Source organism: Telluria antibiotica (assembly GCF_011682055.1).
In the GTDB taxonomy this organism is placed as follows: Bacteria; Pseudomonadota; Gammaproteobacteria; order Burkholderiales; family Burkholderiaceae_D; genus Telluria; species Telluria antibiotica.
Genome location: NZ_JAAQOM010000009.1, coordinates 115343 through 173013, shown reverse-complemented (window position 1 = coordinate 173013; position 57671 = coordinate 115343). Strand labels below are relative to the sequence as shown.

Below are 57671 nucleotides of genomic sequence, written 5' to 3'. Positions count from 1 at the left end.
ACGGCGCCACCGGCCCCGCGACCTTCCCTGCCAACCGGCCCGCGAGACGGCCGGAACGCGCGTCATAGTCCGCTTGCAGCGCCATGCCCAGCTTCGTTGCCGTGCGGTCGCGCCGCAAGTCCTGGTTGATGGCCTTGCCCTGCCTGTAGTAGTCGTCGACGACGAGGGCATCCGGATGGCCGACGGCGAGCCACGTCACATAGACGCCGCCGGCCAGCACGGTGGCGGGGCCCAGCATCAGCAGCCACGGCCAGCGGTGGGTGTACCAGGGCCCGGCCCCGGCGGTGGGTGCAGTCGCGTGCATGTCCTTATTCCTTTATCCTAATGTGGTTCAGCGCGGCACGATGAAGACGGCTTTTTCCGTCACGTGCAGCACGGGGTCGTCCTCGGCCGCCACGGCGAACGCCAGCGCGTTCGACCCGGTGTGGGCGGCGCCATGGTCCACGCGCACGCGCACGGGCACGGCGCGGGCGGACGCGCCGGCCAGCTCGACGACGTCTTCGTCGACGACGGTCGCCGTCGGAATGCCTGCAACCCGGATGCGGAACAGGTGTTCGCGTTCGCCCGTGTTCATCAGCTGCAGCCGGTACACGTTCTCGATGCGGCCGCCGTCCACTTCGCGGCCCATGGAGCCGCGGTCGCGGATCACGTCCAGCTTCAGCGGCGTGCGCAGCGCCAGCGCCGTGCTCATGCCCGCCGCCATCAGCAGCAGCACGATGCCATAGCCGATCGTGCGCGGGCGCAGCAGGCGCGCGCGGATCTGCTTGGGGTTCCAGCGGCCGGCCAGCGCATTCTCTGTCGCGTAGCGGATCAGGCCCTGCGGCTTGCCCACCTTGTCCATCACGGTGTCGCACGCATCGACGCAGGCGGCGCAGCCGATGCATTCGTACTGCAGGCCGTTGCGGATGTCGATGCCGGTGGGGCAGACCTGCACGCACAGCGAGCAGTCGATGCAGTCGCCGCGCGTGCCGTCGCGGGCCGCGCGGCGCGGTTCGCCGCGCGCCCCGTCGTAGCTGACGATCAGCGTGTCGTGGTCGAACATCGCGCTCTGGAAGCGGGCGTACGGGCACATGTACTTGCACACCTGCTCGCGCATCCAGCCCGCGTTGCCGTACGTGGCGAAGCTGTAGAACAGCACCCAGAACGTTTCCCACGGGCCGAGCCCCAGGTGCGCCACCGCGTCACCCAGCGCGCGAATCGGCGTGAAGTAGCCGACGAACGTGAAGCCCGTCCACAGCGCAACGGCACCCCACGCGAGGTGCTTCGCGGTGCGCCGCGCGACTTTCTGCGCCGTCCACGGCTGGCGATCGAGGCGGATGCGCGCGCTGCGATCGCCTTCGATGCGGCGTTCGATCCACAGGAAGATCTCCGTGTACACCGTCTGCGGGCACGCATAGCCGCACCACACGCGCCCCGCCACGGCCGTCACGAGGAACAGGCCATAGGCGCAGATGATCAGCAAGCCCGCGAGATAGATGAAATCCTGCGGCCACAGCACGAGGCCGAACAGGTGGAACTTGCGTGCGCCGAGATCGAACAGCACGGCCTGGCGGCCATGCATGGAGAGCCACGGCAGGCCGTAGAACAGGGCCTGCGTGAGCCAGACGCAGGCCCACCGCAGCGTGGCGAACCGTCCTTTCACCTCGCGCGGGTGGATGGCCTCGCGCCTGGCGTACATCTTGATGACGGCTTCCTTCGGCGCACGCGCATTCATTTCGCCGCTACCTCATGTTGCGCGCCGGGCGTGTTGGACAGGCTCCACACGTAGGCGGCCAGCACCTGCACCTTACCCTCGCCGAGGAATTCGCCCCAAGCCGGCATCGTGTTGTTGCGGCCCTTGCGGATGGTTTCCATCACGGTCTCCGGGCTGCCGCCGTACAGCCACACCTTGTCCGTCAGGTTCGGCGAGCCGATCATCTGGTTGCCGTGCGCGTCGGCGCCGTGACAGGCGGCGCACGCCGCGAATTTCGACTTGCCGTAGGCGACCTTGATCGGGTCGGCCGGCGCGCCCGACAGGCTCAATACGTAGTGGGCGACGTTCTCGACGTCCGTATCGGACCCGAGCGCCGCGCCCATCGGCGGCATCACGCCGTTGCGGCCCTTCATGATCGTTTCCTTGATCACGGACGGGTCGCCGCCGTACAGCCAGTCGTTGTCGGTCAGGTTCGGGTACCCCTTGTTGCCGCGGGCATCGGAGCCGTGGCATTGCGCGCAGTACGTGAGGAACAGGCGCTCGCCGATGGCGCGGGCCTGCGGATCGGCCGCGACGTCCTTCAGGTCGCGCTTCAGGTATTGCGCGAACAGGGGACCGTAGTCCGCGTCGGCTTTCGCCAGCTCCTGCTTGTAGGCGCCCGCCGATTGCCAGCCGAGGCGGCCGGCATGGCTGCCGAGGCCCGGATACAGGATCAGGTAGCCCACGGCGAACACGATGGTGAGATAGAACATGATCATCCACCAGCGCGGCATCGGCGTGTTCAGCTCCGTCAGGTCCTCGTCCCACACGTGGCCCGTCGTCTTTTCCGGCTGGCCCCTGTCGTCCAGGCGCACCTTGTGGCGCGACTGCGACCACAGCAGGATCGCGCAGCCGGCGATGCCCAGCACCGTGATCAGGGTGACGTACCAGTTCCAGAAACCGCTCGTGAAGTCAGACATAATCGTCCTCCACGTCGTCGTCCGCGAAGGGCAGCGCGGCGGTGGCGGCGAAGTCCCGCTCGTCGCGCAGCAGATAAGTCCACCCGAGGATGCCGAGGAAGGTCGCGAAGCTCACGATCGTCATCACGCGGCTCGCGTCGTCGAAAATGTGTTCGATGGCCATGTCAGTTCCTAATTCCGATTCTTGATTTGCGTACCGAGACCCTGCAGGTAGGCGACCAGCGCATCCTGCTCCGTCTTGTCGGCCAGCTGGGCCGGGGCCTCCTTGATGTCCTGCTCCGTGTAGGGGACGTTCAGGCGCTGCATCGCGCGCATCTTCGGCACGATCGATTGCGGTTCCAGTTTCGTCTGCGCCAGCCACGGATAGCCCGGCATGTTCGATTCCGGCACGACGTCGCGCGGGTTGTCGAGATGGGTGCGGTGCCATTCGTCCGAATAGCGGCCGCCCACGCGCGCGAGGTCGGGGCCCGTGCGCTTCGAGCCCCACTGGAACGGGTGGTCGTAGACGAATTCGCCCGCGACCGAGTAGTGGCCGTAGCGCTCCGTCTCGGCGCGGAACGGACGGATCATCTGCGAGTGGCAGTTGTAGCAGCCTTCGCGGATGTAGACGTCGCGGCCCGCGAGGCGCAGCGGCGAATACGGCTTCAGGCCGGCGACGGGCTCGGTGGTCGAATGCTGGAAGAACAGCGGCACGATCTCGACGAGGCCGCCGAACGACACGACGACGAGGATCAGGCCGATCAGCAGCCATGGGTTCTTCTCGATCCACTCATGGGTGAATTTCATGGTTTCTCCTGCGGGTTGTGGTCAGGCGTGTTCCGGGGCGGCGTGCGCTGCAGCGCGGTGCGGCGCGGGGATGCGCACGACCGGCGTCTGCGTGCCGCGCAGCGTGAGCCACGTGTTGTACGCCATCAGGCACATGCCGCTCAGGTACATCAGGCCGCCGCCGAAGCGGATCACGTAGTACGGATACGTCGCCTTGACGCCCTCGACGAACGTGTACGTCAGGGTGCCGTCCGGGTTCACGGCGCGCCACATCAGGCCCTGCATCACGCCGGCGATCCACATCGCGGCGATGTACAGCACGATGCCGATGGTGCCCAGCCAGAAGTGCGTCTCGACGAGGGCCATGCTCGCCATCTGCTTCTTGCCCGCGACGCGCGGGATCAGGTAGTACAGGGAGCCCATCGTGATGAAGCCGACCCAGCCCAGCGCGCCGCCGTGCACGTGGGCGATGCCCCAGTCCGTGTAGTGCGACAGCGAGTTGATCGTCTTGATGGACATCATCGGGCCCTCGAACGTGGCCATGCCGTAGAACGACAGCGAGACGATCATGAATTTCAGCAGCGGATCCGAGCGCAGCTTGTGCCAAGCGCCGGACAGGGTCATGATCCCGTTGATCATGCCGCCCCACGACGGTGCAAGCAGGATCAGCGAGAACACCATGCCGATCGACTGCGTCCAGTCGGGAAGCGCCGTGTAGTGCAGGTGGTGCGGGCCGGCCCACATGTACGTGAAGATCAGTGCCCAGAAGTGCACGATCGACAGGCGGTACGAGTACACGGGGCGCTCGGCCTGCTTCGGGATGAAGTAGTACACCATGCCAAGGTAGCCGGCCGTGAGGATGAAGCCGACGGCGTTGTGGCCGTACCACCACTGGATCATCGCGTCCTGCACGCCCGCGTACATCGAGTACGACTTCATGAAGCTGACGGGCATCGACATGCCGTTGACGATGTGGAGGATCGCGACCGCGAGGATGTAGCCGCCGAAGAACCAGTTGGCGACGTAGATGTGCTGCACACGGCGCTTGATGATCGTGCCGAAGAACACGATCGCGTACCCGACCCACACGATGGCGATGAGGATGGAAATGGGCCATTCCAGCTCGGCGTATTCCTTGCCGCGCGTGAAGCCCATCGGCAAGGTGATGGCGGCCGACGCGAGCACGGCCTGCCAGCCCCAGAACGTGAACGACGCCAGCTTGTCCGAGAACAGCCGGACCTGGCACGTGCGCTGCACGACATAATAGGACGTGGCGAACAGGCCGCAGATGCCGAACGCAAAGATCACGGCGTTCGTGTGCAGGGGCCTGAGCCGCCCGTACGTGAGCCATGGAATGTCGAAGTTCAATGTCGGCCAGGCGAGCTGCGCGGCAATCCACACGCCCGCCAGCATGCCCACCACGCCCCAGAAGACGGTGGCGATGGCAAACTGGCGCACGATCTTGTCGTTATAGTTTAGACTGCTGTCCAAGATGCACTCCTGCGATAAGAAGAAAAGATGACACCGTCAGGGTAGGTTTCCTGGGGGTTCGAAATCCTTGATGTGAATCAAAAAGTCCAGATTGGGTCGAAGGAAGAAGCGCGCTGCTTCCTCCGCGTTGCTGAAAGCAGACTGGCGTTACGAACGCACGAAATGACCTGAGTCAAACATGAGGCTCGATGGTCCCGCCACACTGACCGCAAACTGACCGACACAAAGGACGACGACCATGCCGCCAATCTCACCGGAACTCCACGAAGAACTCGGCAAGCGCCTGCACAAGAGCCGCGACGACGTGCTCGCCACGGTACGCGCACGCACGGCCGGCGATACGGACGACCGCCCCGCGATCGCGCCGAACGCCCACATGGGTCAGAACGACGACGCGCCGGCCGGCGAAATGCTCAGCCATAACGAGGAACACCTGGCCGAGCACGAGACGAACCTGCTGCACGAGATCGACGCCGCGATCGGCCGGCTGGATTCAGGGGCGATCGGCATCTGCGAGTCGTGCGGACGCGAGATTCCGGAAGCGCGGCTGCTCGCCACGCCCACCGTGCGCACGTGCATCGCGTGCCAGGAGCGGATCGAGCACGACCAGCGCACCGGCCGTGGACCCAGCATGTAGGGTGGGCATTTGGGGCCGGTGGCCCCAAATGAAACGTGCCCAAGCGGACGTATGCGGTTCGCCAGCGTTCGCGTGGGCACGGGGTGCCCACCCTACTCGTCATTCAATATTCTGAGGGCCGGGCCTTCGAGGTCGTCGAACTGCCCGCTGTCCGCCGCGCCGAAGAAGATCCACACGGCGAACGCGACGACGATCACGGACAACGGCACCAGCAAATACAAGGCTTCCATCACCTTCTCCTCAGCGCCGCAGCCGCAGCGCGTTGAGCACGACCAGCGCCGAGCTGGCCGCCATGCCCGCCCCCGACAGCCACGGATTCAGCAAGCCGCTCGCGGCCGCCGGGATCGCGGTCGCGTTGTACAGCATGGCCCAGCCCAGGTTCTGGCGGATCACGCGCAACGTGGATGCCGCCGTGTCCAGCGCGGCTGCCAGCGGTGCGAGGCCGTCGCCCAGCAGGACGCAATCCGCGTGCAACTGCGCAAGCTGCGCGCCCCGCCCCATCGCGAACGACACGTCCGCGCCCGACAGCACGGCCGCGTCGTTGATGCCATCGCCCACCATCGCCACGACGGCACCTTCCGCCTGCAGGGCGCGTACGACGCTCAGCTTGTCCTCGGGCCGCTGGTTGCCGAGCGCGTGGTCGATGCCGAGCTGCGCGGCGGCCTCGCGAACGGGCCCGTCGTCATCGCCGGACAGCAGCAGCGCCGTCTTGCCGGACGCGCGCAACCCCGCCACGATGGCGCGCGCCTCGGGACGCAATGCGTCGACGAGGTCGAAGCGCGCCGTCCAGCCCATGGCGCTGCCGAGCCAGACCACGGTCGCACCACCGGCCGGCCCGGAAGGCGCAGCGCCGCCCGCGATGGCCGCGACGAACGAGGCGTTGCCGAGCCGGTAGCGGCGGCCGCCGATCTCGCCTTCGACGCCCTGCCCGAGCGTGTGGTGCCGCGAGCCTGCCGACAGCAGCGGAGGGCCGGCCGCATCGCGGATGGCCCGGGCCAGCGGGTGCGCGCTGCCCGCCTCCAGCGCGGCCGCGAGCTGCAGCGCCATGCGCGGGCTCGCGCCGCCGAACGTCGTCGTGCTGCTCAGCGTCGGGTGGCCGTCGGTCAGCGTGCCCGTCTTGTCGAACACGACGTGCGTCGCGCGCCCCAGCGTTTCCAGCACGTGCGGCTTGACGGCAAGCGCGCCCCGCCGCAGCAGGCGGTCGGTGGCGGCGGCCAGCGCCGTCGGCGTCGCCAGCGACAGCGCGCACGGGCACGACACGACGAGCACGGCGATCGCCGCCGGCCAGGCGCGCGCCGGATCGACGACCTGCCAGCCGGCGAACACGATCCCCGTCAGCGCCAGCAGCGCGAGCACGAACCATGCGCCGACGCGGTCGGCCCACAACGCCAGCGCCGGCTTGTTCTGGCCGGCCCGCTCGACGAGGCGCACGAGCAGCGCCAGGGTGCTGTCGCGCGCGCCGCTCGTCATGCGCACGACGATCGCCTGCGCGACGTTGACGGCGCCGCCGGGCAGCGCGTCGCCCGGGCCCATGCCGCGCGTGCGGCTTTCGCCCGTCAGCAAAGCCAGGTCGATCTCCGTGTCGCCTTCGAGGATGTGGCCGTCGGCCGGCACCGCCTCGCCCGGTGCGACGAGCACCACGTCGCCCGGCACGAGATGCTCCGCGGCGACGAGGTCCGTCGCGCGCGCGGACGGCCAGTCGGCCATGCGCAATGCCGTCGCCGGGGTCGCGCGCTGCAGGCCGTCGAGCGCGCGGGCGGCGCGCCGTCTCGCGTCCAGTTCGAGGTAGCGGCTGCCCAGCAGCAGGAACACGAACATCGTGATCGAATCGAAGTACACCTCGCCCTGGCCGCGCACGACGGCCGCCGCGCTGGCGCCGAATGCGACGACGATGCCCATTGCAACCGGCACGTCCATGCCCGCGACGCCACGGCGCACGTCGCCCCACGCGCCAACGAGGAACGGCCACGCGGCATAGCCGACGGCCGGCACGGTGAGGAGCAGCGCCGACCAGTTCATCAGCGCGCGCATGTCCGCGTCCATCGTGCCCTCAGTCGCCAGGTAGACGGGGAACGCATACATCATCACCTGCATCATCGACAGGCCCGCCACGAACAGGCGGCGGAACAAGGTCTTGCGCTCGCGGTCGAGGCGGGCCGCCTGGCGCTGCGCGTCGAGGGGATACGCCGTGTAGCCGATCGTGCGCAGCGCGGCCAGGATGTCGCTCGCACGGCACGCGGCCGGGTCCCAGCGCACGCGCAGGCGCTCGGTCGCCACGTTCAGCAGCGCTTCCGTCACGCCGGCCAGCGCGGCCACGCGCCGTTCGATCAGCCACACGCACGCGGCGCAGCGGATGCCTTCGACGGTGAACACGGCGTCGCCGGCATCGACCGCGTCGTCGTAGGCGCGCAGCCGGCCGAGGTCGGCATCGGCATCGGCGGCGGCCGGCGCAGCGAACGCCGTACGCTGGCCGTAGTAACCGGACAGGCCGGCGTCCGCGATCGCCTCGGCGGCCGCGGCGCAGCCGGGGCAGCACATGGCGCGCGCCGCGCCGTCCACGACGGCCGACCAGCGACTCGACTCCGGCGCGGGATGGCCGCAGTGGTAGCAGGCGGCGGCGTCGACGCAGGCGGCGGTCATGCGTGCGCCCCCGGCGCGAGGCACAGGTCTTGCACCCAGCCGTGCGGCAGGCCGTCGGCCGCGCGCGCGAGGCCCAGCAGGCCGAAGCCCAGCACGAGGGCCCCGCACGCGTGCCGCACGCGCGGGCGCGCGAGCGCACCCCGCAGGCGCGCGCCCGCGAGGCCCAGGCCCAGCAGCATGGGCAAGGTGCCGAGCCCGAACGCCAGCATCACGAGCGCGCCGCTGGCGACGCCGCCGCTCAGCATCGCGGTGACGAGGACGCTGTAGACCATCCCGCACGGCAGCCAGCCCCACACGGCACCCGCGGCGAGCATGCGGCCCGGCCCGTCCAGCGGCCCGATCGTGCGCAGCAGCGGCTTCACGCCGCGCCACACGACCTGTCCTCCCCGCTCCAGCCGCGCGAGGCCGCGCCACGCATCCATCAGGTACAGGCCGAGCGCGGCCAGCATCAGGTTCGCGAGCCAGTAGGCGCCGGCCTGCAGCGCGGGCAGCCGCGTGAGCGCGTGCGCCCCCTGCGCGAGGCCGCCGGCCAGCGCGCCCGCAAGCACGTAGCTGCCGATCCGGCCCGTGTTGTACGCGAGGACGTTGGCGAGCGGCGCGCGCGCGGCCGCGACCTTCACGGGCACGACGCGGCCGACCGACGGCGCCACCGACAGCGCGCCGACGATCCCGCCGCACATGCCGGCGCAATGGACGCTGCCCAGCAGGCCGACGACGAACACGGGAACGAGGGCGACGAGGTTCATGCCGTCACACCGTCTTCGAATGCGCGGCCGTGCCGCGCGCGGCCGGCGCCGCAAGGTAGCGATCGAACACCATGCACACGTTGCGGATCAACAGGCGCCCCTTCGGCGTGACGGTGATCCAGTCGTCGCCCACTTCCACGAGCCCGTCGCGCTCCAACTCGGCCAGCTGCGCCAGTTCGGCCGCGAAATACGTGCGGAACACGATGGGGAACGCGAGTTCGATCGCTTCCATCGACAGCTCGAACTGGCACATCAGCTTCTGGATCACGCTGCGGCGCAGTGCGTCGTCCATCGACAGCCGCACGCCGCGCGCCACCGGCAGCTCGTTGCGGTCGAGCGCACCGTAGTAGGCGTCGAGCGTCCTGACGTTCTGGCTGTACGTGGCGCCGACGGCGCTGATGGCGGACACGCCGCACGCGACGAGGTCCGTGTCCGCGTGCGTCGAATAGCCCTGGAAGTTGCGGTGCAGTCGGCCCTGGCGCAGCGCCGCGGCGATGTCGTCCTCGGGGCGCGCGAAATGGTCCATGCCGATGTAGACATAGCCCGCGGCCGTCAGGCGCTCGATGCACAGCTGGAGCATGGCGAGCTTCGTGGCGCTGTCGGGCATGGCCCCTTCATCGATGCGGCGCTGCGGCTTGAACAGGTGCGGCAGGTGCGCGTAGTGATAGACGGCGATGCGGTCGGGCGCGGCGGCGACGACCTTGTCCAGTGTCGCGCGCATCGTGTCCAGCGTCTGCTTCGGCAGGCCGTAGATCAGGTCGATGCTGACGGAGCGGAAACCCGCGGCGCGCGCGGCGGCGATGACGGCCAGCGTCTCCGCCTCCGGCTGGATGCGATTGACGGCCCGCTGCACGTCCACGTCGAAGTCCTGCACGCCCAGGCTGATGCGGTTGAAACCCTGGCGCCGCAGGCTGTGCACGCGCTCGACGGACACGGTGCGCGGGTCGACCTCGATCGAGTATTCGCCGTCGGCGTCGGGCGCAAAGCGGAAGCACCGGTGCAGTTGCGCCATCAGGTCGTCCATCTGCCCGTCGGACAGGTACGTCGGGGTACCGCCGCCCAGGTGCAGCTGCTCGACGTCGTTGATGCCGGCGAACAGGCGGCCCTGCATCTCGATCTCGCGCTTCAGGTAGGCGAGATACGTCGCCGCTTTCTGGCGATCCTTCGTGACGATCTTGTTGCAGGCGCAGTAGTAGCAGACCGTGGCGCAGAACGGGATGTGCACGTACAGCGACAACGGCTTGCCGGTGCCGCGCGTGCGCAGGTCGGCCACGGCGCGCAGCAAATCGCGGTAGCCGAACGATTCCGTGAACCGGTCCGCCGTCGGGTACGACGTGTAACGCGGACCGTTGCGGCTCAGCCGGGCGATCAGGTCCGCGTCGAACTCGACCGTGGATTCGCCGGTGGCGGAAGCGGTTGCGGGGACTGCATCGAACATCTTGAAAACTCCTGGCCGGCGGCTAGTACCATATGCGGCGAGTCTATTGAGGCGGCTTCGCAAAATCCTTGACTTGCATCAAAAACCGCCGAGCCGGTCCTGTTATGTGGCGCGCTGTGCGCAGTGCGGTAGGGTGGGCAACCCTTGCCCACGCGGGCGTTCGCGTCGTGCATGCGTCACGCGTGGGCGCGGGGTGCCCACGCTACGGACTACGGACATCAGCGTGCCAGCTTGAATACGGACAGCACCTGCCCCAGATGCCCCACCTGCTCCGCCACGCTGGCCGACGCCGTGGCCGATTCCTCGACGAGGCCCGCGTTCTCGCGCGTGATGCCGTCCAGCTGCGCCAGCGCCGCGTTCACTTCCGCAATGCCGTCGTTCTGCGCGCGCGACGCCGTCGTGATGTCGCCCATGATCGCCGCCGCTTCGCGCACGGACGCGACGACCGCGCGCATCGTCTGCCCCGCCGCGTCGACGAGCTCGTTGCCCTGCCCGACCTTGTGCACGGAATCCTCGATCAGCGCCTTGATCTCCTTCGCCGCCCCGGCCGAGCGCTGCGCGAGGCTGCGCACTTCGCCCGCCACGACGGCGAAGCCGCGGCCCTGCTCGCCCGCGCGTGCCGCCTCCACCGCGGCGTTCAGCGCGAGGATGTTGGTCTGGAAGGCGATGCCGTCGATCAGGCCGATGATGTCCACGATGCGCGTGGCCGACCCGCTGATCTGGCCCATCGTGCTGCCCACCTGCTCCACGGCGTCGCCGCCGCGCCCCGCCACGCGCGACGCCTCGCCCACCAGGCCGTCGGCGCGCTCCGCGCCGTCCGTGTTCCGGCCCGCCGCCGCCGCGATGTGCGCGAGGCTGGCTGCCGTCTGTGCCAGGCTCGCGGCCTGCGATTCCGTGCGGCGCGCGAGGTCCACGTTGCCCTCGGCGATGTCGCGCGTGGCCGCCTCGATCGAGACGACGCCCGCGCGCACGTCGCCCACGATCGCCGTCAGGTTGACGTTCAGCTGGCGCAATGCGCGCAGCAGGCGGCCCATCTCGTCGTCGCGGTCCGGCGCGGGAAGATGCGACAGGTCGCCGCCTGCCAGTGCGTGGACGGCGTCCAGCGCCCGGCGCATGGGCGTCACGATGGCGCGCTGCAGCTCCGCCCAGGCGACGAGCGTGAGCACGGCACCGGCGAGCGCCGCCACGCGCCAGCCCCAGCCCTGCGCCGCGCCGGCCAGCAGCAGCATCAGCACGGCCTGCGCACCCAGCATGATCCCGAGCCGGCGGCCCAGCGGCAGCTGGCGCAGGTCGAGCAGGCGCGCCCACCACGCGGTGCGCACGATGGCGCCGCGGCGGATGGCGAGTCCGTCCGCGCGGCCCTCGCGCATACGTCGGTAGAGAGCCTCCGCCCGTTCGACGTCGGCGCGTGCGGGCCGGGTACGCACCGACATGTAGCCGACCGTCGTCCCGTTTTCCCTGATCGGTACGACGTTCGCCGTGACCCAGTAGAAATCGCCGTTCTTGCGGCGATTCTTGACGAGACCCGTCCACGGCTCGCCTGCCTGCAGCGTTTGCCACATGTCGGCGAACGCCGCGGGCGGCATGTCGGGGTGGCGCACGATGTTGTGGGCCTTGCCGGTCAGCTCCGCTTCCGTGAAGCCGCTGACCTCGATGAACGCGGGATTGACGTAGGTGATGCGGCCTTTGGTGTCGGTCTTCGACACGATGGACTGGCCATCCCGCAATGGGTATTCGATGCCCGTGACGGGCAGGTTGGTGCGCACGCGTGACTCCCTGATTTCCGGAGGAATAATTGATCTACGGAAATTTTATGAAATCACGCGTGGCGCTATCCTTGATGTGGATCAAAAATGCTCGACCGGCTGCGCTGATGCGACATGCCGGCGTCGCACGTTGCCTGCGTCAGTTCATGACCCACTTGTACTGCACCGTTGTCCACACGGCGGCGCTGTCGCCCGCTTTCGGCGCGGCGAACGTGCAATGGTAGCCGGCACGCAGCGAGGCCCTGTCCAGAGCGCGATAGCCGCTCGACTCCACCACCTTCGCGTCCTGCACGGAACCGTCGGCGCCGACCAGCACCGCCACGCGGACCCGGCCCTGGATGCCGTCGTCCTGCCAAGAAACGGGGTAGTAAGGCGCGGCGCAGCGGGCGGAGCGCGAAGAGGTGACCGGCTCGGCGGCGTGAGCGGCAAGCGTGGTCAGCGACAGGGCGGTAGCGACAGCGGCGATGCGAAGTTTGGCGTTCATGATGCGCTCCAATAGGCAGAGGTTCGAAAGGTTTGCAGCTACGACTAAAATATATTGCATCGCACAACCCAACGATAATTTATTGTTTGAATAGCAGACATCCGCGCCAGGAATATGATTTTTTATGGGCACTTCATGCACCAGGACTGAGCACCGGCGCATTGTGCGAGTGCAGCATTTTCATCGCCGTTACCGCCACGGGGCGGGCGATCGCTCCGTACTCCACCCGGTAAAGAAAAACGATGCGCCGCCCGGCCGTTACAATGAGGTACCCTGCGCGCATGTGGCTGCCAGGATTGTTAGATTTGCATTGATGAGCATCGTGTTCTTGCTTGATAAACCTCACCACCAACCCCAACTGTAGCCGTTGATGAACGATATTTCTTCTCTGACACGGCACCCCGATGTCCTCTACGGTCCGCACCAGCCCGAGCTGTTGCGCGACGAAATCCTGGCCGACCTGCTGGAGGCCAGCGCACGCCGCGCGCCCGACCAGCCGGCCCTCATCGCGGGCGACCGCCAGCTCACGTACGCCGAGCTCGACGCGCAGGCCGGCCTTGCCGCATCGCGCCTGATCGACGCCGGCATCCGGCCCGGCCACATCGTCGGCCTCTGGATGCCGCGCGGCATCGACCTGCTCGTCATGCAGGCCGCCATCGCCAAGGCGGGCGCCGCCTGGCTCCCCGTCGACGAGGACACCCCCGTCGAGCGCCTCCTCGTCTGCATGGACGACGCCGGCTCCCCTGCCCTCGTCAGCAGCGAGCGCATGCGCGACCGCCTGGGCCCGGTGACGCAGCCGATCCACACGGCGGAAACCCTGCTCGCGCCCGCGCCCGACGGCTACACGGTGCGCCGACGCGGCCACGTTGCCGGGGACGCGCCCGCCTACGTCATCTACACCTCGGGCTCGACCGGGAAGCCGAAAGGCATCCTCATCGACCAGCGCAGCATCTGCCACTTCCTGCGCAGCGAGAACGAGGTACTGGGCGTCAAAGCGTCGGACCGCGTGTACCAGGGCTTTTCCGTCGCGTTCGACATGTCGTTCGAGGAAATCTGGATTTCCTACCTCGTCGGCGCCACCTTGTGGATCGGGCCGAAGGAAACGGCCGGCGATCCGGAAGCGCTGCCGCGCCTGCTGGCGGAAAACCATGTCACCGTGCTGCATGCCGTGCCCACACTCCTGGCGCTGTTCGCCGACGACGTGCCGAGCCTGCGCATCATCAACCTGGGCGGCGAGATGTGTCCGGAGACGGTCGTGGAACGCTTCGCGAAGCCGGGCCGCCAGATGTTCAACACGTACGGCCCCACGGAAGCGACCGTGTCCGCCAGCCTCGCGCGGCTGGAGCCCGGCCGCCTGATCACGATCGGCACGCCGCTGCCGAACTACGGCCTGCTCGTCATCCACACGGAGACGGACAAGGGCTTGCAGATCCTGCCGCGCGGCGACACGGGCGAGCTGTGCATCATCGGGCCGGGCCTGTCGTCCGGCTATCTGGGCCGTCCCGACCTGACGGCCGAGAAATTCCTGGCCAACCCGTGGCGTTCCGGCCCCGACGATCCGCGGCTGTACCGCACCGGCGACCTCGCCCGCATCGAGCCGGACGGCCAGGTCGTGTGCCTGGGCCGCACGGACGACCAGGTCAAGATCCGCGGCTTTCGCGTGGAGCTGGGCGAGATCGAAGCCCAGCTCGCGCAGCAGGACGGCGTCGGCACGACGGCCGTGCTGCTGCGCCGCGACGACGGCATCGACCGTCTCGTCGCCTACCTCGTGCCGGCCGCCGGCGCGACGGACGAGCAGTTGTCGCCGGCCACGTTGCGCCGCGCGCTGTCCGGCAAGCTGCCGCCGTACATGGTGCCGAGCCGCTTCGAACGGCTGTCGATCATGCCGCGCCTCACGTCCGGCAAGATCGACCGCAAGGCGTTGAAGGCGATGGCCCTGTCGGCCCCGCTCCCCAGCGATCCGGCCGAATCGGACGTGGCGGAAACGCCCGGCGAGGAAGCGCTGTTCGCGGCGCTGGGCAAGCTGTTCCCGGGCCAGCCGATCCGGCGCGAGCTGGATTTCTTCAGCGACCTCGGCGGCCATTCGTTCTTCGCCGCCCGCCTCGCGACGGCGCTGCGCACCGACCCGCGCTTCGCCCACGTGACGGTGCGCGACATCTACCAGCACCGGCAGATCGGCGCGATCGCTTCCGGCCTCGACCAGGCCGCCGGCACCGCGGCCATCGAACCCGACTGGACGCCGCCGGACAACACGCGCCGCTGGCTGTGCGGCGTGGCCCAGCTGGCGACCGTACCCGTCCTGATCACGCTGCGCATGGCACAGTGGCTGGCGCCGTTCTTCACGTACCACTTCTTCACGGGCGACCCGGGCGATTCCGTGCCGCGCGCCATCGCCGCGTCGATCGCCGTGTTCCTGCTCGCCACGCTGCTGGAATTCGTGTTCGCCATCGGCGGCAAGTGGCTCGTCGCGGGCCGCCTGAAACCCGGTGTGTATCCGCTGTGGAGCGCGACGTATTTCCGCTGGTGGCTGTCCGACCGGCTCGTCGAGGCCGCGCCCACGTATCTGCTGGCCGGCTCGTCGCTGTACACCTGGTATCTGCGGATGCTGGGTGCGAAGGTCGGGCACGACGTCGTGATCGGTTCGCTGACGATCCGCGCGCCCGACCTGCTCGCCATCGGCGACAACGTCAGCATCGGCAATGCCGCGAACTTCGAGAACGCGCGCGTGGAGCGGGGCCGCCTGATCCTCGGCACCATCGCGCTGGACGACGACGCGTGCGTGTCGTCGTATGCGATCCTCGAGGGGAATACCCGCGTGGGCCGGCGCGGCCACCTGGAAGGCCAGTCCGCGCTGCCGGACGGCGCCAGCGTGCCGGACGGCCGCGTGTGGAGCGGCTCGCCCGCGCGCGACACCGGCGCGTTCGATCCGTCCACGTTGCCGCCGCGTCCCGTCGTCGGGCGGGGACGCCTGATCGGCGAAGCGCTGTTCTTCATGTTCGGCATGCTGCTCGTCGCCACGCTCTTTTTCATGCCCGTGTTCCCCAGCTTCGTGCTGATCGACTGGTTCGACGAACGGGGCACGATGCCGATCCTGGCGCAGAACTCGATCCAGGGCCAGCTGCTGCGCTATTTCGTGCTGGCGCTGCCCGCGTCCGCCGTCCTGATCGCGCTGACGATGCTCGTGTCGGCCGCCATCCGCTGGGGCTTCCTGCCCCGCATGATGCCCGGACGCTCGGCCGTGCACAGCAACGCGTACTGCAAGAAGTGGCTCGTGAGCCATATCCAGGAATCGAGCTTGAACGTCCTGCACGGCATCTACGCGACCGTGTTCGCGCCGTTCTGGTACCGCCTGCTGGGCGCGAAAGTGGGCCGCGACGCGGAGATCTCGACGGCGCTGGGCGTCGTCCCCGACATGCTCACGCTGGGCGACGAGACGTTCATCGCCGACGCCGTCATGCTCGGCGACGAGCAGATCGACGGCGGCTGGATGACGATGGAAGCGACCGTCGTCTCGAACCGCAGCTTCGTGGGCAACGGCAGCTACATCCCGGACGGCACCGTGCTGCCGGAAGGCGTCCTCGTGGGCGTGCACACGCATGCGCCGGCCAACGAGCGCATGACGGGCGGCGACACGTGGCTCGGCTCGCCGCCGATCCACCTGCCCGCGCGCGAACAGGTGAGCGGCTATCCGGAACACCTGACGTACCGTCCGTCGCCGGCACGCCGCCTGGGCCGCGCGCTCGTCGAGGCGTTCCGCATCGTCGCGCCGCACGCCGTCGTCATCGCCGTCGGCTACACGGTCGTACTGGACCTGATGCCCATCGCGGGCGCCGGCCGCTGGGGCGAGGTGATCTGGGACCTCGCGCTCATCAGCCTCGCCTACGGCATCGGCAACTACCTGTTCGTGCTCGCGTTCAAATGGCTGCTGCTGGGCCGTTATAAAAAACGCGCGGAGCCGATGTGGACGCCGTTCGTGTGGCTGTCGGAAGGCGTGACGAACATGTACGAAGGCATCGCCGTGCCGAACTTCATGCGCTACCTGCGCGGCACGCCGTGGCTGCCGCTCGCGTTCAACCTGCTCGGCTGCCGCATCGGGCGCGGCGTCTACATGGACACGACGGACATCACGGAATTCGATTGCGTGACGATCGGTGACCACAGCGAACTCAATGCGCTGTCGTGCCCGCAGACCCACCTGTTCGAAGACCGCGTGATGAAGATCGACCACGTGGACATCGGCAGCAAGGTCTATCTCGGCCCGCGCAGCGCCGTGCTGTACAGCGCGAAGGTCGGCGACAACGCCCGCATCGGCCCGCTGACCCTCGTCATGAAGGGCGAACACATCCCCGCTGCCACCGCCTGGAACGGCTTGCCGGCGGCGCCGCAGCGGGTGTGATGGAGGCCGTGCCCGTCCGCTGGTGGGCGGATGGCGCGTTCATCGCGCCGCCCGCTGGCACCGCGGCCCTGCACGTCGTCGGCGTGCGCGGCATGCCCGACCGCGCGACGGCCAGGCGCACGATCCGCGCTGCCCTGCTGGCCGCACTCGCGGACACGCTCGCGCTGCCGGCTGCGCGCATCCGGCTCGGCGGCGAGCCGGGCGAAGCGCCGTATGCGCTCGTCGACGACGGCCGTCGTATCGATCTCGCGATCAGCCATGACGGCGACGTGTCCCTGGCCGCGCTGCGCCTCGACGGCGCCGGCGTCGGCGTCGACGTGATGCGCGTGGCGAACGCCCCGGACTGGCACGCCGTCGCCCGCGACTACCTCGGCCCCGCCTGCGCGGCCGCGCTGGCGGGCGTGCCCGCGCCCGCGCGCGCCGCCGCGTTCGCGCGCGCATGGAGCGAGCGCGAAGCGCGCCTCAAGTGTCGCGGCCTCGCGCTGGCGGAGTGGCGCGCGGATCTCGATGTCGAACTCGCCGCCTGCCGCTGCCTGCCGCTCGCCGTGCCGGACGGTTACGTCGCCACGTTGGCGCTGGCCTGACCCGCACATTTCCTTGCGGCTTGGGTAAGATTGCACGATGGATAATATTACCCACTCGGTCGTCGGCCTCGGCATCGGCGCCCTGGTCGACCGCAGCGTCGCCCCCGAAACCTCTCCCGACGACCAGCGCGCCCGCATGCGCCTGCTGCTGGTGCTCGGCTGCCTGGCGAGCAATTTCCCCGACCTGGACCTCGTGCTCACGCACCTGCTGGCGCCGCCGCTGGGCTATCTGCTGCATCACCGCGGCCACACGCACACGCTGCTGGGCGCTTGCGGCGAAATCGCCGTGCTGCTGGCGCTCGTGTGGCTGCTGTGGCCCGCGGCGCGCCGGTTGCTGCGCACGAGCGGCCGTGCGCGCGGCGCGGCCGTCGTCACGGCAGCTGCCGGCACCGTGCTGCACATCTCGATGGATGGCCTCAACGTCTACGGCGTCCACCCGTTCTGGCCCATCGATCCGTCCTGGTATTACGGCGACCTCGTGTTCATCGTCGAACCCGTGTTCTGGATCGCGTTCGGCGTGCCGCTCGCCGCGCTCGTGCGGGGGCACGTCGCGCGCGGGCTGCTGCTCGCGCTGCTGGCGGCCGTGTCCGTCGGCACGACTGCGGCCGGGTTCCTGCAATGGGGCTCGCTGGCCGGGCTGCTGGCCCTCGGTCTGCTGCTGGCGTGGACCGCGCGCCGCGTGGACGGACCGCGCGGCGAGCGCGGCCGCGCTGCGCTGGGCGCCGGGCTGGCCGCGTCGCTCGCGTTCGTCGGCATGCAAGCCGCCGCGCTGCACGAAGCGCGCGCCGTCGCTGCGGCGGCCGTCGCCCATCTCGATCCGCACGAACGCGTGCTCGACACAGCACTGTCGGCCTATCCCGCGAATCCGCTGTGCTGGTCGTTCGTGACGGTGGCCGTCGACACGGCGCACGGCGACTACCACCTGCGGCGCGGCCAGCTCAGCGTCGCGCCCGCGATCACGCCCGTCGCCCACTGCCCCGCGCCGATCGCCGGCCAGGCCGTCGGCACCGACGTGCGCGTGGCTTGGCAGGGCGACGAGCGCGACGCCCTCGCCCGCCTGCGGGGCCTGCAGGCGACCAATTGCCACTTCAACGCGTGGATGCGCTTCGCCCGCGCGCCGTCGATCGGCGCGACGACGGCGACGGACGCGCGCTGGAGTCCGCCCGGCGGCCGCAATTTTTCCACGATCGACCACGCTGCCCTCGCGGCGGCGCCGTGCCCGCGACCCGTGCCGGGCTGGCGCTATCCGCGCGCGGATTTGTTGACGCAACCCCGCTGAGAGCGTCACATAAACGAAACAAATAAATTCGCCGGATGTGACAATCTGCGCATTTCCAAAGTTTAATCTTCGCTAAGCTCACAGGCTGGGTCAATCAGACGGCGGACGTTTCGCCCGCCGCCGTGGCTTGCTGCGCGCATTCCCCATGCGTGCCATACCGACACACGTCGCCTCCAAAAAAGGACACATCGATGAAAAGATCGTTATTGTTGGGATTGCTGTCTTTGTTCGCGGCGGCCGGCGCCACGGCGCAAACGCTGGATTATTCGAAGCCAATCCTGGGGACCATCATCGGGATCGAAAACGACCAGAACAGCCCCCGGTTCCAGCCCGGCGGCTCGAACCTGCCGCTGTTCGGGTTGTTCGATGCGAACCATCCGAAGAACACGTACGACCGCAATTCGCCCGAGTGGTGGGACAACCTGATCGAGGAACTCCAGTATTCGCGCGTGCACGTGGCGCTGCCGGTGTCGCGCGGCTGCACCTATTCGACCGCCGAACTCCAGGCGCAAGCGGGACAGGTTCCCGCGCCCGACCCATACAGCGGCATCGGCAACTCATGTCCGCGCGTACTCGACAAGCTGACGGCGGCCCTCACCCGCAACCAGGTTCCGGCGGGCGGGCTGCACGTCGGCTACTTCGACGACACGGCGGCTTACCTGCCGGCCAACGGCGGCGCGCCCGTGGACGTCGCGGACCTGGGCAACACGCTGAAGCTGATGTGGGACCGGAACATGATGGTCTTCTTCGACACGGTCCCGTCGCAATACTGGTACCGCGACGAGAACGGCCGTCCGCTCGTCGTCATCTGGGCGCCGGCCGGCTTCTTCAAGAACGTGGACGGCAGCCACACGGCGCAAGTGAACGCCGTCTTCAACAACCTCCGCTGGCTCTTCAACAACCGCTACGGCGTCTATCCGACGATCTACGTGCACCGCGACTGGGCCACGCAGGTGCCCGGCCTCGACACGACGCTCGTGCAGGGGGCCTACGGCTGGACCGATCCGGCCAACGGCAAGGCGTCCGGCTTCTTCACCTGGAACGGCGCCAAGATGGGCACCGTCTCGCCCGGCTTCCGTGACCAGTACCGCACGGACAGCGCCGGCAACATCCTGTACTACTACCAGCGCGGCTGCGGCACCGCTTGCCGCGAAGTGCTGCGCAACCACGGCGACACGTTCAAGCAGGGCATGGCCGACGCCTACGGCCAGGTCGACGGGCGCGCCGCCAAGTTCGTCCTGATCGAAGGCTTCGCGAACGTGCCGGAAAGCGCGGGCTTCTACCGCAGCAGCGGCGTCGACTACGATTTCCCGAACCAGTACCTCAATCGCCTGCGCGACTGGGCCGACCCGAACCCGACGGAATTCACGTTCCAGGCCGAAGGCTCGGACTACCGCACGGGGAACAATCTGTCGGGGAACCAGGGCGGCGCGTTTTCCAACGACGACCTCGACGTGGGCCGTCTCCCCGGCCACGGCTATTATGTCGGCTGGACGAACCAGGGCGAGGTGCTCGGCTTCAAGCGCGTGAAGCTGCCGGCGAAACCGTTCGAAATCCGCGTCAAGACGGCCACGCCGCTCGACCGCCGCGCCGTCAAGGTGACGTTCGAACGCCAGGACGACCTGCAGACGGACGCCCAGGCGAACCTGAGCCAGCCGACGACGACGTACGGCCCGTGGACGATGCCGATCCCGAACACGGGCAGCTCGACGACGTTCCAGGAAACGACGATCGGCGTCTTCCAGCCCGTGCCCGGCTATTACAACATCAAGGTCGAAATGGCGACGGACGGCGTCGGCATCGACTGGCTGCAGATCCGCGAGACGACGCCGGACTGCAGCAACGCCTACCCGGGTCTCGAGAACGTCGTCGGCCTGAACGAGGGCTCGGGCGACTCGCGCTTCCTGTGCAAGAGCCATCAATGGTACAGCTGCGGCTGGAATTCCTCGGCGTCCTGGACGATCAACGCGACGTCGGGCCAGATCGTCGGCGACTTCCGCTGCGACACGTCGGCCGCCCAGTGGCAGCCTCTCACGTCCAGCTGCTCGGACGGCTACAGCGGCATCGACAACGTGGTCGGCCTGAACAACGGCACGGGCGACCGCCGCTTCCTGTGCAAGAGCCATCGCTGGTACGCCTGCAACTGGGGCGGCACCGGCAACTGGGTGACGGCCGCCCAGCTGAACCAGGTCGTCGGCTCGTACCAATGCGACGGCGCGTCGTGGCTGCCGCACTGACCTGATCGCAGTCCGCTGCCGCCACTGGTCCCGGCGGCAGCGTTTCCCTCCTGCCAGGCCATCGGGCCGGCGGCGCTGCAATTCAGTCAACCTTTACAAATATTTAACGCGATCGTGGCTCAAATGCTACGACTTGTAACCATTTCTGTATGAATTTGTGGTACGTCAACACTATTGCCCGTTCGCACTACCTGTTAGACTCATCCGTTTAACCCGCCTGCAATAACACCTCTCGATAATCCACGCAGGCGGCGCCCGGCACCGGGCGACGCAACGACTAAAAGAAACTGGGGAAGTTCATGAAAACAACGCGGGGTCGGTTGAACCCTAAGCTGCTCGCCGTGTCGGTATCGACGATCGCGTGCGGCGCGCTGCATGCGTCCGCGTGCGCGCAGGCGGACGGTAACGCCGTCCAGGAAGTGATCGTCACGGCGCAGCGCACGGCGGCACCGGAATCGAAGACGCCGGTCGCGCTGTCCGTACTCACGGCGGCGGACCTCGACACGCTCGGGGCCGACACGCCCGGCGCCCTCGCCGCGCGCCTGCCCAACACCTATCTGGAAAATTCCTACGACGGCCTGCGCATCACGATCCGCGGCGTGTCGAACGCGGACCCCACGGAAAAAGGCGACCCGTCGGCCGCCTTCATGGTCGACGGCGTCTACGTCGCGCGGCCGCAGAGCCAGAACGTGTCGCTGTACGACGTCGACCGCGTGGAAGTGCTGCGCGGCCCGCAAGGGACGCTGTACGGCCGCAACACGACGGCCGGCGTCGTCAACGTGATCACGAAGGCGCCCGTGAACCGCTTCGAAGGCGACGTCAACGCCACGTTCGGCAACTGGGGCGAGCGCAAGGTCGGCGCGATGGTCAACGTACCCGTGAATGCCGCGCTGGCGCTGCGCGCCGCCGCCACGTGGAACGAACACGACCCGTACCTGAGCAACGGCTCGAACACGCCGCGCACGCTGGGCCAGGACCGCGCCGACCGCGCCGCCCGCCTGTCCGCGAAGCTGGTCCTGAGCGAGAACGCGTCGGTGCTCCTGCGCTACGAGGCAAGCCGCGATAACAGCAACAACGACAGCACGGTACCCGATTCGAACTTCTACAGCGGCATCGCGACGGGCAACCCCGTGTGGAACGGCGACAGTACCGACAAGCGCCTCACCTACCGCTTCAACCCGCCGAACACGCGGTTCGAGCAAGGCTATTCGCACAAGAAGACGTCCGCGCTGACGGCGAAACTGAACTGGGACCTGGGTCCGGCCACGCTGTCGTGGCTGGGCGCACACCGCAGCTTCGACCACGACTACAATTACAACTTCTACTACCGCGTCGCGCCGACCGTCGCACTGGGCGTACGCCAGCCGTTCAACGGCAGCCACGACCAGGACTCGCACGAACTGCGCCTCGCGACGAACGGCACCGGCCCGCTGTCCGCCCAGGGCGGCGTGTACTGGTTCCGCGAGCGCACGCGCGACGTCTATTATTTCCGCGACCTGCAACTCGTCGGCCTGCCGCCCTACTATGTGTTCGCCAACGATCCCGTACGCTCGCAAAGCAAGGCCGTGTTCGGGCAGGCGACGTATCGCCTGACGGACGGCCTGCGCGCCACCGCCGGCGCCCGCTACACGGAAGACGACAAGTCGCGCACCGGCTACATCGGCTACCAGCGCGCGGCCACGTTCAACGCTGCCACCGACCTGCGCGACCTGAACGCGGGCCGCATCGCGACGAACAAGACCACGTGGCGCCTGGGCCTCGACTACGACCTGGCGCCCGCGACGCTCGTCTACGGCTCGGTCGCCACCGGCTACAAGGCCGGCGGCTTCAACGACGGCTGCGTGGCCGGCGACGCCCGCAACGGCATCGGCTGCCTGCCGACGTCCGCGCTACCCGCGGCCAGCCTCACGTACCGCCCCGAGACCGTGCGCGCCTACGAGGCCGGCGTCAAGACGCGGTTCTGGGACGGCCGCGCGAGCCTGAACGTCGCGGCCTTCCACTACGACTACCGCGACCTGCAACTGTCCAACGAAGTCGTCGTGAACGGCCGGCCACGCTACGAGACGACGAACGCCGCCGAAGCCGCCGTGCGCGGCCTGGAAGCGGACGGCCAGGTGCGCGCGACGCGGGCCGACACGGTCACGTACGCCCTCACGCTGCTCGACGCCCACTACGTCGGCTACGTACCGGACGGCGTGCATTCGTGGTCCGGGGTGAAGCTCGACCGCACGCCGGCGCGCACGCTGGCCCTCGGCTGGGAGCACCGCTTTTACCTCACGGGCGGCCAGCTGGCGGCCGGTGTCGGCACCCATGCCAGCGCGAGCTACCTGCTGGGCGTGCCGCAGGCGGGCCTGAAGTTCCGCGTGCCCGGCCACACGGAGTCCGACCTGCACGTGGGCTGGACGCCGGACGGCGCGCGCTGGAGCGTGCTCGCACGTGTGCGCAACCTCGAGAACGAGGTGCGGCCGATGGCGATCAGTTCCTCGGGTCTGTCCGTGCCGACGGAACCGCGCACGGCCGACGTCCGCTTCGATTATCGCTTCTGATTCCGAGCGCGGCCGTCCCACCGGGCGGCCGCATTGATCGTCAGCCGTGCCACTGGAGCCTGTCATGACCCCGTCGCCGCACCGTCGCCTGCCCGTCGCCGCCGCCACCCTGCTCGCCCTGTTCCTGCTCGTCCTCGCCAGGCGCATCGGCGGCGAGAGCACCGTGCTCCTCGTCGCCAGCTCGCTGGCGATGTTCGGCTGCTGCTGGGCCAGCGCGGCCCACCTGCTGGGCGGCGCCGCCTCGACGCGCCTCGTCGCCATCGCCCTGGCCTTCGGCTGGCTCGCCGAGCAGCTGGGGTCCTCGTACGGCTGGTTCTTCGGCAGCTACACGTACACGCCCGTGCTCGGACCGCGCCTGCTCGACGTGCCCGTCGTGATCCCGATGATGTGGTTCGCCCTGGCCTATGTCGGGTACGTCGTGGCCAACCTGATCGTCTGGCAGGACCCCGTCGACGGGCCCGCGACCCTGGGCCACGACGCCCTGATGGCGCTGCTGGGCGCGATGGTCGTCACGTGCTACGACCTGGGCGTCGACCCGTACATGGTGTACGTGCTGAAGGCCTGGATCATGACGGAGAAGGACGGCTGGTGGTTCGGCGAGACGGTGCAGGGCTTCGCCGGCTGGATGACGGTGGCATTCGCGATCCTGTTCGCGTTCCGCCGCCTCGCGCGCGTGCGCGCCCCCGCGGCGGCGGGCGCGACGCTGCGCCACGTGCTCGTGCCGCTGTCCGTGTACGCGGGCCTGATGGTGTTCCAGGTGCTGCTCGGCTACCCCGTCGAGGCACGCACGATCGCCCTGTTCGCGATGGGCTTCCCGCTGCTGGCGGCCACGCTCGGGCTGCTGCGCTGGCGCGGCATCCTGGTCCGTCCGGCAAGCGCCGCACGCACAGGCGCCGCGGACCTCGGACAGCAAGCATTCAAGGAGGCCGCATGAAACGCGACTCTCTCGAACCGGGCCTGCCGGACGACCCGGCCCTGCATGCCGACCCGCTGGCCGATTCCACGATCGCGCGCATCCTCGGCCCCGGCCGTCCCGGCGGACCGGACACGGACACGATCGCGCTGCTGAACCAGGAGATCGCGCGCTGGCAGCTGAACGGCGACCTGGACGACTGGACCGCCAGTCCCGGCCTGCCGCCCGACATGGCCGCCGCGCTGGAGGACTACGTCGCCAAGGCGCGCGTACTGCCCGAGTGGGCCGACCGCGACCGCATCGCGCGGGCCGAAGTGCTGTTCATGGAAATGAGCATGGTGTCGTGCACGCTGCTGTTCTGCGCCAGCCTGCCGCAGTGCTACGTGATCCCCGACCTCGCGGCCGTGCTGCACGCTGCCGGCGAGCTGGAACAGCACACGGACTACCGCGTGCGCGCCACCGCCGCCATGATCTTCCCCGTCATGATGCACGGCGGCCTGACGGAACGCACCGGCGGCGGCGTGGCCCAGGCCATCAAGGTGCGCCTGATCCACGCAATGATCCGCCACCTCGTGCTGCGCGGCGACGTGGCCGACGCCCTCGTCGCGCCACGCCGCGTTCCCCGCCTGCTGGCGCACGGCCGCACGATGCCGCAGGTACTGTATGCGCACGGCTGGGACGTCGACCGCGTCGGCCTGCCGTGCAACCAGGAAGAACTGGGTTATACGCTGCTGACCTTCAACTACGTGTTCCTGCAGGGGCTGCGCCGCCTGGGGCTCGGCCTGGAGAAGGAGGACGAAGCCGCATACCTGCACACCTGGAACGTGCTCGGGTACGTGCTCGGCATCGAGCCCGCGCAAATGACGGACACGATGGACGGCGCGGCGCGCATGTTCGCCGACATCCAGGCCCGCGCGCGCGGCCAGGCGCGCAACCCGGACCCGCGCCCGCCGCTGGCCGCCGCGCTCGTCGCGACGATGCAGCGCTACATCCCGCCGCGCCCGTTGAAAGCTTTCCCCGTGCTGCTGACGCGCCACCTGATCGGCAAGGACGCGTCGCGCGACCTGGGCCTGGACAGCCACGTGTCGCTGCCGTCGCGCGTCCTGTTCGTGTTAGGCTTTTCCCTCGTGCGCGCCATCGATGCCGCCGGGCGCCTCGTGTGCCGCGGCTTCTCGATCTCGCGCCTCGTCACGCGCATCCTCGGTTACAACCTCACCGCCAAGCTGCTGATGGACGAAACACGCCCACTGAAACTGCCGGACGGCCTCTTGCACCAGGTCGGCGTCGCCGTGCATCGCTGGCAGGATGACGCCCAGGCGCCGCGCTGGGCGAATGCCCTCGAACGCCGCTTCACCGGACGCCCCACGCGCGCCGCCCGTCAAGGATAAAACGATGGTCGCACTACCCTTTTCCCTGTTCCCGCGCGGCCTACGCCTGCTCGCACTGGCGCTGCTGTTCACGCTGTCGTCCCTCGCCGGCATGGCGCGCGCCGCGCCCGGCCCGCTCATGCTGGACGACGCCACGGCGCACATCGAAGCCTGGCCGGCCGTGAGCCTGCTGCGCGACCCGGACGGCCGTCTCGACGCCGCCACCGTCGCCGCCGCGCCCGACCGCTTCGCCGCGCCGCAAGGGGCCTACGCCACCCTGGGCATGGAAAAAGGCGTCGTCTGGGTGCGCATCCCCGTGCGCACGGCGCCGGACGCGAACGGCGCGTGGGCGCTCAAGGTCGACTTCGGCCTGCTGAACCGCGTCGACCTGTACCTCGTGCGCGACGGCCGCATCGAGCGTCATGCGCTGGCCGGCTCGGAACGGACGCTCGCGCGCGGCCCCGACGCCCTCGGCGGGCCGGTGCCGTCGTTCGCCCTGCGCCTGGCGCCGGATGCGTCCTACGACGTCCTGCTGCGGGTGGAGACGAACGGGCCGAAGATCCTGCCGATCGGCTTCGAGAAGCCGGGCGCTTTCTACCAGGCCGCGCTGCACGACCGCCTCGTGCAGGGCATCCTCACGGGCCTGTTCCTGTGCCTCCTGCTGTACAGCCTCGCGCAATGGATCAACCTGCGCGAGATCCTGTTCGCCAAGTACGCGCTGCTGATCGGCGGCCTGGCCATGTACAACATCGCGTGGTGGGGCCTCGGCGCCGAATACCTGTGGGGCGCGAGCGGCTGGGCTACCGTGCACGCCACCGGCATCATCTCCCTGATGACGGCCTGCGGCGGCTACCTGTTCGTCGGCGAGGCGCTGACGCGGCCCGGCGTCGACCGCGTGTTCCCGCGCCTGATGCGCACGGGCGCCGTGCTGTGCGTGCTCGCGGCCACCGCGTTCGGCTTCGACCTGATCCACGACGCCGCCCTCGTCGCCATCATCGGCTCGCTGGGCATCATGCCGATGCTGCTGGGCCTTCCCGGCGCGTTCAACCGCGCGCGCCGCGGCGACACGGTCGGCATCTACTTCCTCGTCGGCTGGGCCGCGAGCTTCGTCAGCTCGGCGATCCAGGCGCAAGTCATCAAGGGCGGCCTGGACGCCACCTACTGGACCCTGAATTCCACGCAGTTCGGCGGCACGTTCGACATGCTCGTGTTCATGCGCATCCTGGGGCTGCGCACGAAGAGCATCCAGGACGCGATGCTGCGCGCCGAGGCCGCGACCCGCATGAAATCGGAATTCCTGGCCAACATGAGCCACGAGATCCGCACGCCGATGAACGCCATCATCGGCATGAGCCGCCTGGCGCTGATGGCCGACCCGAATCCGAAGCAGCGCAACTACCTCGGCAAGATCCTCGGCGCGGGCGAGCACCTGCTGGGCATCATCAACGACATCCTCGACTTCTCCAAGATCGAGGCCGGCCGCATGACGCTCGAAGTCGTGCCGTTCGACCTCGACGACATGCTCGAGCACCTGGCCAGCCTCGCCGCCATCAAGACCGATGCACGCCGCGTCGAACTCGTGTTCTGCGTGCCGCGCGGCGTGCCGGGCCGCCTCGTGGGCGATCCGCTGCGCCTGGGCCAGGTCCTGATCAACCTGACCAACAACGCCGTCAAGTTCACGGAAGACGGCGAGATCGTCGTCGCCGTCGACGTCGTCGAGCGCGCGGCGGGCCGCGTCGTGCTGCGCTTCTCCGTCAGCGACACGGGCATCGGCATGGACGCCGACCAGCTGGCGCGCCTGTTCCAGTCGTTCACCCAGGCCGACAATTCCATCACCCGCAAATACGGCGGCACGGGCCTGGGCCTGTCGATCTCGAAGCAGCTCGTCGAGCTGATGGGCGGCACGATCACCGTCACGAGCACGCCGGGCGTGGGCAGCCGCTTCACCTTCACCGTCCCGCTGGGCATCGCCGACGCGGCCGCGGAAGCCGCGCCGGCGCCGGGCAGCCAGCTGCAGCGCATGCGCGTGATGGTCGTGGACGACAGCCCCGGTGCGCGCAACGCGCTCGTCGAGATGCTGGACGGCTTCGGCATCCAGGCCGATGCCGTCGCCTCGGGCGAGGAATCGCTGGCCCGGCTGGCGCAGGCCGTCTCGGAAGACGCGCCGTACCAGGTCGTGCTGATGGACTACATGATGCCGGGCTGGGACGGCGTCGAGACGATCCGCCGCATCCGCGCCGACGCGCGCTTCACGGCGCCGCCCGCGATCCTGATGGTCAGCGCGTGCACCCGCGAAGGCGTGCTGCAACAGGAAGGCGACCTGCCGCTGTCCGGCTTCCTCACGAAGCCCGTCGGTCCCGCACTGCTGTACGACAGCCTGCTGCAGGTGCTGCGCCCCGACCTGGCGGCGCCCGCCACCGGCGCGGGCAGCCAGACGCCCGCCGGCCGCCAGTCCGACGCCGACCGCCTCGCGGGCGCACGCATCCTGCTCGTTGACGACAACGCCAACAACCGCGAAGTGGCGCTGGACTTCCTCGCGCTCGCGCGCATGCACGTGGACGCCGCCGCCAGCGGCCAGGAAGCCGTGCGCATGGCGCAGAGCGGCGACTACGACCTCGTGCTGATGGACATCCAGATGCACGAGATGGACGGCTTCACGGCCACGCGCGCCATCCGCGCCCTGCCCGGCTGCGCCACGTTGCCCGTCGTCGCCATGACGGCGCACGCGATGGCCGGCGACCGCGAACGGAGCCTCGCGGCCGGCATGAACGACCACGTCGTCAAGCCGATCGACCCTGACGTGCTGCTGCGCACCCTCGTCAAGTGGATCGATCCGCGCCGTCTCGAAGGCCGCGCCGTGCCCGCACCCGCGCCGATGCCCGCGGCCGCGGCCGCGCCCGCGCTCGCGATCGCCACGCCCGCGCTGCCCGTCGTGCGCGGCGTGGACTGGCGCCGCGCGCTGGCCAACGCCGGCGGCCAGCACCAGCGCCTGCGCCGCCGCGTCGCCGGCTTCCTGCAGGAATACGCGACGGCGCCGCAGCTGATGCGCGACGCGCTCGCGCACGGCGACTACGCGCCGCTGCAGTCGCTGGCGCACAACCTGAAATCGGGCGCCGCCTACATCGGCGCCGTCCAGCTGGCCTCGCTGGCGGACACGCTCGAGCACGACCTGCGCAGCGGCCGCGCGGAGCGGGTGTCCGTGCTGGCGCCGGACCTGATCGTCGCGCTGGACAGCGTGCTGTCCGGCCTCGCGCGCATCGACGCCGCCCAGGCGCCGCCCGTGAGCGGCCTCGATGCGGGCGCCCTGCTCGCGCGCCTGCGCGGCTTCCTGGAAACGGACGACGCGCGCGCCGAGGACGCGCTGGCCGAGCTGCAGGCGGCGCTGCCGGACGCGCGCCACGCGGTACCGCTGGCCGCCATCCGCGCCGCCGTCGACGAGATCGAGTACAAACGCGCGCTGGTCCACCTCGACGTCCTCGAACGGGCCGTCGACACCCAGGCGGAGGCCGCATCATGAACCACGTGGAACCGCAAAAAGTCCTGATCGCGGACGACGATCCGATCAACCGCCAGGTCCTGGCCGAGCTGCTCAAGCCGGAATACACGGTGCTGCTCGCGAAGAACGGCGAACAGGCGCTGGAACGGGCCGCGCGCCACGCGCCCGACCTGATCCTGCTCGACGTGATGATGCCCGACCTGGACGGCTACGAAGTGCTGCGTCGCCTGCGCGCCGACCCGCAGCTGGAACAAATCTCGGTCATCTTCATTTCGGGCCTGGCCCGGCCGGAAGACGAGGCGATCGGCCTCAAGCTGGGCGCGTCGGACTACATCACCAAGCCGTTCAACGCCACCGTCGTGATGGCGCGCGTGGCGCTGCACCTGCAGCTCGTGCGCCAGCGCCGCATCCTGGAGCGGCTGGCGCACGTGGACGGCCTGACGGAACTGGCGAACCGGCGCCGCTTCGACGAGATGTACGCGCAGGAATGGCAGCGCGCCCAGCGCAACGGCTGGCCGCTGTCGCTGGCCCTCCTCGACATCGACGCGTTCAAGCAGTACAACGACTACTACGGCCACCCTGCCGGCGACCGCGCGCTGCGCGCCATCGCGCGCACGACGGCCGCAGGCCTGCGCCGCCCGGCCGACCTGGCGGCGCGCTACGGCGGCGAGGAACTCGTGCTCCTCATGCCGGATACGGACGGCGTCCAGGCGCGCCACCTGGTCGACGACGTGTGCGCGGCCATCGCCGCGCTGGAAATGCCGCACGCGGCGTCGCAGGTGTCGCCCGTGCTCACGGTCAGCGTGGGGGGCGCGACGTTGGGCGGATACGGGCCGGAAAGCGCGGCCGAATTGTTCGAGGCGGCCGACGAGCATCTGTACCGCGCCAAGCAGGACGGGCGCAACCGCGTCGTGTGGCGCGGCCTGATCGGCGGTTGATCAGCGGCGCCGCGGCGCCAAGGTCGACACGACCAGCAGGCCCCCGACGATGCACACGTGCTCCATGAACGGAATCAGTTGCGCGTGGCGTGCGGCGCCCGTCGCGTGCCAGAAGCCGTGATACAGCACGGTCGCAAGCGCCGTGAACGCGGCCAGCGCCCAGCACGCGGGCTTCAATAGCCGGCCCGCGACGATCGCGGCGCCGCCCGCCACCTGCAGCAGGATCGTCAGCGCCAGCGTCAGCACGGGCGCCGGCAGCCCGCCCGCCACCACTTCCTGCAGCGCGCCGGGCCAGCCCTGCACCTTGTCGATGCCGGCCCACAGGAACAGCACGCCGACGAGCACGCGGCCGGCGGTGCGCACGGTGTCGTCCGGGCCGCGTGCCCGCGCGGAGGGCGCGGCGGCGGCGCGGGCGTTGGCGAGATCGAGATCGGGAGTCGTCACGGGCATTCCTTTGTGCGCTAGGTTCGGATCGCCCGAATCTACACCGGCCGCCGCGATAACGGCTCCGTCTTTGGATGGATGCGCCGCCGCGCCGGCGGTGCTAGCCGCGCTGCATGGACGCCGCGCGGGCGCCGTCCGATCGTGGTCCGATGTACAATCGACCGACGATCAACGGTGCATGGCAACGCAATGGCTCACGCTGCATTCATGACAGGCCTCCTCGCGCGCGCCGCCGGCAGTTGCGGCAACGGATCGGTTTCGCGCTCGCGCTCTGCCTGCCCATCGGCTGGCTGTTGTTCAACGTCGACTAGAAGGAGGTACCGTGCGTCCCGATATCACCATCTCGACGGTCGATCCCGGGCGTGTCCGAAGGGGACCGCATCGAATGGCCCATCCGAACGGCGCGGACGTGGTCGACGTGCTGTACCAGACCGAGCGGACGGGCGACTTCCACCGCTGGCGTCAACCGGCAGTCATGCACCTGGCCGATAACCGCTATCACGAACAATCATTGGACCTTTGTTGTGCGATGCAGCATCATGATTCCTGTCTCCTCTATCTTCCTCCAAGAAAATAGATTCAAGCCCGCGAACAGCGGGCTTTTTTTTATCCCGCCGCTGCGCGCACCATTTTCCCCACCTCCGTCGATGCCTGTCGGCCCGCGTCGGCTCCCCATTTTTCACTCGGCTGAATAGCGTTCCACGATGTGGGATTTCAGCCTTTCAACAGGCGGGATAAATATTCCATTCCGCAAAATTATTTGCCGCATTACGGAATGAAAGAGATAACTCATTGAAAATGCTCGGTTAATTTAATTCGCAACTCTTATATAAGACAGAAGATTTAAGTGGTCCGGATCTCTTATGATGAACCCATGCGCTTCACCACTTTCGATTCACTTTTCATGGAGTTCGACATGTCCGATTACCAAAACGATATCCAGGCCATCGCTTCCCTCAAGCAGCGCTACGGCAGCGGCTGGGATGCCATCAATCCGGAATCCGCGGCCCGCATGCGCGCCCAGAACCGCTTCAAGACCGGCCTCGACATCGCCCGCTACACGGCCGCCATCATGCGCCGCGACATGGCGAACTACGACGCCGATTCCTCGAAGTACACGCAATCGCTGGGCTGCTGGCACGGCTTCATCGGGCAGCAGAAGCTGATCTCGATCAAGAAGCATTTCAACAACACCGACCGCCGCTACCTGTACCTGTCGGGCTGGATGATCGCCGCGCTGCGCTCGGAATTCGGCCCGCTGCCGGACCAGTCGATGCACGAAAAGACCGCCGTCCCCGCGCTGATCAAGGAGCTGTACACGTTCCTGCGCCAGGCCGACGCCCGTGAACTGGGCGGCCTGTTCCGCCAGCTGGACGCCGCCGAAGGCGCCGCGAAGGCCGCGATCCAGGACAAGATCGACAACTTCGTTACCCACGTCGTGCCCATCATCGCCGACATCGACGCCGGCTTCGGCAACGCGGAAGCAACGTACCTGCTGGCCAAGCAGATGATCGAAGCGGGCGCCTGCTGCATCCAGCTCGAGAACCAGGTGTCGGACGAGAAGCAGTGCGGCCACCAGGACGGCAAGGTCACCGTGCCGCACGAAGACTTCCTCGCGAAGATCCGCGCCGTGCGCTACGCATTCCTCGAACTGGGCGTCGACGACGGCGTGATCGTCGCGCGTACCGACTCGCTGGGCGCGGGCCTCACCAAGCAGATCGCCGTCACGCAGGAACCGGGCGACCTGGGCGACCAGTACAACAGCTTCCTCGACGTGGAAGAAATCGAGGCGGCCGCACTGAAGAACGGTGACGTCGTCATCCAGCGCGGCGGCAAGCTGCTGCGTCCGAAGCGCCTGCCGAGCAACCTGTTCCAGTTCCGCGAAGGCACCGGCGAAGCCCGTTGCGTGCTGGACTGCATCACGTCGCTGCAGAACGGCGCCGACCTGCTGTGGATCGAGACCGAGAAACCGCACATCGGCCAGATCGGCGGCATGGTGAAGGAAATCCGCAAGGTCATCCCGAACGCGAAGCTCGTGTACAACAACAGCCCGTCGTTCAACTGGACCCTGAACTTCCGCCAGCAGGTGTACGACGCGATGAAGTCGCGCGGCGAAGACGTGTCGGCCTACGACCGCGCCCACCTGATGAGCGCCGAGTACGACGATTCGATCCTGGCCAAGGTCGCCGACGAGCGCATCCGCACGTTCCAGGCCGACGCGGCGCGCGAAGCGGGCATCTTCCACCACCTGATCACGCTGCCGACGTACCACACGGCCGCCCTGTCGACGGACAACCTGGCGAAGGAATACTTCGGCACCCAGGGCATGCTGGGCTACGTGGCCGGCGTGCAGCGCAAGGAAATCCGCCAGGGCATCGCCTGCGTCAAGCACCAGAACATGTCCGGTTCGGACCTGGGCGACGACCACAAGGAATACTTCAGCGGCGAAGCGGCGCTGAAGGCCGGCGGCAAGCACAACACGATGAACCAGTTCTGATCGGCGCCTGGCCGGCCTGGCGCCGGCCAGGCTGGACAGACACAGCCCGAACGCGGCCACCCGGCCCGTTCGGGCTTTATGTTTGGGACAGGCCGTTATCGATATCAAATTCGTATCCAGCTATGAAATATTCGGATACGCGGTACTGTCCCGGCGCGCGCGGGTTTAGCATCGGTGGATATCGTTACCGGAATCCATCATGACAAGACTCGCCGCCCTGCTGTTCGCACTCTCCCTACCCGCTTTTGCGCAATCGCCGCAGGCCGCGCAGCCGATCTCGCAACGCTTCGCCGCCGACCCGTCGCCGCACTATTTCAAGACCAAGGACGGCGGCATGTTCTACCTGTATGCGACGGACGACGCGTCGAACTCCGGGAAGTACTGGGACTCGACCACGTGGCGCCTGTACACGTCGCGCGACATGAAGACGTGGCAGGACGCCGGCATCCCGCTGGCCGTCACCGTCTTCAAGTGGGCGCGTCCGGACGCGAAGGCATGGGCGCCGGAAGCGGCCTACCGCAACGGCAAATACTATTTCTACGCCCCCGTCGGCGGCGACCGGATCGGCGTGGCCGTGTCGGACCGGCCGGACGGCGGCTTCGTCGACGCGCGCAAGGATGCCCTGGTCGACCGCGCGCGCGACGTCAACGCGGGCGACGAGCCGATCGACCCGGCCGTGTTCATCGACAAGGACGGCCAGGCGTACATGTACTTCGGCACGCGCGTGCCCAAGGTCGTCAAGCTCAAGCGCGACATGATCTCGCTCGACGGCCCGATCCGCATCGTCGGCATCGAGGGGTTGCCGGCGTCGGACTCGAAGAAAAAATACGGTGAAGCGCCGTTCATGCACGAGCATAACGGTGTGTACTACTTCACGTTCTCGTCGGGCTGGCCGGGCCAGATCCTGTACGCGACGGGCAAGTCGCCGATGGGGCCGTTCACCTACGGCGGCGTCGTGCTCGACTACCTGAACATCTCGACGAACCACCAGGCCATCGTCGAGCACGGCGGCAAGAGCTGGCTGTTCTACCACGACAACCTGCTGCCCGGTGGCAGCGGATGGCGCCGCGCGATCGCGATCGCGCCGCTCGAGTATGGCCCGGACGGCGCGATCCGGCAGGTCAACGTGGTGCCGGCGCCGGCGGCGCAGCCATAGCATTCGTCCCCACAGGAGCCGGCGTGCGCGCGGGCGCCGGCGCGATCTTGAACCAGATCGCGTACATCGCCGGCAGGAACACGAGCGTCATGATCGTGCCGGCGAACGTCCCGCCGATCAACGTGTAGGCGAGCGTGCCCCAGAACACGGAATGCGTCAGCGGGATGAAGGCCAGCATCGCGGCCAGCGCCGTCAGGATCACGGGCCGCGCCCGCTGCACGGTCGCCTCGACGACGGCGTCGAACGGCGCCAGTCCATCCGCCCGGTTGTGATCGATCTGCCCGATCAGGATCAGCGTATTGCGCATCAGGATGCCGGACAACGCCACCAGACCCACGAGCGCATTGATGCCGAACGGCTGGCGGAACAGCAGCAAGGTCGGCACGACGCCGATCAGCCCCAGCGGGCTGGTCGCGAACACCATCACCATCGACGCGATCGAACGCACCTGGAAGATGATGACCAGGAGCGTGAACGCGAGCATGATGGGGAACAGCGGCAGCAGCGCCGCGTTCGCCTTGCCGGCCTCCTCGATCGATCCCGCCGTCTCCAGCTTGTAGCCGGCCGGCAGCGCGGCAACGATGGGCTGCAGCGCGTGCTCCATGGCCACGGAGACGTCCGGCGGCTGCAGGCCATCCGCGATGTCGCCGCGGATCGTGATCGTCGGCACGCGGTCGCGCCGGCGCAGCACCGGTTCCTCCGGCCGGACGTCGACGGTGCCCACTTGCGCCAGCGGCACGTGCTGGCCCGCCGCGCCGACGAGCGTGAACGCGTTGATGCGCGCCGGGTCGAGACGCACGTCGCCGGCCGCGCGCGCGACGACCTGGACGGACCGGATATCCTCGCGCACGGCCGTGACGGGCACGCCGCTCAGCAGGAATTGCAGCTGCTGCGCCACGGCGGCCGATGTCAGGCCGACGGCCTGCAGGCGGTCCTGGTCCAGGGTCAGGTGCAACGTGGGCACGCGCGTGCCCCAGTCCGTGTTCACGGTGCGCATCTGCGGACTCGCGCGCATCACGGCTTCGACCTTGGCGGCGACGGTGCGCAAGGTATCGGGGTCCGGTCCGGACAGGCGGAACGCCACCGGATACGGCGAGTACGGGCCGAACACGAGTTGCGTGACGCGCACGCGCGCCTGCGGCGCCAGCCCGTCCGCGATGGCCGCGCGCAGGCGCTCCTTGAGCGCTTCCCGTTCGCGCTCGTCGCCCGTCCGGATCACGATCTTGGCGAATGAAGGGTCGGGCAGCTCGGGGGCCATCGCGAGGTAGAAGCGCGGCGCGCCCTGGCCGACATACGCCGTCACGGTGCGCGCCTCCTTCTGCGTCGCCAGCCAGGCCTCGACCCGCGCGGCGGCGGCCGACGTCTGGCCGATCGCCGTCCCGTACGGCATCTGGACCTCGACCAGCACCTCGGGGCGATCCGACGTCGGGAAGAACTGCTTCTTCACGATGGCCATGCCGGCACCGGCCAGCACGAAGGCGCCGACCACGACCAGCGCGACCAGCCATTTGCGCCGGATCACAGTGCCCAGCAGGCGCCGGAACCGGTTGTAGTTCGGCGTGTCATAAATGGCATGATGACCTCCTTCGACCTTGGCGATCGCCGGCAGCAGCTTCACGCCCAGATAAGGCGTGAAGACGACGGCGACGATCCACGACGTGACGAGCGCGATGCCGACGATCCAGAACATATTGCTCGTGTACTCGCCGGCCGTCGACTTCGCGAAGCCATTCGGCATGAAGCCGATGGCGGTGACGAGCGTGCCGGACAGCATGGGCGCCGCCGTGTGGCTCCATGCATACGCCGATGCCTGCACCCGGTCATAGCCCTCTTCCATTTTGACCACCATCATTTCGATGGCGATGATGGCATCGTCGACGAGCAACCCGAGCGCGAGGATCAGCGAACCGAGCGTGATGCGATCGAAATTCTTGCCCGTCGCCGCCATGACGACGAACACGGCGGCGAGCGTCAGCGGGACGGCCGTCGCGACGACGAGGCCCACGCGCCAGCCCATGCTCACGAAGCACACGACCATCACGACGAGCAACGCGACGAAGAACTTGACCATGAATTCGTCGACGGCGCCGCTGATGTTCACGGCCTGGTCCGTCACCTTCGTCAGGCTCATGCCCAGCGGGATGTCCCGGTTGACGGCGGCGACCTCGGCATCCAGCGCCTTGCCCAGGTCGAGGCCGTTCCAGCCGTCGCGCATGACGACGCCCAGCAGCAGCGCGGGCTCGCCATTGTTCCGGATGAGGAAAGTCGCCGGGTCCTCGTAGCCGCGCTCCACCGACGCCACGTCGCCCAGCTTCAACGTGCGGCCCTGCGCCGCGACCGGGGTATCGCGGATCGCCTGCAGGTTGTCGTAGGCGCCGTCCAGCCGCACGAACACCTGCGCGCCCTTCGTGTCGATCGAGCCGGCCGGCGTCAGCACGTTGTGCGCGTTCAGCGCGGCGAAGATGTCCTGCGGGGCGATGCCCAGGGTGGCGAGACGGTCGTGCGAGAACGACACGAAGATGCGCTCCGCCTGCTCGCCGATGATATTGACCTTCTTGACGCCGGCCACGTGCAGCAGCCGCTGGCGCAGCGCTTCCGCGTCGCGCGCGAGCAGGCGCGCGGGCTTGCCTCTGGCCTTCAACGCGTACAGCGCGAACGTGACGTCGGCGAATTCGTCGTTCACCATCGGGCCGGCAACGCCGGCCGGCAACGTGCCCTGCACGTCCTGCAGCTTCTTGCGGGCTTGATAGAACTGGTCCGGCACCTCGGATGGCGGCGTGCTGTCCAGCAAGGTCACCATCGTGAACGCGAGGCCGGGCCGCGTATAGGTTTCCGCGCGTTCGTAGTAACGCAATTCCTGCATGCGCTTTTCGATCGGCTCCGCCACCTGGTCCTGCATCTCGCGCGCGGTGGCACCGGGCCAAGCGGTGATCACCGTCAGCTGCTTGACAGTGAACGGCGGGTCTTCCGCGCGGCCCAGCTTCAGGAAGGCCAGCACGCCCGCGACCGACACGAGCAGGATGAGAAACAGCGTGACGGACCGTTCGCGCACGGCCAGTGCCGACAGGTTGAAGCGGCTCATCGCATGCCCCCTGCTGCTGCGGCGACGGCCACCTGCCGCGCCGCCCCCTCCACGCGCACCTTGTCGCCTTCGTGCAGCAGGTGCGCGCCCAGCGCCACGACGCGGTCGCCGGCCTTCAGCTCGCCCGTCACGCGCGCCACGTCGTCGCCGATGCCGACCACGTCGACGCGGCGCCACGTCACCTTGGCCGGATTCCCCGACACGGCCCAAACGCCGCTGCCCTTGCCGCCATCGAGGACGGCCGCGGCCGGCACCCGCAACGCCTGCGCGCCGGCCTCGCCATCGCCCTCCAGGCGCAACGTGACCGTCGCACCGAGGGGTGCCGCGGCGAGCGGCCCGTCGAGAACGTATTTCGCCTCGTACGTGCGCGTGACGCGGTCGGCGGCGTCCGCCAATTGCCTGAGCCGGGCGCGGCCACCGCCCTGTCCACCATACAACGTGGCCTGCGCTGCGCTGCCGATGCGGGGGCGCATCGTTTCCGGCAGGTGCACGATCGCCTCGCGCGCGCCCGCATGGGCCAGCCGCACGACGGTCTGGCCGGCGCCCACGACCTGGCCCGGCTCGGCCAACGTGTCGACGACGACGCCATCGGCATCCGCCACGAGCAGCGCATAGCCTGCGGCGTTGCGGGCGACGTCGTACTGCGCTTCCGCTGCGCTCAGCTGGGCCTTGGCCGCGTCAGCCGCCGCCTTCAGCTGGTCGTACGCGGAGGCCGACACGGCGCCGTCTGCCACGAGGTCGCGGTAGCGGGCTTCGTCGTCGCCCGCCTGGCGCGCGCGGGCGCGGGCCGCCGTCACGGCGTCGGACGCCGCCCGCGCCTGCAGGCCCAGGTCGACGGGATCGATGCGCATCAGGGGCTGGCCCCGACGCACGGTCTGGCCGGCGTCGACCAGGCGCTGCACGACCTTGCCCGGCACGCGGAAGCCCAGCTCGCTCTGGACCCGCGCCCCGATGACGCCGGTGAAGGATGGCGCGGTGGACGTGGCACCCTGAACGAGTACGGTCTCGACGAGGGGCGCGGCCGTGCGCGGATCGGCGGGCGGTTTGTCGCCGCACGCGGCCAGGACAATCGGTAACGCAAGCAGCACATGCGTACCCCGTGAGCGTATGGACATGGGAGCTCCTTTGGTGGAAAACCCCCATTCTTCTACCAGTGACCAAATAAGTCAATGGTCACAAACGCGATATCACGGCGCGAGGCTGCGGAGGACGAGGCTGGCGAGCAGGGACGTCGCCTCGGCGGCGCCCTCGAGGTTATATTGCAGCAGCAGCGGATTGACGTAGGGTTTCATGACGAGGCAGATCGCGCCCGCCGTCTCGTCCAGCGGCGTCTTGCGTTCGAACTCGCCGGATTCGCGCCCTTCACGGACGATTCGCACGACGAGGTCCTCGATGTAGCGCTCGTACGCCTGCGCGGACGGCCACGGCCCGCGGGCGGCAGCCGCAGCGATGTCGTACAGCTTGCGGTCTTCGAAGAACAGCTGCGTGCCGGCATCGACAAATGCCCGGAACATGCGGCGGAAGCGGTCCGATGCACTCGTCGCGTCCGCGATGGCCTCGTCGACGGCTTGCCTCATGCCGTTCAGGCAATTGGCGCAGATGACTTCGCCGATCGCCTGTTTCGAATCGAAGAATTTGTAGATATAGGCCTTGGAAAAACCGATCGCCTTGGCCAGGTCGGACACGGTCGTTTTTTCGTAGCCGTAGCGGGCAAAATACTCGGTGGCGGCGTCGACGACCTGGGTCCGGACGTCGTGGTCGGACGGCCCCCGGCTCGGCGGTGCGGATGGGATGGAAGTGTTCATGGCCATAGCTTAACGCGTGGAACGGTTATTTGACAAAGTGTGACCAATGTGTATTATGGTCACTCGTCACCATATTTTGAAGGATACGCCATGTTCCCCATCCGCCTGCTCGCGGCGGCCGTCGTTGCCGCGCTGGCAACAGGCTGTGCCGTCGGCCCCGACTACCGGCGCCCGGACGCGCCCCTGCCCGACCACTACCTCGGGCAGGCGCCCGGTCCGCACGGCCCGGCAACGGTGCAGGCGGCGTGGTGGGACGGCTTCGGCGACCCGCAGCTGACGCACTACGTCGCGCTGGCGCTGGAACAGAACCTCGACCTGGCGCAGGCCGCGGGCCGCGTGGCCCAGGCCCGCGCCGGCCTCGGCGCGGCCGACGCGGCACTGCTGCCATCCGCGGCCGTCACGGGCTCGGCCACGCGCGCCTACCAGTCGGCCGAGACCCAGGTCGGCAGGCTCGTCGCCGCAGGACCGGGTGCCGACCGCTGGGGCAACGCCTACGAGGCCAACGTGAGCGCGAGCTGGGAAATCGACCTGTTCGGCGGCCTGCGCCGCGGGCGCGAAGCGGCGCGGGCGGACTACCAGGCGTCGGCAGCCGATGCCGTCGCCGTCCGGCTTGCCGTCGCCGCCCAGACGGCGGACGTCTACATCGGCATCCGCGGCCTCCAGGCCCGTCTCGCCATCGCGGAGCAGCAGGTCACGACGCGCCGCGACCTGCTGGCCAAGGTCAAGCTGTTGTACGGCAAGGGTGTGGCGTCCGACGCCCAGGTGCGCCAGACGGAAGGCGAACTGGCGCAGGCCGAAGCCGCCGTGCCCGCGCTGCAGGCAGGCCTGGACGCGGCGTTGAACGCGCTGGACGTGCTGCTGGGCAGGCCACCTGGTACGGGCCGAGATGAATTGCGTGCACCGGCCGCGATCCCGGCCGTGCCGGCGCTTGGCGCGACGGGGACGCCCGCCGACCTGCTGCGGCGCCGGCCCGACCTCATCGCGGCGGAACGGCGTGTGGCGGCGGCGCACGCACGCATCGGTGCGGCGATGGCGGAATACTACCCGCACGTGTCGCTCGGGGCCTTGCTCGGGAGTGCAACGACGCTGTCGGCGGGACATCTGCTCAGCGCCGGTGCGAACCAGGACGCGGCCGTGCTGGGCCTGCGCTGGCGCTTGTTCGACTTCGGCCGCATCGACGCCCAGATCGCCGAGGCGCGCGGCCGCGAAGCGGAATCACTGGCCGCGTACCGGCTGGCCGTGCTGCATGCGGCGGAGGACGTCGAAAACGCGTTCTCGACACTCGCCCACCGGTCGCAGCAAGCCGGCGTCCTCGTCCGCGGCGAAGATGCGCTCACGCGCGCACGCGCGTCGTCGTTCGCTGCGTACCAGCGGGGCGCGGCGAGCCTGATCGACGTGCTGCATGCGGACGAAACGGTGTTGCGCACGGCCGATGCCCGCGCCCAGGCGCAGGCGGACGCGGCGCGCGCCGCGGTGGCGGCCTACAAGGCGCTCGGGGGCGGCTGGGATCCGGACACTCCGCCGCACGGCATGGAGAACGTGGCGGCGCTGGCGCCCGGGGGCTGACGCTTCAGCCGGTCAATTCCAGCGGCCGCCCGCGCCGCCGATGCTGTAGCGGCCGGCGCCGATCAGGGCAAGCACGACGGCGCTGCCGAGGTACATCCCCTGCAGTTCGAGCGCCCAGCCGCCGGTGTCGGACACGGTGAAGAACTGGTGGGTATGCACGAGCAGAAGCGCCACGATCATGTTGACGACGACGATCAGCGCCGCGGCGCGCGTGTACAGGCCGACGAGGATCAACAAGGGCGCGACGACCTCGCCGATATACACGAGATACCCGAGCCCCGCCGGCAGGCCCGCCTTCGCCAGCATGCCGCCGATGAAACCGACGCCTCCGATGAGCTTGGAAATGCCGTGGAACAGGATCAGGATCGAGAGCAGCAGGCGCAGCAGCAGCTTGCCGGCGTCGTCGTACGTGGGGATGCGGTGCGTCGTTTCCATGGCGGCTCCTCGTGCGTGAATGTTCATCGCGAAACGTCCGATGCGGAACATTGTACGCCTGTCGAGGTGGTTCATCTGTTCCGCGCGTGCGGGCGTCGCCGGACTTCAGCCCCCCAAATGGCGGATGATGAATTCGTCGTGAGAAGGGAAAGCGTCGTCCTCGGAATCGGATTGCACTTCTCTCAGCAGTTGCCCTGCCTGCTTTGTCGATACATCGTGACCGGCCTTCTGCATTTCTTCGCGAAAGACATTTGCATTGGCGCCCGCGGGACTGTGCTTTGAACCGAGTACGTGCGCGGGGGGAATCGAGTCCCTGGTGCGGAACGCCGGCCCCTCGGAATAGGGGTCGTGCTCCAGATGAACGTTGTTTGCAACGCCAATCGTGCGCACGAGCGCCGGCTGGTCAGGGTCGGCATACATCGCGAAGTCTTGCGCCATCTGGCGGCTGCTCGATAAGTAGTGGTGCTCGCTCGATGCGGTGACCCCGCCACGACTGAATCTCATCATGAAATTGCCGCCGCCGCCCTCGGTCGCTCCGTCGCTTTTGCGATCCTTCTGGAAGCCATTTTTGCGAATCGATGGCACGTGCTCGCGCTTTGTTCCGTGGTAGAGCGTGCTGTCCTGGTATATGCGCTTGGCAAGCGGGACCAAACCGCTCAAAGCCGGGTCGACACGGGATCTCCGTAGCGACGGGGCTTGGTCGTTCCGCTTTTCAACATCCGATTCATATCCATCGGACTCACAGGTGGCGGGAGCGTGCGCCGCGCCAGTTTTGGAGATACAGCCACCCATAGCGATTTGAGGTTAGTTAACAAAGGGCACAATTGTGAGCTTGCTCCTGGGAAGGCATGGCGCGAGTGGCGAAAATATGTGCACGGTTCCGAAGATATGTTCACCGGACACGGCGTCAAGGCGGCGCGACGCGACTAATGAAGCGGCACGGTCGCGTGGATCGATGAGAGAGTCGAATCGTCTTCGATGCCGGTGGAACTGCCGCAGATGTAGAATGGCGCGGGAGCGCTGATCTACAGATATGCTGGAGGCGAGGACGTGAGTCGAACACGTCTGAACGGCTTTGCAGGCCGTCGCATTACCGCTTTGCTACCTCGCCGAAGAAAATAGTACGTCGACCGCCGAGTTTCCACCTGTGCTGCATCAAACGTCCTGGTTCCTCGGCACGGCACTAAGCGGCCGCAGCGTGGTCAAAGGGGTATGATCCTGCGAAAGGAAGCGTGATGCACAGCCCCTTCTCCGTCCCGGCCGAGGCGCCATGAACATCCTGTCCCATATCCCGCCGAGCGAGCAACGGCGCGAAGCCAGTACCTGGCAAGGCGGTCCACGCCCGCACTACCCTGAGGCCAGCGTCGCGCACGCCCACATCGACCTGGCGCTGAACGCGGCGCTGGGCCGCCTGACCGGCTACGTGTCGCCGGCCGCGCTGGCCGGCGCGTGGTACGACTGGGCCAGCCATTTGCTGCTGTCGCCCGCCAAGCAGATGGAACTCGGCGTGCAGGCCGTCGGCAACCTGCAGCGCTGGATGCAGTACAGCGCGAGCGCCATGTTCGGCACGCCGGCGGAGCCCGTGCAGCCGCTCGCGCAGGACAAGCGCTTTGACGATCCGCTGTGGCATGCATGGCCGTGGAACCAGCTCAGCCAGGGCTTCCTGCTCACCCAGCAATGGTGGCACCGGGCCACGAACGACGTGCGCGGCGTGTCGGCGCACCACGGCGACGTCGTCACGTTCGTCGCGCGCCAGCTGCTCGACGGCGTGGCGCCGTCGAACTTCATCGCCACCAACCCGGTCGCGCAACAGGTCACGTTCGCCAGCGGCGGCCAGAACCTCGTGCACGGGCTGTTCCGCGCGGGCGCGGACGTGCGGCGCGCGCTGGCGGGCACGTCCGCGCCCGTCAGCCATCGGCCCGGACGCGACGTCGCCGTCACGCCCGGCAAGGTCGTGATGGAAAACCACCTGATCGAACTGCTGCGCTACGATCCCGCCACGCCGCAGGTGCACGCCGTGCCGCTGCTGATCGTGCCTGCCTGGATCATGAAGTACTACATCCTCGACCTGTCGCCGCAGAACTCGCTCGTGCGCTACCTCGTCGAGCACGGGCATACGGTGTACATGATCTCGTGGAAGAACCCGCAGGCCGACGATCGCGACCTGTCGCTGGAAGACTACCGCCACCTCGGCGTGATGGCCGCGCTGGACACCGTCGTGCGCGAGACGGGCGCCCCGCAGGTCAATGCCTGTGGCTATTGCCTGGGTGGCACCCTGCTCGCCATCGCGGCGGCGGCGATGGCGCGCGACGGCGACGAGCGGCTGGCCAGCATGACCTTGCTGGCGGCCCAGGTCGACTTCACGGAACCGGGCGAGCTGTCGCTGTTCATCGACGAAAGCCAGGTCAGCTTCCTCGAAGCCGTGATGTGGCAGCAGGGCTATCTGGACACCCGCCAGATGGCCGGCGCCTTCCAGTTGCTGCGCTCTAACGACCTGATCTGGTCGCGGCGCCTGCGCCACTACCTGCTCGACATCCCGGACAAGGCCAACGACCTCGCCTCGTGGAATGCGGACGCGACCCGCATGCCGTGTCGCATGCACGCGCAATACCTGCGCAACCTGTTCCTGCAAAACAGCCTGGCGAGCTCGCGCTACCTCGTCAACGGCCGGCCCGTTGCGCTTACCGACATCCACATCCCGATCCTGGCTGTGGGCACGATGACGGACCACGTCGCGCCTTGGCGCTCCGTCTACAAGATCATTCCGTTGAGCGACACGTCCGTGACATTCCTGCTGACGTCGGGCGGGCACAACGCGGGAGTCGTGTCGCCGCCGGGCACGCCGGGCCGCACCTACCAGATGAGCACGCACGAGCACGACGCCCCCTACGTCGATCCGGACAGTTGGCAATCGGACACCCGCATCCGCGAAGGCAGTTGGTGGCCGGCATGGGAACACTGGCTCGCCCGGCTGGCAGGGCCATTGACCGCGCCACCGCCGCCGAGCCGCCCGCTGCGCGACGCGCCCGGCTTGTACGTCTTGCAGCCGTGACGGGTCGTCACCCCGGTACCGCCAGACCGGTCAACCAGGCAGCACGATATCCGCCGTCCCCGGGCAAACGTTGCGGGCGAACTCGCGCGAAAAATCGATGCAGCCGCCGTCCGCGTAAACGCCACGCCCATCGCGCAGGCGCGACATGCGCGCGACGACCGTCGCCAGCGCGGCCGGATTCGCAGCCGTTTCCGCCACCTTTGCGGCGACGATCGCCTCGTCCATCCGCACGTCGCCTGCCGCATCGATATAGGTGCCGTCGCGCCAGTGGTAGATCTCGAGGCATTTCGCGACCAGGCTGTACGGCCGGTCGCGCTGCCAGAAATTGCTGAAGAGGCCGTTACCCAGGTAAATCACCCACGAGCCCTCGTAACCGGATGCGTCCGACGAATGCGCGTCCGGATTGCGGAACCACACGCGGTCGCCGGGCACGTACCAGCGCGGCGGCAGCGGCGCGTCCGCGGCGCCGTACTCGACGAGGAAGACGTCGTGGAAGGCCCCCGACTGGATGGCGCGCGTTTCCCATTGCCGCTGTATCGCCGCCAGCAACGCCGGATTCACCCTCTCCAGTTCGCGCGCGATCCCGAGCAGCATCACGTATTCCGTCGCGCGGTAGCACGAAAACGCATACGTGCGCCCGTCGCCCGCCTCCGGCTGCGTCGCGAGCGTCAGCGCCTCCACCAGCGACCGGCCGGGCAGCACCGTGAACCCGCGGTCCTCGTCGTACGTCCAGTGGCTCGCGGGACGGTCCGCTTCGGCCGTGCCGAACGTGAGCTGCGTGGCACGCGCGGCCTCGACGATGTTGCGACGGATCGCCACCGCCGCCAGGAACTCGGCGGCGCTCGCGAAGTGCAGCGGGCGCGGCGCGGCGAGCATGGCGAGCACGATCTCGCGTTCGAGGTCGTGCAGGCGCACGACGGTGTCGAGGCCGAGGTCGCGACACAGGTTCAACGTGTCGCCGTCGTCGACGAGGGCGTGTGCGGCCTCGATCGACAGCGCGAACGGGCGCCCCGGCCGCGGCGGGGCGAGGCAGGTGCGCAGGCCCAGCGCATCGAGCTTGTCCAGCACCTGGCGGTGCTGCAGGGGATCGTCGGGGACGATGTCCAGGCCACCGGCATACGGCGGCGCGACTTCCGGAAAAACGGCTAACTTCACGATGCAACGGCCTCGAAAGATTGGCGGGACGAACAAAATACTTCCCAAATGCAACAGGCACGGTACGCCCCGAAACTGAGGCGGCCATTAAGCCGGCCATGGCAAACATTACAGATTGGAAAGACTTAGCATGTCTCGCTCATCGTGCATCAAACTTGAGCTCACTCAAATGCAGCATGGCGCAACCCTGTCGGAAACCAAGGAACACGATGAATCAGGACTTCGAATGCCGATCACGATGCCAGCAGCGCGTCCAGGACGGCCCGGTCCGTGTCGCGGTTCAGCAGGACGCGCGCCCGCGCCGGCGTGACGAGGTGGACGGCTTGCGATTCCCATCCCATGTGTGCCGGATGGCCGCCGATGCGGCGTGCGACATAGAACCGGGTGAACGTCTGCGTGCGCGCGAAATCGCCCAGCCAGGCCGTCAGCTCGACGTGCAGGCCGGATTCTTCCCAGACTTCACGGATCGCGGTCGCCTGCAGCGACAGGCCGGGCTCGGCGCGTCCTTTCGGAAACGTGGCCGTGTAGCCGCCGAAGGCGTTCGACGGCGCCACGAGCCACAACCGGCCATCCGCCTCGCGCACGACGGCGCCGGCGGCCGCGTGCTTGCCGGGCGGCAGGTCGAACGGCGGCTCCGCGAACGCAGGGGCCGCGTCGGTGCGACGGCACGCGGCCTCGACGGCCGAACGCGCGCACACGGCCAGCGGCACGCCGTCGAGCACGCCCTCGCACGCGCTGCCGGGCACGAAGGTCACCGCGGCCCGCGGATCGGCCAGCGCGTGGAGGTTGGCCTCGCACGATGGCGCGTGCAGGCGCACCTTGCGGCCATGCTCGTCCGGTTGCGGGTGGTAGGTCCAGGTCGCGCTCATGCTGTCGTTGCCGCGTCGAAGCGATGCCCCGACTATACCGCGCCGGCGTATGGTTTGCGTGCGTCATCCAATCGTACGGCGGCCTCATCCGCAATTTGCCAGAATGGCGCCCGGCGCAAGGTCCCGCCCCGGGCCGCCGCTTTGCCCTCCCCTTTTCATCGATACAGCGAGGAACGATGCGCTTGCCACTGATCCCCCCGGCCGAACTCAGCGCCGAACAAAAAGCCCTTTACGACGACATGCGGAAAGGGATCGCCAGCAACTTCAACGCCTTCAAGGTCGAACGCGAGGACGGCGCCCTGATGGGGCCGTGGAACCCGTGGCTGCACGAGCCCGCGATCGGCAAGGCGATCTGGAACCTGACGCTCGCGATGACGGCCAACGCGTCGTTGCCCGACAGCGCGCGCCAGATCGCGATCCTCGTCGTCGGCGCGCGCTACAACGCCGCCTACGAACTGTACGCGCACGTCGCGGTCGCCGAACGCGAAGGCATGTCCGCGGCGCGGCTCGCCGCGCTCGTCGCCGGACAGAAGCCCACCGACCTGTCGCGCGAGGAAAACGTCGCATTCGATTTTTCGTACGCGCTCGCGCGCGGCGGCGTGCTGCCGGAGCCGCTGTACCGGCTTGCGGTGGACACGTTCGGGCAGCACGGCGCCAATGAGCTGATCTACCTGGTCGGGCTGTATGCCCTCGTGTCGACGACCTTGAACGGCTTCAACGTGCCGGTGCCCGAACGTGAATAAGCGCGGCGACAGCGTGCTGCACGAGGGCACGCGCGCACCTGCCGAACAGGCGAAGCCGTGCGCGACGGAGTTCGACAGTATCGCCCTCGTCTTGCAGGGCGGCGGCGCACTGGGCGCCTACCAGGCCGGCGTGTACGAACGCCTGCTGGAAGCGGGCGTCGAACCCACGTGGGTGGCGGGCATCTCGATCGGCGCGATCAACAGCGCCATCATCGCGGGGAATGCGCGCGAGGACCGCGTGCCGCGGCTGCGCGAGTTCTGGGAGCTGGTCAGCTCGGCCGGCGCCGGCCTCGCGGGCGAGCAGTGGACCGGCATGCCGCTCGTCGATACCTTGCACGCGTGGGTCAACCAGCTGGCCGCGGGACAGGTGCTCGTGCAGGGCGTGCCCGGCTTCTTCGAGCCGCGCGTGCCGCCGCCCTACCTCGCGTGGCCCGGCACCGGCGCGACGAGCTTCTACGACACGGCGCCGCTGCGCGCCACGCTGGAGCGCCTCGTCGACTTCGACCGCATCAACGCGCGCGAGACGCGCCTGTCGGTCGGCGCCGTCAACGTCAGGACCGGCAACTTCGCCTACTTCGACAACGCCGCCGACCGCATCGGTCCCGAGCACGTGATGGCCAGCGGTGCGCTGCCGCCCGGCTTCGACGCCGTCGAGATCGAGGGCGAACGTTACTGGGATGGCGGCATGGTGTCGAACACGCCGCTCGACTGGGTGCTGTCGGCGCGTTCGCGCCTCCACACGCTCGTGTTCCAGGTCGACTTGTGGAGCGCGCGCGGCGACGTGCCGACCGACCTCGCCGGCGTCGCCACGCGCATGAAGGAAATCCAGTACTCGAGCCGCACGCGCAACGCCACCGATGCGTTCCGTCGCACGGAAAAGCTGCGCACGGCCTTCAACGAACTGCTCGCGCAAATGCCGCCGGCACTGGCCGCGACGCCGCAAGCCAGGCTGCTGGCGGAAGCGTCCGACCGCGCGCTGTACAACATCGTCGAACTGATCTACCGGTCGCCCACGTACGAGGGCCAATACAAGGATTTCGAATTCTCGCGCCGCACGATGACGGAACACTGGCAGGCCGGCTACGCGGATGCCGCGAAGACGCTGGCCCACACGGAAATCTTCAAGCTGCCGCGCCTCGAGGACAACCCGGCCGTGCACGACTTCCTGACGGCGCCGGCTCACCCCCTTCCCATCCATTCCACCGCAGAGGACAACCATGAACATGCAGGATAAGATCGCCGTCGTCACGGGCGCCGCCAGCGGCATCGGCAAGCAGATCGCGAAAACGTATTTCGACAATGGCGCGAAGGTCGCCATCGCCGACCTCGACCTGGCCGCCGCGCAGGCCGTCGCACGCGAATTCGACCCCACCGGCACGCGCGTGCTCGCGGTCGCGATGGACGTCACGAACGAGGAACAGGTCGACGCGGGCATTGCGCTCGTGGCCGACAAGCTCGGTGGCATCGACGTGCTCGTGTCGAACGCGGGGATCCAGATCGTCGCGCCCGTCGATCAATTCAAGTTCTCCGACTGGAAGAAGATGCTCGCGATCCACCTCGACGGCGCCTTCCTCACGACGCGCGCCTGCCTCAAGCACATGTACGCGCAGGGCTGCGGCGGCACCGTGATCTACATGGGGTCCGTGCACTCGAAGGAAGCGTCGGTGCTGAAGGCGCCCTACGTCGCGGCCAAGCACGGCCTCGTTGGCCTGGCGAAGGTCGTCGCGAAGGAAGGCGCCGCGCACGGCGTGCGCGCCAACGTGATCTGCCCCGGCTTCGTGCGCACGCCGCTCGTCGAGAAGCAGATCCCCGAACAGGCGAAGGAACTCGGCATCAGCGAGGAGGACGTCGTCAAGAAGGTGATGCTGAAGGAGACGGTCGACGGCGAATTCACGACCGTCGAGGACGTGGCGCAGACCGCGCTGTTCCTCGCCTCTTTCCCGTCGAACGCGCTGACCGGACAGTCCATCGTCGTCAGCCACGGCTGGTTCATGCAGTGATCAGCGGGGGCCGTCCAGCGGGCGGTAATTGACGTCCTGCGCCTGCAGCCGGTCCAGCGCGGCCGGCATGCGCGTCGCGAAACCGCCGTAATCCTTCTGCGCGCGCGGCGTCCACAAGCCTTCCGCCAGCGCCAGCAGGCGTGGCCACGCCATGTACTCGACGTCGCGCGGCGTCGGCATGTATTCCGTCCACAACTGCGCCTGGCTGCCCAGCACGCGATGCGCCTGCGCGGCCGGCAGCGCGGCCGGCAGCGGGTCGTACGCGTACACGCGCGCGAGCGTCGTCACGTCGCGCACGCCCATCGGCTCGCGGACCCCGGGGCTCTTCGGGTCGGCCTGCCAGAAGTCGAAATAGGTCTCGCGTTCCGGCGTCATGACGACGTCGTGCCCGGCCGCCGCGGCCTCGATGCCGCCCGCCTCGCCGCGCCAGCTCATCACGGCGGCGCCGGGTGCGAGGCCGCCTTCCAGGATCTCGTCCCAGCCGATCAGGCGGCGGCCATGCTGCGCGAGATAAGAGTCCATGCGGCCGACGAACCAGCTTTGCAGGCCGTGCAGCGCCGGATGCTCGGCCGGCTTGCCCTGCGCGTCGCGGTAGCCCTGCACGTCCGCGAGCGTGGTGGCCGGTGCCACGAGCCCGAGCTGCTTCATCCGGGCCAGCGCGGCCGGCGACTGCGCCCATTCCGTCTTCGGACACTCGTCGCCGCCCACGTGGATATATTGGCCGGGGAACAGGTCCATCACTTCGTCCAGCACGTTCCGCAGGAAGGCGATCGTGCCGTCTTCCACGTTGAACACCTGCGGGATCACGCCCCAGTCGGTCCCAACTTCCAGTCGCCGCTCCGGGTGGTTGCCCAGCGCCGGATACGCGGCGATGGCGGCCAGCGCGTGGCCGGGCATCTCGATTTCCGGCACGATCGTCACGTGGCGCGCGGCCGCGTATGCGACGACTTCGCGCACGTCGTCCTGCGTGTAGAAGCCGCCGTGGCGCTTCCCGTCGTAGCGCGGCGGCGAGTACGCAAGCATGCTCTCGCGCCGCCACGCACCCACCTGCGTGAGCAGCGGATAGCGCTTGATCTCGATACGCCAGCCCTGGTCGTCCGTCAGGTGCCAGTGAAAGACGTTCATCTTGTGCTGGGCCAGCAGCTCGATGTGCTTCAGCACGAACTCCTTCGGCATGAAGTGGCGGGCGGCGTCCAGGTGGCTGCCGCGCCACGCGAACCGGGGCGCGTCCTCGATGGCAACCGCCGGCAGCGCCCACGTGCGAGCTACGGGCGCATGCCGGTAGATATCCGCCGGCAGCAGCTGGCGCAAGGTCTGGATGCCGTAGAACAGGCCGGCCGGCTGCGCGGCGGAGATCGTGACGCCGCGCGCGTCGCTCACGAGGCGGTAGCCTTCCTTGTCCGTGGCGGCCGCCGGATCGAGGCGCAGGCGGATCGCATTGCCGCCGTCATGGCTGCCTACGGGCAGGTCGAATCCGGTGGCGGGCCGCAGGTAGTCGCGCAGCAGCGCCGCCTCGGGCAGCGCGGCGCCGCCGGCGACGATGCGGGTCGATGCCGTCAGCACGTACTCGCCGCTCCCCCGCTGCACGTGCGCCGGACGGGGCACGATGTCCTGCGCGTGGCAGGCTCCGATCAGGCAACAGCAGGACAGGACGGCAGCAAAGCGCATGTTTGACCCCGGCAGGAAGGAATCCGGCATTGTAGCCCGACCATGACCGGGTCGGGCGGCCGCTTATGCCGTCGAGGGCCGCAGCGATGTCACGAGCTTCACGCGCTTGATCTCGCCCACGATGAACACATAGCTGAAGATCGTGACGGCCGCATTCGCGCCCACGAACACGAGGGCGCCCGCGAACGATCCGGTGCCCTGCACGATGTAGCCGATGACGATGGGCGTCGTGATACCCGCCGTGTTGCCGAACGTGTTGAACAGCGCGCCCGACAAGCCGCCCGCTTCCTTCGGCGACGTGTCCGCGACGACCGCCCAGCCCAGCGCACCGACGCCCTTGCCGAAGAACGCCAGCGCCATCACGGCGACGACGAACATGTCGGTCTCGATGTAGTTACAGGCGATCATGCTCATCGACAGCAGCATGCCGGCGACGATCGGCACCTTGCGCGACATCGACAGCGAGAAGCCGGCCTTGGCGAGACGGTCCGAGATGGCACCGCCCGCGACGCCGCCCAGGAAGCCGGCAATCGCCGGCAGCGACGCGACGAAGCCCGCCTTCAGGATCGTCATGTGCCGCTCCTGCACGAGGTAGACGGGGAACCACGTGAGGAAGAAGTACGTCAGCGTGTTGATGCAGTACTGGCCGATGTACACGCCCAGCAGCATGCGGTTGCCCAGCAACTCCTTCATGCACGCGAGCGTGTCGACGGCGGCCGGCTGCGCCGCGGCCTTCGCGCCGTCGAGGTCGACGAGCGCGCCGCCCGCCTCGATGTACGCCAGCTCGCCGCTGCTGATCGACGGGTGGTCCTTCGGACCGTGGATGGTCTTGAGCCACACGAACGCCATCGCGATGCCGAGGGCGCCCATCACGAGGAACACGCTCTCCCAGCCGAACGAATGCACGAGCCAGCCCATGATCGGCGCGAACAGCACGGTCGCGAAATACTGCGCCGAATTGAACAGCGCGGACGCGAGGCCCCGTTCGTGCGTGGGGAACCAGGCCGACGTGATGCGGCTGTTGCCCGGGAACGAAGGCGCCTCGGCCGCGCCGACGAGGAAGCGCAACACGAACAGCATGGCGACGGCCGCCCCGCCGGTCACGAAGCCGACACCGCCCGTCAGCAACGTGAACAGCGACCACAGGAAGATGCTGAAGAAATAGGTGATCTTCGAGCCGAAGCGGTCGAGCAGCCAGCCGCCGGGCAGCTGGGCAGCCACGTACGACCACGCGAACGCGGAAAACACGAAGCCCATCTCGACGGGGGACAAGCCAAGGGCCTTGCGGATTTCCGGGCCGGCGATCGAGATCGACGCGCGGTCCGCGTAGTTGATCGTCGTGACGATGAACAGGATCGTGAGGATGCCCCAGCGCGTGCGCGAGGCGAGTGTGGTGGCGCGCGCCGGCATGGCGGCGGTCGTTGTGTGCTCCATGGTCCCTCCAAAGGTGACGGTGTCCGCCGCGCTCAGAACGTGTGGCGGATGCCGAGGTTGTAGCCGGTGTTGCCCGTACCCGACTCCGTGTTGTTGGCGACCGTGTAGCCGGCGCCGTTCTTGTTATCGATGTGCGCGTACGCCGCGTACAGGCCCGTACGTGTCGACAGCTCGTACAAGTACCCGACGCCCCACGCGCTGGCGTCCTGGTTGAAGTGCGTGCGGTCGTCCTTGTGCTGGACCGAGAACATCAGCGCGCCCGGGCCCACGGGTGCCTTGAAGCCCAGCAGCAGGTCGCGGCCGTCCGTCGACGGGGTCGGCTTCACGCCGCCGTACGGGTTGTTGGCGTTACCCAGGGTGGCGCTATTAAAACCCTTGTCGATGCCGTAAGCCGCATACAGCTTGACCCACTTGACGTCGTAGTTCGCTCCCAGCAGCGTGTTGCGGCCCAGGTCGTGGTTCGTGCCCGTCGCCGCGACGTCCGTGTTCTTGCTGTTGACTGCGAGGCGCACGCGCAGCGGACCGCTCGTGTAGTCGACGGCACCGCCGAACTGGCGGCCCGCCGACAGGACGGACTGTTCGCCCGCGCTATAGAACAGTTCCACGTTCGCGCCTTTCAGCTTCGGCGACGCGTAGGTGATGGCATTGCTGGCGCGGACGTTGGTGCCGTTGTCCGGGAAGAGATTCTTCGACGTGCCCGCATAACCGGTGCCGAACGGATCGGCCACCGCGGTCAGCGTCGTGTGATAAGGCGTGTACTGGCGGCCCAGCGCGACGGCGCCCGCAGTCGTCTTCAGGCCGACGAACGCCTGGCGGTTGAAGATCGTGCCCGCGACGTCGACCTCGCCCGTGTCGATCTTGACACCCGTCTCCAAGGTGAAGAACGCTTCCATGCCGTCGCCCAGAGCCTCGGTGCCGCGAAAGCCGATGCGCGACGCTGACGCGGCACCGCTCGTGAGCTTCGTCTGGTGCCCGGCCACGCCGCCGCTCTCGCCCACGAAGGCGGCATCGACGATGCCGTAGAGGGTGACGTTCGTCTGGGCGTGCGCGCCCGCGCCCGCGGCCAGGCCGAGGGCGGCGATCAATACTGCTTTTTTCATGTGTCTCCTTGCTGTTATCGGTATTGTGTTGGCGCCCCGTCAGGTCACCGGCGCCGGGTTGAACAACGTGAGCGCGTTATGCAGGCGCCAATGTTCGGCCCACGTCTTCTTGCGGCCGCTCGCCACGTCGAGCAGGAAGTGGAAGAGCTCCCAGCCGACGTCCGCGATCGTCGCGTCGCCGGTCGCGATGCGGCCGGCGTTGATGTCCATGAGGTCGTGCCAACGGCGCGCCAGGTCGTCGCGCGTGGCGACTTTCACCACCGGCACGGCGGCAAGGCCGTACGGCGTCCCGCGGCCCGTCGTGAACACGTGCAGGTTCATGCCGGCCGCCAGCTGCAGCGTGCCGCAAATGAAATCGCTGGCGGGCGTGGCCGCGTAGATCAGGCCCTTCTGTTGCAGCTTCTCGCCCGGCGCCAGCACGCCCGCGATGGGTGCCGTGCCCGACTTGATGATCGAGCCCATCGCCTTTTCCGTGATGTTGGCGAGGCCGCCCTTCTTGTTGCCCGGTGTCGTGTTGGCGCTGCGGTCCACGCCGCCCCGCTTCAGGTACGCGTCGTACCAGGCCATCTCGCGGATCATCGCCTGCGCGACGGCGTCATCGGCCGCGCGTGCCGTGAGTTGGGCGATGCCGTCGCGGACTTCCGTCGTCTCCGAAAACATGACGGCCGCACCGGCGCGCACGAGCAGGTCGCTGGCGAAGCCGACGGCCGGATTCGCCGTCACGCCGGAAAACGCGTCGCTGCCGCCGCACTGCACGCCCACGACCAGTTCCGATGCGGGCACCGTCTCGCGGCGGCGCTTGTCCAGTTCCGCCAGATGCTGTTCGGCCGTGCGCATGATGGAAGCGATCATGTCGCCGAAACCCACGTGCGCCGCATCCTGCAGGCACACGGTGTCGGGCTGCTCCCCGCTGCCGATCGGGATCGCGCCCGGCGGGAACATGCGCGCGGGCTGCAGCTTCTCGCAGCCCAGGCTCACGAGCATCACGCGGCCCCCGAAGTTCGGGTTCTTCGCGATGTTGCGGAGCGTCCTGATCGGGATCTCGGCACCGGGCGCGTCGATGGCGACGCCGCAGCCGTACGTGTGTTCGATGGCGACGACGTCGTCCACGTTCGGGTACTTCGGCAGCAGCTCCTGCTTGATGCGCTGGACAGCGAATGCGACCACGCCGGACACGCACTGCACCGTCTCGCTGATGGCGAGGATGTTGCGCGTGCCGACGGAGCCATCCGGGTTGCGGAAACCTTCGAACGTATGGCCTTCCAGCGGTGCCAGCGGGGCGCGCCCCCGGACGGGCCCGGGCAGGTCGTCCAGGCCGCGCGCGGCCGGCATGCCGACCAGCGATTCCTCGACCCACGTGCCGCGGGCGATCGGTTGCAGCGCGTGGCCGATCGTCACGTCGTAGCGCACGATCGGTGCGCCCTGGGCGATGTCGACGAGGGCGACCTTGTGCCCTTCCGGCACGCGCGTCGCGAGGGTCAGGCCGTCCGGGAACACGGTGCCGGCGGGCAGGCCGCCGGTGTTGACGACGATGGCGACGTTGTCGTTCTCGTGCATGCGGATAGTGCGGGGGATAGTCATCGGCGCCTCCATGATTGCGCAATCATTTCAATGCAAAGCGTCGACATCTTGCGCTCAGGGCAGAAATGACACCGCAATCATTTTTATTGTAAAGATATGCCGGTCATGCGGTCATGGTAGAAAGGCCATGGGCATCCGGCGTTTGGTATGATATCGCAATCATCTTCGAATGCAAGCGCTTTGTGATCGGATGTCGTACAAGTAATCATTCAAACAACATACAGTAGAGCATGACAGAGCCATTCGACCTTGCCGACGACGACACCCTCTCCTCCAATGGGGAACGGCCGAAAAGCATCACGCTGAAGGACGTCGCGCGGCTCGCGGGCCTGTCGCCCATCACGGTGTCGCGCGCGCTCCACAATCCGAAGCTCGTGAAGCCCGACACGATCGCGCGCGTGAAGGAAGCGGCGGCGGCGATGGGCTATATCCCGAACATGCTCGCGGGCAGCCTGGCGTCGAAGCGCAGCCAGCTCATCGCGGCCGTCGTGCCGCAGTTGTCGAACTCGATGTTCGCGGAGACCGTGCAGGGCTTGAACGACGAACTGTCCGCGCACGGCTACCAGCTGCTGCTGTCCGTGTCGAACTATTCGCGCCAGAAGGAAGACGACCTGCTGACGGCCATCCTGTCGCGCCAGCCGGACGGCATCGTCCTGACGGGCATCCACCACCAGGCCGGCGTGCGCAAGAAACTGCTGGCGACGGGCGTCCCGGTCGTGGAGGCATGGGATCTGACGCCCTCCCCCATCGACATCGCCATCGGGTTTTCGCAGGAACGGGTCGGCGAACAGGTCGCGCGCCACCTGCTGGACCGGGGCTACCGGCGCTTCGCGTCGATCTGCGCGCGCGACGAGCGCGCGAACCGGCGCCGCCTCGCGCTGGAAGCCGAGCTGCAGCGACACGGCGTGACACCGCTCGCCACCCACATGGCGACGCCGCCCACCGTGATGAACCTGGGCCGCGAAGGCCTGCGCGCGATCCTGGCGGCCGGGGATGCGCCGGAAGTCGTCGTGTGCAGCTCGGACGTATTGGCCCACGGCGCCCTCATCGAGGCGCAGGCGCAAGGCATCGCCGTGCCGGAGCAACTGGCCATCATGGGCTTCGGCGACTTCGATTTCGCCGCCTTCACGCATCCCCCGATCTCGTCCGTCCACATCGACAAGCGCGCCATCGGCGTCCAGGCCGCGGCCGCGCTCATCGCCAAGATCGAAGGCCGCCCGCTCGCGCAGAACGTCATCGACGTGGGCTTCACGCTCGTCGAGCGCGGCACCACCCGCCAGGTTGCCTGACGACGACAGGCGCAAAAATGTCTTGCGATGCCGCGCCGCCAGTTGTACGATGTCTGACAAGTTGACTCACCCATTGGAGCCCATCATGCATCCGCAAGAACTCAAACAGGTCATGTCGTCCGGCCTGCTGTCCTTCCCCATCACCGACTTCGACGCGGAAGGAAACTTCCGCCCGAGCACGTACGTCGAGCGCCTCGAATGGCTCGCCCCGTATGGCGCGACGGCCCTGTTCGCGGCCGGCGGCACCGGCGAGTTCTTCTCGCTCACGCACGACGAGTATTCGCAAGTGATCAAGACCGCGGTCGACACGTGCGCGGGCAAGGTCCCGATCCTCGCCGGCGCCGGCGGCCCCACGCGCAGCGCCATCGCGTTCGCGCAGGAGGCGGAGCGCCTTGGCGCCAAGGGCGTGCTGCTGCTGCCGCACTACCTGACCGAAGCGAGCCAGGACGGCCTCGTCGCCCACGTCGAGCAGGTCTGCAAATCCGTGAACATCGGCGTCGTCGTGTACAACCGCGCGCAATGCCGCCTGACGCCCGATTCGCTGGAAAAGCTGGCCGACCGCTGCCCCAACCTGATCGGCTTCAAGGACGGCATCGGCGACATCGAACTGATGGTGTCGATCTGGCGCCGCATGGGCGACCGCTTCAGCTACCTGGGCGGCCTGCCGACGGCGGAAGTGTATGCCGCCGCGTACAAGGCACTGGGCGTCCCGGTGTATTCGTCGGCCGTGTTCAACTTCATGCCGAAGCTCGCGATGGATTTCTATCGCGCGATCGCCAAGGATGACCACGCGACGACGAACCGCCTGCTGGACGAATTCTTCCTGCCCTACCTGGCGATCCGCAACCGCAAGGCCGGCTACGCCGTCTCGATCGTGAAAGCGGGCGCCCGCCTCGTCGGCCACGACGGCGGCCCCGTGCGCGCGCCGCTCACGGACCTGACGGAAGAAGAACACGCCATGCTGGACACGCTGATCAAGGCACAGAACGTGCGCTGATCACCAGAAGGTCGCCGGCGTTCCCGTGATGACGACGTCCGCGACGCGGCACGTACCGCCCGCCGGTGCCGTCAGGCGCAGCCGGAGCTGCCGTCCCGTCACGGCGTTCACGGGCACGTCGAGCGTGTCCGCGGTCGCCGCGGCGTCGCCCAGCGGCTGCCACACGCCGCCCGTGTCCTGCGTTTCGGCGCTCACGTCGCAGCGCCCATCCGGTGCGAACCGCACGGCCAGCCGGCCGTAGTTCACGATGCGCTCGGGATCGACGACGAGCCACGGCCCGGCGTCGCCCGGTGCCGGTGCCCACCACGTGCCGGCATCGCCATCGTTCGCCAGCGACGGCGCATGGCCGGCCGCGCTGGAACTGGCCTGCGTCGGGTTCTTCAGGCCGAACGCCTGCGCCGGTCCCACTTCCATCTTGCGCGC

Annotated in this window: 45 protein-coding genes and 1 tRNA gene (2 of these 46 running past the window's edge); 20 read left to right on the top strand and 26 right to left on the bottom strand. The window is 68.3% G+C overall.

Annotation, left to right across the window (positions count from 1 at the left end; genetic code table 11):
* The 6 genes in view from HAV22_RS16045 to ccoN are tightly spaced (at most 27 nt apart) and all read right to left on the bottom strand, a layout consistent with a single transcriptional unit that may run on beyond the window.
* Window positions 1–304 carry the 5' portion of a FixH family protein gene (locus HAV22_RS16045; protein ID WP_166860247.1) on the bottom strand. Its footprint begins 209 nt before the window's first position, so only the first 304 of its 513 coding nucleotides appear in the window; the start codon lies at window positions 302–304; the stop codon falls past the left edge of the window.
* A gap of 27 nt (window positions 305–331) precedes the next feature.
* Entirely contained in the window at window positions 332–1714 is a 1383-nt protein-coding gene (gene ccoG / locus HAV22_RS16040) for a cytochrome c oxidase accessory protein CcoG (protein WP_166860245.1), read from the bottom strand.
* Window positions 1711–2652 (bottom strand): cytochrome-c oxidase, cbb3-type subunit III, encoded by a 942-nt coding sequence (gene ccoP / locus HAV22_RS16035; protein WP_166860244.1) that lies wholly within the window; start codon window positions 2650–2652, stop codon window positions 1711–1713. The genes ccoG and ccoP overlap by 4 nt, the downstream gene beginning before the upstream one ends.
* A complete protein-coding gene (locus tag HAV22_RS16030; RefSeq protein ID WP_166860243.1) occupies window positions 2645–2815 on the bottom strand; it encodes a CcoQ/FixQ family Cbb3-type cytochrome c oxidase assembly chaperone in 171 nt (56 codons plus the stop codon). Before HAV22_RS16030 ends, ccoP begins: the two co-directional genes overlap by 8 nt.
* 8 nt (window positions 2816–2823) lie before the next feature.
* Window positions 2824–3438, bottom strand: a complete 615-nt coding sequence (gene ccoO / locus HAV22_RS16025) for a cytochrome-c oxidase, cbb3-type subunit II (RefSeq protein ID WP_166860242.1) — start codon at window positions 3436–3438, stop codon at window positions 2824–2826.
* Between the two features lie 21 nt (window positions 3439–3459).
* On the bottom strand, window positions 3460–4908 hold the full coding sequence (ccoN, locus tag HAV22_RS16020; RefSeq protein ID WP_166860241.1) for a cytochrome-c oxidase, cbb3-type subunit I: 1449 nt from the start codon (window positions 4906–4908) through the stop codon (window positions 3460–3462).
* A 238-nt stretch (window positions 4909–5146) separates the two neighbouring features.
* Between ccoN and HAV22_RS16015 the strand changes: the two genes are divergently transcribed.
* On the top strand, window positions 5147–5545 hold the full coding sequence (locus HAV22_RS16015) for a TraR/DksA family transcriptional regulator (RefSeq protein ID WP_166860240.1): 399 nt from the start codon (window positions 5147–5149) through the stop codon (window positions 5543–5545).
* Window positions 5546–5637: 92 nt separating this feature from the next.
* Here HAV22_RS16015 and ccoS read toward each other — a convergent pair whose 3' ends face one another.
* The 6 genes from ccoS to HAV22_RS15985 form a co-directional block, all read right to left on the bottom strand.
* Window positions 5638–5775 carry a cbb3-type cytochrome oxidase assembly protein CcoS gene (gene ccoS / locus HAV22_RS16010; protein ID WP_166860239.1) on the bottom strand — a complete coding sequence of 46 codons (138 nt, stop codon included), beginning with the start codon at window positions 5773–5775 and terminating at the stop codon, window positions 5638–5640.
* 10 nt (window positions 5776–5785) lie between these two features.
* Window positions 5786–8185: a heavy metal translocating P-type ATPase gene (locus tag HAV22_RS16005; protein ID WP_166860238.1), complete on the bottom strand. Its 2400-nt coding sequence runs from the start codon at window positions 8183–8185 to the stop codon at window positions 5786–5788.
* Window positions 8182–8931: a sulfite exporter TauE/SafE family protein gene (locus tag HAV22_RS16000; protein ID WP_166860237.1), complete on the bottom strand. Its 750-nt coding sequence runs from the start codon at window positions 8929–8931 to the stop codon at window positions 8182–8184. The genes HAV22_RS16005 and HAV22_RS16000 overlap by 4 nt, the downstream gene beginning before the upstream one ends.
* Window positions 8932–8935: 4 nt before the next feature.
* Window positions 8936–10369, bottom strand: a complete 1434-nt coding sequence (gene hemN, locus HAV22_RS15995; RefSeq protein ID WP_166860236.1) for an oxygen-independent coproporphyrinogen III oxidase — start codon at window positions 10367–10369, stop codon at window positions 8936–8938.
* Between the two features lie 218 nt (window positions 10370–10587).
* Window positions 10588–12135 carry a methyl-accepting chemotaxis protein gene (locus HAV22_RS15990; protein WP_166860235.1) on the bottom strand — a complete coding sequence of 516 codons (1548 nt, stop codon included), beginning with the start codon at window positions 12133–12135 and terminating at the stop codon, window positions 10588–10590.
* A 139-nt stretch (window positions 12136–12274) separates the two neighbouring features.
* Window positions 12275–12619: an energy transducer TonB gene (locus HAV22_RS15985; RefSeq protein WP_166860234.1), complete on the bottom strand. Its 345-nt coding sequence runs from the start codon at window positions 12617–12619 to the stop codon at window positions 12275–12277.
* 370 nt (window positions 12620–12989) lie between these two features.
* Here HAV22_RS15985 and HAV22_RS15980 point away from each other — a divergent pair, with 370 nt between their 5' ends.
* The 9 genes from HAV22_RS15980 to HAV22_RS15940 all read left to right on the top strand — a co-directional run bounded on the left by HAV22_RS15980 (window position 12990) and on the right by HAV22_RS15940 (window position 30375).
* Entirely contained in the window at window positions 12990–17015 is a 4026-nt protein-coding gene (locus tag HAV22_RS15980) for a Pls/PosA family non-ribosomal peptide synthetase (RefSeq protein WP_166860233.1), read from the top strand.
* A complete protein-coding gene (locus tag HAV22_RS15975; protein ID WP_166860231.1) occupies window positions 17015–17599 on the top strand; it encodes a 4'-phosphopantetheinyl transferase superfamily protein in 585 nt (194 codons plus the stop codon). Before HAV22_RS15980 ends, HAV22_RS15975 begins: the two co-directional genes overlap by 1 nt.
* Window positions 17600–17636: 37 nt before the next feature.
* Window positions 17637–18878 (top strand): metal-dependent hydrolase, encoded by a 1242-nt coding sequence (locus tag HAV22_RS15970; RefSeq protein ID WP_166860229.1) that lies wholly within the window; start codon window positions 17637–17639, stop codon window positions 18876–18878.
* 191 nt (window positions 18879–19069) lie between these two features.
* Window positions 19070–21115 (top strand): DUF5010 domain-containing protein, encoded by a 2046-nt coding sequence (locus HAV22_RS15965; protein ID WP_166860227.1) that lies wholly within the window; start codon window positions 19070–19072, stop codon window positions 21113–21115.
* A gap of 320 nt (window positions 21116–21435) precedes the next feature.
* Window positions 21436–23661, top strand: coding sequence for a TonB-dependent receptor (locus HAV22_RS15960; protein WP_229421268.1), 2226 nt, complete (start codon window positions 21436–21438; stop codon window positions 23659–23661).
* Between the two features lie 64 nt (window positions 23662–23725).
* On the top strand, window positions 23726–24595 hold the full coding sequence (locus tag HAV22_RS15955) for a carotenoid biosynthesis protein (RefSeq protein ID WP_166860223.1): 870 nt from the start codon (window positions 23726–23728) through the stop codon (window positions 24593–24595).
* Entirely contained in the window at window positions 24592–25962 is a 1371-nt protein-coding gene (locus HAV22_RS15950; RefSeq protein WP_166860221.1) for an oxygenase MpaB family protein, read from the top strand. The genes HAV22_RS15955 and HAV22_RS15950 overlap by 4 nt, the downstream gene beginning before the upstream one ends.
* A 4-nt stretch (window positions 25963–25966) precedes the next feature.
* On the top strand, window positions 25967–29458 hold the full coding sequence (locus HAV22_RS15945) for a hybrid sensor histidine kinase/response regulator (RefSeq protein WP_166860219.1): 3492 nt from the start codon (window positions 25967–25969) through the stop codon (window positions 29456–29458).
* A complete protein-coding gene (locus HAV22_RS15940) occupies window positions 29455–30375 on the top strand; it encodes a diguanylate cyclase (protein WP_166860217.1) in 921 nt (306 codons plus the stop codon). The genes HAV22_RS15945 and HAV22_RS15940 overlap by 4 nt, the downstream gene beginning before the upstream one ends.
* Here HAV22_RS15940 and HAV22_RS15935 read toward each other — a convergent pair whose 3' ends face one another.
* On the bottom strand, window positions 30376–30819 hold the full coding sequence (locus tag HAV22_RS15935) for a DoxX family protein (protein WP_166860216.1): 444 nt from the start codon (window positions 30817–30819) through the stop codon (window positions 30376–30378).
* A gap of 322 nt (window positions 30820–31141) precedes the next feature.
* Here HAV22_RS15935 and HAV22_RS15930 point away from each other — a divergent pair, with 322 nt between their 5' ends.
* The 3 genes from HAV22_RS15930 (at window position 31142) to HAV22_RS15920 (ending at window position 34472) form a co-directional block, all read left to right on the top strand.
* Window positions 31142–31396 (top strand): hypothetical protein, encoded by a 255-nt coding sequence (locus HAV22_RS15930; RefSeq protein WP_166860214.1) that lies wholly within the window; start codon window positions 31142–31144, stop codon window positions 31394–31396.
* Window positions 31397–31735: 339 nt separating this feature from the next.
* Window positions 31736–33316, top strand: coding sequence for an isocitrate lyase (locus tag HAV22_RS15925; protein WP_166860212.1), 1581 nt, complete (start codon window positions 31736–31738; stop codon window positions 33314–33316).
* Window positions 33317–33515: 199 nt separating this feature from the next.
* A complete protein-coding gene (locus HAV22_RS15920) occupies window positions 33516–34472 on the top strand; it encodes a family 43 glycosylhydrolase (protein WP_166860210.1) in 957 nt (318 codons plus the stop codon).
* On the opposite strand, the gene HAV22_RS15915 is transcribed toward HAV22_RS15920, so the two are convergent.
* The 3 genes from HAV22_RS15915 to HAV22_RS15905 form a co-directional block, all read right to left on the bottom strand.
* On the bottom strand, window positions 34438–37554 hold the full coding sequence (locus HAV22_RS15915; protein WP_166860208.1) for an efflux RND transporter permease subunit: 3117 nt from the start codon (window positions 37552–37554) through the stop codon (window positions 34438–34440). The two genes, HAV22_RS15920 and HAV22_RS15915, sit on opposite strands and share 35 nt — an antisense overlap.
* On the bottom strand, window positions 37551–38669 hold the full coding sequence (locus HAV22_RS15910) for an efflux RND transporter periplasmic adaptor subunit (protein ID WP_166860205.1): 1119 nt from the start codon (window positions 38667–38669) through the stop codon (window positions 37551–37553). The genes HAV22_RS15915 and HAV22_RS15910 overlap by 4 nt, the downstream gene beginning before the upstream one ends.
* A gap of 72 nt (window positions 38670–38741) precedes the next feature.
* Entirely contained in the window at window positions 38742–39359 is a 618-nt protein-coding gene (locus HAV22_RS15905) for a TetR/AcrR family transcriptional regulator (RefSeq protein WP_208296222.1), read from the bottom strand.
* Between the two features lie 90 nt (window positions 39360–39449).
* Between HAV22_RS15905 and HAV22_RS15900 the strand changes: the two genes are divergently transcribed.
* Window positions 39450–40925 carry an efflux transporter outer membrane subunit gene (locus tag HAV22_RS15900; RefSeq protein ID WP_166860202.1) on the top strand — a complete coding sequence of 492 codons (1476 nt, stop codon included), beginning with the start codon at window positions 39450–39452 and terminating at the stop codon, window positions 40923–40925.
* Between the two features lie 12 nt (window positions 40926–40937).
* On the opposite strand, the gene HAV22_RS15895 is transcribed toward HAV22_RS15900, so the two are convergent.
* The 3 genes from HAV22_RS15895 to HAV22_RS15885 all read right to left on the bottom strand — a co-directional run bounded on the left by HAV22_RS15895 (window position 40938) and on the right by HAV22_RS15885 (window position 42471).
* Window positions 40938–41360 (bottom strand): DoxX family protein, encoded by a 423-nt coding sequence (locus tag HAV22_RS15895; protein ID WP_166860200.1) that lies wholly within the window; start codon window positions 41358–41360, stop codon window positions 40938–40940.
* A 105-nt stretch (window positions 41361–41465) separates the two neighbouring features.
* Entirely contained in the window at window positions 41466–42020 is a 555-nt protein-coding gene (locus tag HAV22_RS30855; protein WP_208296221.1) for a hypothetical protein, read from the bottom strand.
* Window positions 42021–42397: 377 nt separating this feature from the next.
* A tRNA-Cys gene (locus HAV22_RS15885) sits at window positions 42398–42471 on the bottom strand.
* Between the two features lie 159 nt (window positions 42472–42630).
* Here HAV22_RS15885 and HAV22_RS15880 point away from each other — a divergent pair.
* Window positions 42631–44412 (top strand): PHA/PHB synthase family protein, encoded by a 1782-nt coding sequence (locus HAV22_RS15880; RefSeq protein ID WP_166860198.1) that lies wholly within the window; start codon window positions 42631–42633, stop codon window positions 44410–44412.
* Window positions 44413–44442: 30 nt separating this feature from the next.
* Here the strand turns inward: HAV22_RS15880 and HAV22_RS15875 are convergent, their stop codons facing one another.
* Window positions 44443–45567 (bottom strand): TGL-type protein-glutamine gamma-glutamyltransferase, encoded by a 1125-nt coding sequence (locus tag HAV22_RS15875; RefSeq protein WP_166860196.1) that lies wholly within the window; start codon window positions 45565–45567, stop codon window positions 44443–44445.
* A 233-nt stretch (window positions 45568–45800) separates the two neighbouring features.
* Window positions 45801–46436 (bottom strand): NUDIX hydrolase, encoded by a 636-nt coding sequence (locus tag HAV22_RS15870; protein WP_166860194.1) that lies wholly within the window; start codon window positions 46434–46436, stop codon window positions 45801–45803.
* Window positions 46437–46612: 176 nt separating this feature from the next.
* Here HAV22_RS15870 and HAV22_RS15865 point away from each other — a divergent pair, with 176 nt between their 5' ends.
* The 3 genes from HAV22_RS15865 to HAV22_RS15855 all read left to right on the top strand — a co-directional run bounded on the left by HAV22_RS15865 (window position 46613) and on the right by HAV22_RS15855 (window position 49179).
* On the top strand, window positions 46613–47179 hold the full coding sequence (locus HAV22_RS15865; RefSeq protein WP_166860192.1) for a carboxymuconolactone decarboxylase family protein: 567 nt from the start codon (window positions 46613–46615) through the stop codon (window positions 47177–47179).
* Window positions 47180–47258: 79 nt separating this feature from the next.
* Window positions 47259–48413 carry a patatin-like phospholipase family protein gene (locus HAV22_RS15860; protein ID WP_443098491.1) on the top strand — a complete coding sequence of 385 codons (1155 nt, stop codon included), beginning with the start codon at window positions 47259–47261 and terminating at the stop codon, window positions 48411–48413.
* On the top strand, window positions 48397–49179 hold the full coding sequence (locus tag HAV22_RS15855; RefSeq protein WP_166860190.1) for a 3-hydroxybutyrate dehydrogenase: 783 nt from the start codon (window positions 48397–48399) through the stop codon (window positions 49177–49179). Before HAV22_RS15860 ends, HAV22_RS15855 begins: the two co-directional genes overlap by 17 nt.
* Here the strand turns inward: HAV22_RS15855 and HAV22_RS15850 are convergent, their stop codons facing one another.
* The 4 genes from HAV22_RS15850 to garD all read right to left on the bottom strand — a co-directional run bounded on the left by HAV22_RS15850 (window position 49180) and on the right by garD (window position 54962).
* Window positions 49180–50847 (bottom strand): beta-N-acetylhexosaminidase, encoded by a 1668-nt coding sequence (locus HAV22_RS15850; protein WP_166860188.1) that lies wholly within the window; start codon window positions 50845–50847, stop codon window positions 49180–49182.
* 63 nt (window positions 50848–50910) lie between these two features.
* Window positions 50911–52281, bottom strand: a complete 1371-nt coding sequence (locus HAV22_RS15845; RefSeq protein ID WP_308789220.1) for an MFS transporter — start codon at window positions 52279–52281, stop codon at window positions 50911–50913.
* 32 nt (window positions 52282–52313) lie between these two features.
* On the bottom strand, window positions 52314–53381 hold the full coding sequence (locus tag HAV22_RS15840; protein ID WP_166860187.1) for a porin: 1068 nt from the start codon (window positions 53379–53381) through the stop codon (window positions 52314–52316).
* 39 nt (window positions 53382–53420) lie between these two features.
* Entirely contained in the window at window positions 53421–54962 is a 1542-nt protein-coding gene (gene garD / locus HAV22_RS15835) for a galactarate dehydratase (protein ID WP_208296219.1), read from the bottom strand.
* 230 nt (window positions 54963–55192) lie between these two features.
* Between garD and HAV22_RS15830 the strand changes: the two genes are divergently transcribed.
* Together HAV22_RS15830 and kdgD are read left to right on the top strand one after the other, a co-directional pair.
* Window positions 55193–56251: a LacI family DNA-binding transcriptional regulator gene (locus HAV22_RS15830; protein WP_166860183.1), complete on the top strand. Its 1059-nt coding sequence runs from the start codon at window positions 55193–55195 to the stop codon at window positions 56249–56251.
* A gap of 85 nt (window positions 56252–56336) precedes the next feature.
* Window positions 56337–57248, top strand: coding sequence for a 5-dehydro-4-deoxyglucarate dehydratase (kdgD, locus tag HAV22_RS15825; protein ID WP_166860181.1), 912 nt, complete (start codon window positions 56337–56339; stop codon window positions 57246–57248).
* Here the strand turns inward: kdgD and HAV22_RS15820 are convergent, their stop codons facing one another.
* Window positions 57249–57671, bottom strand: the 3' end of a protein-coding gene (locus HAV22_RS15820) for a glycoside hydrolase family 2 protein (RefSeq protein WP_166860179.1). The gene runs 2178 nt beyond the window's last position; the window shows 423 of its 2601 coding nt (coding positions 2179–2601); its start codon lies beyond the right edge, outside the window — the gene reads right to left on this strand; its stop codon occupies window positions 57249–57251.

Bases quoted from the DNA above. Each gene is read 5' to 3' on its own strand.
- ccoG (WP_166860245.1), bottom strand. From the start codon at position 1,714: ATGAATGCGCGTGCGCCGAAGGAAGCCGTCATCAAGATGTACGCCAGG.
- ccoP (WP_166860244.1), bottom strand. From the start codon at position 2,652: ATGTCTGACTTCACGAGCGGTTTCTGGAACTGGTACGTCACCCTGATC.
- HAV22_RS16030 (WP_166860243.1), bottom strand. From the start codon at position 2,815: ATGGCCATCGAACACATTTTCGACGACGCGAGCCGCGTGATGACGATC.
- ccoO (WP_166860242.1), bottom strand. From the start codon at position 3,438: ATGAAATTCACCCATGAGTGGATCGAGAAGAACCCATGGCTGCTGATC.
- HAV22_RS16015 (WP_166860240.1), top strand. From the start codon at position 5,147: ATGCCGCCAATCTCACCGGAACTCCACGAAGAACTCGGCAAGCGCCTG.
- ccoS (WP_166860239.1), bottom strand. From the start codon at position 5,775: ATGGAAGCCTTGTATTTGCTGGTGCCGTTGTCCGTGATCGTCGTCGCG.
- HAV22_RS16005 (WP_166860238.1), bottom strand. From the start codon at position 8,185: ATGACCGCCGCCTGCGTCGACGCCGCCGCCTGCTACCACTGCGGCCAT.
- HAV22_RS16000 (WP_166860237.1), bottom strand. From the start codon at position 8,931: ATGAACCTCGTCGCCCTCGTTCCCGTGTTCGTCGTCGGCCTGCTGGGC.
- hemN (WP_166860236.1), bottom strand. From the start codon at position 10,369: ATGTTCGATGCAGTCCCCGCAACCGCTTCCGCCACCGGCGAATCCACG.
- HAV22_RS15985 (WP_166860234.1), bottom strand. From the start codon at position 12,619: ATGAACGCCAAACTTCGCATCGCCGCTGTCGCTACCGCCCTGTCGCTG.
- HAV22_RS15980 (WP_166860233.1), top strand. From the start codon at position 12,990: ATGAACGATATTTCTTCTCTGACACGGCACCCCGATGTCCTCTACGGT.
- HAV22_RS15975 (WP_166860231.1), top strand. From the start codon at position 17,015: ATGGAGGCCGTGCCCGTCCGCTGGTGGGCGGATGGCGCGTTCATCGCG.
- HAV22_RS15970 (WP_166860229.1), top strand. From the start codon at position 17,637: ATGGATAATATTACCCACTCGGTCGTCGGCCTCGGCATCGGCGCCCTG.
- HAV22_RS15965 (WP_166860227.1), top strand. From the start codon at position 19,070: ATGAAAAGATCGTTATTGTTGGGATTGCTGTCTTTGTTCGCGGCGGCC.
- HAV22_RS15955 (WP_166860223.1), top strand. From the start codon at position 23,726: ATGACCCCGTCGCCGCACCGTCGCCTGCCCGTCGCCGCCGCCACCCTG.
- HAV22_RS15950 (WP_166860221.1), top strand. From the start codon at position 24,592: ATGAAACGCGACTCTCTCGAACCGGGCCTGCCGGACGACCCGGCCCTG.
- HAV22_RS15945 (WP_166860219.1), top strand. From the start codon at position 25,967: ATGGTCGCACTACCCTTTTCCCTGTTCCCGCGCGGCCTACGCCTGCTC.
- HAV22_RS15940 (WP_166860217.1), top strand. From the start codon at position 29,455: ATGAACCACGTGGAACCGCAAAAAGTCCTGATCGCGGACGACGATCCG.
- HAV22_RS15925 (WP_166860212.1), top strand. From the start codon at position 31,736: ATGTCCGATTACCAAAACGATATCCAGGCCATCGCTTCCCTCAAGCAG.
- HAV22_RS15920 (WP_166860210.1), top strand. From the start codon at position 33,516: ATGACAAGACTCGCCGCCCTGCTGTTCGCACTCTCCCTACCCGCTTTT.
- HAV22_RS15915 (WP_166860208.1), bottom strand. From the start codon at position 37,554: ATGAGCCGCTTCAACCTGTCGGCACTGGCCGTGCGCGAACGGTCCGTC.
- HAV22_RS15910 (WP_166860205.1), bottom strand. From the start codon at position 38,669: ATGTCCATACGCTCACGGGGTACGCATGTGCTGCTTGCGTTACCGATT.
- HAV22_RS15905 (WP_208296222.1), bottom strand. From the start codon at position 39,359: ATGAACACTTCCATCCCATCCGCACCGCCGAGCCGGGGGCCGTCCGAC.
- HAV22_RS15900 (WP_166860202.1), top strand. From the start codon at position 39,450: ATGTTCCCCATCCGCCTGCTCGCGGCGGCCGTCGTTGCCGCGCTGGCA.
- HAV22_RS15895 (WP_166860200.1), bottom strand. From the start codon at position 41,360: ATGGAAACGACGCACCGCATCCCCACGTACGACGACGCCGGCAAGCTG.
- HAV22_RS15880 (WP_166860198.1), top strand. From the start codon at position 42,631: ATGAACATCCTGTCCCATATCCCGCCGAGCGAGCAACGGCGCGAAGCC.
- HAV22_RS15870 (WP_166860194.1), bottom strand. From the start codon at position 46,436: ATGAGCGCGACCTGGACCTACCACCCGCAACCGGACGAGCATGGCCGC.
- HAV22_RS15865 (WP_166860192.1), top strand. From the start codon at position 46,613: ATGCGCTTGCCACTGATCCCCCCGGCCGAACTCAGCGCCGAACAAAAA.
- HAV22_RS15855 (WP_166860190.1), top strand. From the start codon at position 48,397: ATGAACATGCAGGATAAGATCGCCGTCGTCACGGGCGCCGCCAGCGGC.
- HAV22_RS15850 (WP_166860188.1), bottom strand. From the start codon at position 50,847: ATGCGCTTTGCTGCCGTCCTGTCCTGCTGTTGCCTGATCGGAGCCTGC.
- HAV22_RS15845 (WP_308789220.1), bottom strand. From the start codon at position 52,281: ATGGAGCACACAACGACCGCCGCCATGCCGGCGCGCGCCACCACACTC.
- HAV22_RS15840 (WP_166860187.1), bottom strand. From the start codon at position 53,381: ATGAAAAAAGCAGTATTGATCGCCGCCCTCGGCCTGGCCGCGGGCGCG.
- garD (WP_208296219.1), bottom strand. From the start codon at position 54,962: ATGACTATCCCCCGCACTATCCGCATGCACGAGAACGACAACGTCGCC.
- HAV22_RS15830 (WP_166860183.1), top strand. From the start codon at position 55,193: ATGACAGAGCCATTCGACCTTGCCGACGACGACACCCTCTCCTCCAAT.
- kdgD (WP_166860181.1), top strand. From the start codon at position 56,337: ATGCATCCGCAAGAACTCAAACAGGTCATGTCGTCCGGCCTGCTGTCC.